Genomic DNA, 56257 nt, shown 5'->3' on the forward strand with positions numbered 1-56257 from the left:
GGCGGCTTCGGGGGTGAGGTCGGGGGAGATGGACAGGTAAGGGAAGAAACGGGGTGGGTCGGGGACGATCTTTTTCATAGGTGTATCTCTTGTGCTGGCTCAGGGAGGCACCACCCCAGGCAATTCTCACAAAGCGAAGGGTGGCAGCCGTGAACGGGGTGAGAATCCGGGGCACAAGAAACCCGGTCAGACCGAAGTCTGCCCGCACACGGCTGCCATGAAAGAGAGGCCGAATTTCTTGAAGCTTCGGGATTCTCACACCCCGGTCACCAAATGTGGCGACCGGGTGAAGTTAGCCCTGAGGGATTTCCCCGACAACGCAGCAACTTCCGGCAGGCGCCTAGGATAGTTCCCAAGCCTTCTGGGCTGAAGCATTTGGTTGCAGGTTCGGAAATGTCTTACGGGTTTGGTGGTATGCCTTGGGAGGGCCTGGCTGGCTACTGCGTGAGGGCGGCCAGGTGCCAGGCGAAAGGTTTGCAGCGCTCTTGAGGTGGAGCGCCGACCGTCACCTGCCCCAATACCTCCCAGACGGCTGGACAGAATGACCGCCGCTTGTGCCTGTCCACCTGACAATTCTGCCAGTTGCGGACCTGTCGGCCGTGGCTCACCTTTCTACTGGATACGGATGAGAAGGAGGTTGTCATGCCAGCGCCAGGCCAACAGCTGTTTTTCTATTCCCCGGAAGGCTTCTGCTTGGTCAAGCAGGGCGTAACGGGCTACTCGGCGTTGTTTCGCGCAGCCGGGCAGGCACTGGCTCAGCATGGGGAGGGGCGCGTCGAGTTTGGCGCAGCCGATCACCATGGTTCGGTGCTTCGGCTGCTGGGGCGCGATGCCCCCTGCGTGATGGCCTATACAGCCCACGGGCACGTCGGCGCTGACTCCTGCAAGTCATTGTTACGTTTTAATGGGCAGCGCAAGGAAACCGTCACCGGGCACTACTTGCTGGGGGATGGATACCGCGCATTCACCCCGGTACTGATGCGGTTCGTGGCGCCTGACAGCCTGAGCGCCGTTCGGCGCCGGCGGGATCAACGCCTATGGATATTGCGGGGGGGATCCCGTCAACAGGGTTGATCCGGATGGGCATATGTTCAAGGTGCCATTTGGCAATAGGCCCAGTCCTTCTCCCCCAGTGACGCTAATTAGCGTGAAGATGGCCGATTTTGACTCACCCCACATGACCCAATCTAATGCGAACCGGATTCTCTCCGCTCGGTTGCAGAGGCATAAGGAGGCTCAACTTCAGTATCAGCAAAGCTATAAGGGAGGGCTGGCCTATCTCAGAGAGGGTACCGGTACGATAGTCGAAAACATCAGTCAGGCTGGAGTGGCGTCTTTCAAAGAGCATGTTTTTGTCGAGGGGGTGGCTGTCAGTCTGACCCGGGATTATGCGACTCGCTCGCGAAATCCAAATTTCACGGTGTTGTTCAAAAAAACAGTGGGCCTGGAGCGTGCCATCAAGTCCGTGCTGCCAGCCGACGCCAATAAGTCGCCCACTGAAAAATGGCCGCTCAATGTGGAGAACCAAAACACCCGCACCGATGGATAACACTCTGCGCAATCTGGAGTCCAGTGCACGCTTTCAAGCCTTTTCGCGGGTAAACACGCTCCCACAGGACGGCGCCGGCCTTGCAATCGGCTCAATCCCTGTGGGAGCGGGTTTACCCGCGAAAGGGCCAGTACAGACGACACGAAACCCTGCCTGCACAATTCGGATAGCACTCTGCACGATCTGGATATCTGCGCCCCCACCCAGGGCATAACCTGACCCGGCCTGAACAATAACAATGGAGGCCCTGGCCATGTCCCTGGGATTCGACTACCTCAATGCCATGCTCGAAGATGACCGGGAAAAGGGCGTCTATCGTTGCAAGCGTGAAATGTTCACCGACCCGCGCCTGTTCGACCTGGAGATGAAGCACATCTTCGAGGGCAACTGGATCTACCTGGCCCACGAAAGCCAGATCCCCGAAAACAACGACTTCCTCACCCTGACCATGGGGCGCCAGCCGATCTTCATCGCGCGCAACAAGGACGGGGTGCTCAACGCCTTCCTCAACGCCTGCAGCCACCGCGGCGCCATGCTGTGCCGGCACAAGCGCGGCAACCGGTCCAGCTATACCTGCCCGTTCCACGGCTGGACCTTCAACAACAGCGGCAAGCTGCTCAAGGTCAAGGACCCGAGCAACGCCGGCTACCCCGACAGCTTCAACTGCGACGGCTCCCACGACCTGACCAAGGTGGCGCGTTTCGAGTCGTACCGGGGCTTTCTGTTCGGCAGCCTGAACGCCGACGTGAAACCCTTGGTCGAGCACCTGGGCGAGTCGGCGAAGATCATCGACATGATCGTCGACCAGTCCCCCGAGGGCCTGGAAGTGCTGCGCGGCGCCAGCTCCTACATCTACGAAGGCAACTGGAAGCTCACCGCCGAAAACGGCGCCGACGGCTACCACGTCAGCTCCGTGCACTGGAACTACGCCGCCACCCAGAACCAGCGCAAGCAGCGCGAAGCGGGCGACGAGATCAAGACCATGAGCGCCGGCGCCTGGGCCAAGCAGGGCGGTGGTTTCTACAGCTTCGACCACGGCCACCTACTGCTGTGGACCCGCTGGGCCAACCCCGAGGATCGCCCGGCCTACGAGCGCCGCGACCAGCTGGCTGCCGATTTCGGCCAGGCCCGCGCCGACTGGATGATCGAGAACTCGCGCAACCTGTGCCTGTACCCGAACGTGTACCTGATGGATCAGTTCAGCTCGCAGATCCGCATCGCCCGGCCGATTTCGGTGAACAAGACCGAGATCACCATCTACTGCATCGCGCCCAAGGGCGAGAGCGCCGATGCCCGGGCCAAGCGCATCCGCCAGTACGAGGACTTCTTCAACGTCAGTGGCATGGCCACCCCGGATGACCTGGAAGAGTTCCGCTCCTGCCAGACCGGCTACGGCGGCGGCACCGGCTGGAACGACATGTCCCGCGGCGCGCAGCACTGGGTCGAAGGTGCCGACGAGGCGGCCAAGGAGATCGAACTCGAACCGCTGCTGTCGGGCGTGCGCACCGAGGACGAAGGCTTGTTCGTGCTGCAACACAAGTACTGGCAGGACACCATGATCCAGGCGTTGAAAGACGAACAGCAACTGATCCCCGTGGAGGCCGTGCAATGAGCCTGCATGACACCGTGCGCGACTTCCTCTACCGCGAAGCGCGCTACCTGGACGATGCCCAGTGGGACCAGTGGCTGGAGCTGTACAGCAGCGATGCGACCTTCTGGATGCCGTCCTGGGATGACGACGACACCCTGACCGAAGACCCGCAGAGCGAGATCTCGCTGATCTGGTACGGCAATCGCGGCGGCCTCGAGGACCGGGTATTCCGCATCAAGACCGAGCGCTCCAGCGCCACCGTGCCGGACACCCGCACCTCGCACAACATCAGCAACATCGAGATCGTCGCGCAGGCCGAGGGCAGCTGCCAGGTGCGCTTCAACTGGCACACCCTGAGCTTTCGCTACAAGACCACCGACAGCTACTTCGGCACCAGCTTCTACACCCTCGACCTGCGCGGCGAGCAGCCGCTGATCAGGCACAAGAAGGTGGTGCTGAAGAACGACTACGTCCGTCAGGTCATCGACATCTACCACATCTGATCCACCCGGCAGAGCCTGTCGGTGTGCCCCACGGCGCGCCGCGGCCAGGCTCGCCCGTGAGGTGCACCATGAGCTACTAGATCGCACTGAATTTCGAAGACGGGGTCACCCGTTTCATCGAGGCCGACGGCACTGAAACCGTGGCCGATGCCGCCTACCGTCAGGGCATCAACATTCCGCTGGATTGCCGCGACGGCGCCTGCGGCACCTGTAAATGCAAGGCCGAATCGGGCCGTTACGACCTGGGCGACAACTTCATCGAGGACGCCCTGAGCGAGGAGGAAATCGCCCAGGGCTACGTGCTCACCTGCCAGATGCGCGCCGAAAGCGACTGCGTGGTACGCATCCCGGCCTCGTCGCAGCTGTGCAAGATCGAGCAGGCCAGCTTCGAGGCGGCCATCAGCGATGTGCGCCAGCTGTCGGCCAGCACCATTGCCTTGTCGATCAAGGGCGAGGCTCTGAGCCGCCTGGCGTTCCTGCCCGGGCAGTACGTCAACCTCAAGGTGCCGGGCAGCGAGCAGAGCCGCGCCTATTCGTTCAGCTCGCTGCCCAGGGACGGCGAAGTCAGCTTCCTGATCCGCAACGTACCGGGCGGGCTGATGAGCAGCTTCCTCACCCAGCTGGCCAAGGCTGGCGACAGCATGAGCCTGGCCGGCCCGCTGGGCAGTTTCTACCTGCGGCCGATCCAGCGTCCCTTGCTGCTGCTGGCCGGCGGTACGGGCCTCGCGCCATTCACCGCGATGCTGGAGAAGATCGCCGAGCAGGGCAGCGAGCACCCCTTGCACCTGATCTACGGCGTGACCAACGACTTCGACCTGGTCGAGCTGGACCGCCTGCAGGCCCTGGCCGCGCGCATCCCCAACTTCACCTACAGCGCCTGCGTGGCCAACCCGGACAGCCAGTATCCGCAGAAGGGTTACGTGACCCAGCACATCGAGCCGCGCCACCTCAACGAAGGCGATGTGGATGTGTACCTGTGCGGCCCGCCGCCGATGGTCGAGGCGGTTAGCCAGTACATCCGCGAACAGGGCATTACTCCGGCCAACTTCTACTACGAGAAGTTCGCCGCAGCGGCCTGAGGCTTTTACGGGGCTGCCCGCATCGTGCGGGTGAGGGTGGCCTCTTTTTATTCACACAGGGATTTCGGTCTCGTGGGAGCGGGCTTGCCCCGCGATAGCAATCGCGGGGCAAGCCCGCTCCCACGGCGCCGACGCTTTGGAGAATGAGCATGAACAACCGATTCCACAACAAAGTCGCCCTGGTCACCGGCGCCGCCCAAGGCATCGGCCGCGCCGTGTGCTGGCGGCTCAAGGCCGAAGGCGCGCAGGTGGTGGCGGTGGACCGCTCCGAGCTGGTCCATGAGCTGGCCGGCGAGGGCATGCTGACCCTCACCGCCGACCTCGAGCAACACGACGACTGCGCCAAGGTCATGGCCCGCGCCGTGGAAACCTTCGGCCGCCTCGACATCCTCATCAACAACGTCGGCGGCACCATCTGGGCCAAGCCCTTCGAACACTACGACGTGCAGCAGATCGAGGCCGAAGTGCGCCGCTCGCTGTTCCCCACCCTGTGGTGCTGCCACGCCGCCTTGCCCTACATGCTCGAACGCGGCAGCGGCGCCATCGTCAACGTCTCGTCCATCGCCACCCGTGGTGTCAACCGCGTGCCCTACGGCGCGGCCAAGGGTGGCGTCAACGCGCTCACCGCGTGCCTGGCCTTCGAAACCGCCGAGCGCGGCATCCGCGTCAACGCCACCGCCCCCGGCGGCACCGAGGCACCGCCCCGGCGTATCCCGCGCAACCAGGCCGAGCAGAGCGCGCAGGAGAAAGGCTGGTACCAGCAGATCGTCGACCAGACCGTCGCAAGCAGCCTGATGAAGCGCTACGGCAGCCTCGACGAACAGGTCGGCGCCATCCTCTTCCTGGCCTCCGACGAGGCCTCGTACATCACCGGCGTAACCCTGCCGGTGGGCGGTGGCGACCTCGGCTGACGGCCGCCCCGGCAAGGTTTTCTCTTCACACAACAAAAACAAAAGAGACAGATGCCATGCGAACACTCGACGTGCACCCGATCATCGACAACGCCCGCTTCAGCCCCTTCCACTGGATGGTCATGGCCTGGTGTGGCCTGCTGCTGATCTTCGACGGCTACGACCTGTTCATCTACGGCGTGGTCCTGCCGACCATCATGAAAGAGTGGGGCCTGACCCCGCTGCAGGCCGGTGCCCTGGGCAGCTACGCGCTGTTCGGCATGATGTTCGGCGCCTTGGTGTTCGGCAGCCTGGCCGACCGTATCGGGCGCAAGAAGGGTATTGCCATCTGTTTCGCGCTGTTCTCCGGGGCCACCATCCTCAACGGCTTCGCCAGCAGCCCCAGCGAATTTGGCATCTACCGCTTCTTCGCCGGGCTCGGCTGCGGCGGGCTGATGCCCAACGCCGTGGCGCTGATGAACGAATACGCGCCCAAGCGCCTGCGCAGCACCCTGGTGGCGATCATGTTCAGCGGCTACTCGCTGGGCGGCATGCTCTCGGCCGGGGTCGGTATCTTCCTGCTTCCGCGTTTCGGCTGGGAATCGATGTTCTTCGCCGCCGCCGTGCCGCTGCTGTTGCTGCCGGTGATCCTCTACTACCTGCCCGAATCCATCGGCTTCCTGGTGCGCCAGGGCCGCATGGACGAAGCCCGCATGTTGCTCAAACGCGTTGATCCGAATTGCGACGTCACCCTCGAAGACACTCTCAGCGTGGGAGCGGCGGTGCGCCGATGCGACTTGCCCCGCGATAAGGCCAGCACGCTCACCTCGGTCCTCAAACTGTTCCAGAACGGCCTGGCCATCCGCACCCTGGCCCTGTGGCTGGCGTTCTTCTGCTGCCTGCTGATGGTCTACGCACTGAGCTCGTGGCTGCCGAAACTCATGGCCAACGCCGGCTACAGCCTGGGCTCGAGCCTGTCGTTCCTGCTGGTGCTGAACTTCGGCGGCATGGCCGGGGCAATCCTCGGTGGCTGGCTGGGCGACCGCTACAACCTGGTCAAGGTCAAGGTGGCGTTCTTCATCGCCGCCGCGCTGTCGATCAGCCTGCTGGGGGTCAACAGCCCGATGCCGGTGCTGTACCTGCTGATCTTCATCGCCGGCGCCACCACCATCGGCACGCAGATCCTGCTGTACGCCGGCGCCGCCCAACTGTACGGCCTGTCGGTGCGCTCCACCGGCCTGGGCTGGGCCTCCGGGATCGGGCGCAACGGTGCCATCGTCGGCCCGCTGCTCGGTGGCGCGCTGATGGGCATCAACCTGCCGCTGCAACTCAATTTCATCGCCTTCGCCATCCCCGGCGCGATCGCCGCGCTGGCCATGGCCGTGCACCTGGCCAGTGGCCGGCGCCAGGCCCTGGCGGCGACGGCCTGACCTTTAACTGACTGAACTGGAGTCTTGGCATGACAAGCCCGACCATCGACCGGCTGGAGGCGATCATCGTCGACCTGCCGACCATCCGCCCGCACAAGCTGGCCATGCACACCATGCAGCAGCAGACCCTGGTGATCCTGCGCCTGCGCTGCAGCGACGGCGTGGAGGGCATCGGCGAAGCCACCACCATCGGTGGCCTGGCCTACGGCTACGAAAGCCCGGAAGGCATCAAGGCCAATATCGATGCCTACCTGGCGCCGGCGCTGGTCGGCATGGCCGCCGACAACATCAACGCCGCCATGCTCAAGCTCGACAAGCTGGCCAAGGGCAACACCTTCGCCAAGTCCGGCATCGAAAGCGCCTTGCTCGACGCCCAGGGCAAGCGCCTGGGCCTGCCGGTCAGCGAGCTGCTCGGTGGCCGCGTGCGCGACAGCCTGGAAGTGGCCTGGACCCTGGCCAGCGGCGACACCGCCCGCGATATCGCCGAGGCCGAGCACATGCTGGACATCCGCCGGCACCGGGTGTTCAAGCTGAAGATCGGCGCCAACCCTGTGGAGCACGACCTCAAGCACGTGGTGGCGATCAAGCGCGAGCTGGGCGAGCGCGCCAGCGTACGCGTCGACGTCAACCAGTACTGGGACGAATCTCAGGCCATCCGCGCCTGCCAGGTGCTGGGCGACAACGGCATCGACCTGATCGAGCAGCCGATCTCGCGCATCAACCGTGGCGGGCAGGTCCGCCTGAACCAGCGCAGCCCGGCGCCGATCATGGCCGACGAGTCCATCGAAAGTGTCGAGGACGCCTTCAGCCTGGCCGCCGACGGTGCGGCCAGCATCTTCGCCCTGAAAATCGCCAAGAACGGCGGCCCGCGCGCCGTGCTGCGCACCGCGCAGATCGCCGAAGCGGCCGGTATCGCCCTGTATGGCGGGACCATGCTCGAAGGCAGCGTGGGCACCCTGGCCTCGGCCCATGCCTTCCTGACCCTTCGCCAGCTGACCTGGGGCACCGAGTTGTTCGGGCCGCTGCTGCTGACCGAAGAGATCGTCAACCAGCCGCCGGTGTACCGCGACTTTCAACTGCACGTCCCAAGCACCCCCGGCCTGGGCTTGACCCTGGACGAGGCGCAGCTTGCGCGCTTCGCCCGCCGTAGCTGAAGCAGCACTTAATCCCTGTGGGAGCGGGCTTGCCCCGCGAAGCAGGCACCGCGCTAGATGGCACGGGCTTCGCCCGTGTTCGCGGGGCAAGCCCGCTCCCACAGAAGCAACGACTGACGTAAGGAGAACACCATGCTGTTCCACGTAAAGATGACCGTAAAACTGCCGGTCGACATGGACCCGGCCAAGGCCGCGCAACTCAAGGCCGACGAAAAGCAGCTGGCCCAGCGCCTGCAGCGCGACGGTACCTGGCGCCACCTGTGGCGCATCGCCGGGCACTACGCCAACTACAGCGTGTTCGACGTGCCCAGCGTCGAGGCGCTGCACGACACCCTGATGCAGCTGCCGCTGTTCCCCTACATGGACATCGAGGTCGCCGGCCTGTGCCGCCATCCCTCGTCGGTCCACAGCGACGACCGCTGAAAACCCCACAAGAACAATTCGAGGTACCAGATCATGACCGTGAAGATCGCCCACACCCCTGATGTGCAGAAATTCTTCGAACAAGCCGCAGGCTTTGGCAACGACGAAGGCAGCCCGCGCCTCAAGCGCATCGTCCAGCGCGTGTTGCAGGACACCGCGCGGCTGATCGAGGACCTGGAGGTCAGCGAGGACGAGTTCTGGCTCGCCGTCGACTACCTCAACCGCCTGGGTGGTCGCGGCGAAGCCGGGCTGCTGGTGGCCGGGCTTGGCATCGAGCACTTCCTCGACCTGCTGCAGGACGCCAAGGATGCCGAGCTGGGCCTGACCGGCGGCACCCCGCGCACCATCGAAGGCCCGCTGTACGTGGCTGGTGCACCGCTGGCCCAGGCCGTGGTGCGCATGGACGATGGCAGCGAGGAGGGCGTGGCCACGGTGATGTACCTCGAAGGCCAGGTGCGCGGCCCCGATGGCCAGCCGTTGGCCGGGGCCACGGTGGACCTGTGGCATGCCAACACCCGCGGCACCTATTCGTTCTTCGACCAGAGCCAGTCCGAGTACAACCTGCGCCGGCGCATCGTCACCGACGCCGAGGGCCGCTACCGTGCGCGCTCCATCGTGCCGTCCGGCTATGGCTGCGACCCCCAGGGGCCGACCCAGGAGTGCCTGGACCTGCTCGGCCGCCACGGCCAGCGCCCGGCGCACATCCATTTCTTCATCTCGGCGCCGGGGCACCGGCATCTGACCACGCAGATCAACCTGGCTGGCGACAAGTACCTGTGGGACGACTTCGCCTATGCCACCCGGGATGGCTTGGTGGGGGAGATCACCTTCCGCGAGGACGGGGCGCGGGGCGTGACGGGGCGCTATGCCGAGATGCAGTTCGATTTCCAATTGCAGAAGGCGCATGACAGCGACGCCGAACAGCGCAGCGGGCGGCCGCGGGCGTTGCAAGAGGCCTGAGCCAGCAATCGCGGGGCAAGCCCGCTCCCACGCCGTGGGAGCGGGCTTGCCCCGCGATAGATCACCACCTGATCCCCGCGAGAAATCCCATGAAAACCCTGTTCAAGGATTGCTCCCTGTCCGCCGTCGTGGCCGGCTGCATCGCCACGCTGATTTCCTACGCCGGCCCCTTGGTGATCATCTTCCACGCCGCCGAAGCCGCCGGCCTGTCCCACGGCCAGTTGTCCTCCTGGGTGTGGGCGGTGTCCATGGGCAGCGCTTTGCTGGGGGGCTTGCTGAGCCTGCGCTACCGGGTGCCGGTGGTGATCGCCTGGTCGATACCGGGCTCGGCGCTGCTGGTCACCGCCTTGCCGCACCTTGGCCTCGCGCAGGCGATCGGCGCCTACCTCGTGGCCAATGCGGTGCTGCTGCTGATCGGCATCAGTGGCGCTTTTGACCGTCTGATCGCCCGGCTGCCCGGTTCCATCGCCGCCGGCATGCAGGCCGGGATCCTGTTCAGCTTCGGCATCGAGGTGTTCCGCGCCTTGCCGGTGCAGCCGCTGTTGGTGCTGGCGATGTTCGTCACCTACGTGCTGATGCGCCGGGTGCAACCGCGCTATGCGGTGGCGGCGGTATTGACCGTGGGCGCCCTGGTGACCGTGGCCAGTGGCGAGTTTCGCGGCAGCGAACTGGTGCTGGCCCTGGCCACGCCGCAATGGACCACGCCGCAATTCAGCCTGGCCGCGACCTTCAGCCTGGCGTTGCCGCTGGTGCTGGTGGCGCTGACCGGGCAGTTCATGCCGGGCATGGCGGTGCTGCGCAATGCCGGCTACCGCACAGAGGCCAGCCCGCTGATCAGCGCCAGTGCCCTGGGCGGCCTGCTGTTGGCACCGTTCGGTTGCCACGGGCTGAACCTGGCGGCGGTCACCGCCAGCCTTTGCACTGGCCGCGAGGCCCATGAAGACCCATGTAGACGCTACGTGGCAGCGGTCGCGGGCAGTGCGCTGTACCTGCTGCTGGGCATTGCCGGGGCCACCTTGCTGTCGCTGTTCGCCGCGTTCCCCGCCGCCTTGATCGCCGTGCTTGCGGGCCTGGCCCTGTACGGCGCGATCAGCGAGGCCCTGGCGCGCAGCCTGACCGAGCCCGGCGAGCGCGATGCCGGGCTGTTCACCTTCCTGGTCACCGCTTCAGGCGTGACTTTCCTTGGGCTGTCAGCGGCGTTCTGGGGGCTGCTGTTCGGCCTGCTCGCCCACGCGCTGGTCAGCCTGCGCCGGCCACGGCTGCGCGCCGCCACTGCTGAACAGGAGACCTGAGCCACCCATCACGTTCTGGTTCTGCGCTTTATCACATAACAACAAGATCAGAGAGCTTCGGAATGAACCAAACCCCTTGCGTCGCCATCGGCCTGAGCCTGCTCAGCCAACCACTGTGGGCTGCCGACGGCGGCTTCTTCGAGGATGCCAAGGCCAGCCTCAGTGCCCGCAACTATTACTTCAGCCGCGATTACTCGGACATCGTCGGCGCCAACCAGCAGTCCAAGGCCGAGGAGTGGGCCCAGGGCTTCATCCTCGACTTCAAGTCCGGCTACACGCCGGGCCCCGTCGGCTTCGGTGTCGACGCATTGGGCCTGCTCGGCATCCGCCTGGACAGCAGCCCCGACCGGGTCAACACCGGCCTGCTGCCGGTGCACGGCGATGGTCGCGCAGCCAGTGAATACAGCCGCATCGCGCCGACTTTCAAGGCGCGGCTGTCGAAGACAGAGCTGCGCGCGGGCGAACTGCAGCCCAACCTGCCGGTGTTGACCTTCAGCGATATCCGCCTGCTGCCACCGACCTACCAGGGCGTGAGCCTGAGCTCCAGCGAGCTCGATGGGCTGACCCTGCAGGCCGGCCACCTCAGCTCGACCCACCTGCGCAACGAAGCCGGCGACGGCAAGCTCAACGCCATGCTCGGCCATGTGCCGATGCGCCAGGCCGAGAGCGATGCGTTCAACTATGTCGGCGGCGACTACGCGTTCAATGCCAACCTGAGCAGCCTGAGCCTGTGGCACGGGCAATTGGAAGACATCTACCGGCAGAGCTTCGTGGGCTTGAAGCACAGCAAACCGTTGGGGGACTGGGTGCTCAGTGCCAACCTGGGTTACTTCACTGCCCGCGAAGACGGCGATGCGCTGTTGGGTGATATCGACAACCAGGCATTCTTTTCGATGTTCACCGCCAAGCGTGGCGGGCACAGCTTCGGTGCCGGTTACCAGGCCATTTACGGCGACAGCCCGTTCCCGCGGGTGTTCGCCAACATCAGCCCGCTGGGTAACGAAGTGCCGACCTACGAGTTCGCCTATACCGACGAGCGTTCGTACCAGCTGCGCTACGACTACAACTTCGCGGCCATGGGGATCCCGGGGTTGACGGCCACGGTGCGCTATATCACCGGTGACAATGTCGATACCGGCAAGGGCTTCGAGGGGCGTGACCGCGAGCGGGATATCGATTTGGGGTATGCGGTGCAGAGCGGGGTGCTCAAGGGGTTGGGGATCCGGGTGCGCAATGCCATGGCGCGGTCCAATTATCGCAGTGATATCGATGAGAACCGGTTGATCCTGATGTACACCTGGCAATTGTTCTGACGTTCGATTCAAGAGTGCCGGGGCCGCTGTGCGGCCCCAGCATTGCCTGGGAAGGCATCCGCCCAAACAACCCACTCCCGCTTTTGTGCATCCGACAGAGGCCCCCCCATCACACAACTGTCAGCATGCAAGGCATAAGCACAGGAGCCGCCCCATGAAAGTCGTCATTGCCCCCGATTCGTTCAAGGACAGCCTCGACGCTGCCGGCGTCGCCCGCGCCATCGCCAGCGGCCTGGCCGCCGTGTGGCCGCAGGCCACCTTGGTGCAGTGCCCGATGGCTGACGGCGGCGAGGGCACGATGGAGGCCATCGTCGCCGCCAGCCACGGCGAACAGCGCCGCCAGGTGGTGCGCGGCCCGCTGGGCACCAATGTCGAAGCCAGCTGGGGCTGGCTGCCCGAAAGCCGCACTGCCGTGATCGAGATGGCCCAGGCCAGTGGCATCCAGCTGGTCCCCAACGCCCAGCGCGATGCCTGCCGCAGCAGCACCTGGGGCACCGGCGAGCTGGTCGCCGCTGCCTTGGCGGCCGGTGCCCGGCGCATTGTCCTGGCCATCGGCGGCAGCGCCACCAACGATGGCGGCAGCGGCATGCTGCGCGCCCTTGGCCTGCGCCTGCTGGATGCTCAAGGCCAAGCGCTGGCCGAAGGCGGCCTGGCCCTGACGCAACTGGCCCGCATCGATGCCAGCGGCCTCGACCCACGCCTGGCGCACGTGCAGGTGGAGGTGGCCGCCGATGTCGACAATCCGCTGTGCGGCGCCAATGGCGCATCGGCGATCTTCGGCCCGCAGAAGGGCGCCAGCCCCGAGCAGGTGCAGGCGCTGGACCAGGCACTGGGCCATTTCGCCGACCAATGCGCGCAGTTGCTGGGCAAGGATGTACGTGACCAGCCGGGCAGCGGCGCGGCCGGCGGCATGGGCTTCGCGGCCAAGGCCTTCATGGGCGCGCAGTTTCGCCCGGGTGTCGAGGTGGTGGCTGAGTTGGCACAGCTGGATACGCTGGTGCAGGGCGCCGACCTGGTGATCACCGGCGAGGGGCGTTTCGATGCGCAAACCCTGCGTGGCAAGACCCCCATGGGTGTCGCACGGGTCGCCAAACGCCATGGCGTGCCTGTTGTGGTGCTGGCCGGCACCTTGGGCGCGGGCTATGAGCAGCTGTATGCCCACGGCATCGACGCTGCGTTTGCCCTGGCCAGCGGGCCGATGAGTCTGGAGCAGGCCTGTGCCGACGCAGGCAATCTGCTCAAGGCGCGGGCAAGGGACGTTGCCCGGCTGTGGCAGGTGGCGCGGCGCTGAGCCGCACCACCCCGGCAGCACTCAGGCGCGCGGCAGGCGCCCGCTGACGAAGTGCGCCACATCGTTGAACCCCGGCGTTGAGGCATGCCCCGGGGTTACCAGCGAATCGATGAAGGCTTCGTCTTCGGCGCTGATCTTCACCTCCAGGGCCCCGGCGTAGGTGTCCCACTGCGCCTCGGTGCGCGGGCCGACGATGGCCGAGCTGACCAGGCGGTTGTTCAGCACCCAGGCAATCGCGAACTCGACGATGCCCACCCCCTTGGCCTCGGTGTAGGCGTGGATCTTCTGGGCGATGCCCAGCGACTCCTGGCGCCATTCCACTTCCATGATTCGCTTGTCCTGGCGCCCGGCACGGCTGCCGGCGTCCGGCACCGAGCCCGGGGCATACTTGCCGCTGAGCACGCCACGGGCCAGCGGGCTGAACGGCACCACGCCCAGGCCATGGTAGGCCGCTGCGGTCAGCTGTTCAGGCTCGGCCTGGCGGTTGACGATGTTGTACAGCGGCTGGCTGACCACCGGCTTGGCCACGCCAAGTTTGTCGGCGACGTTGCAGATCTCGGCGATGCGCCAGCCGCGGAAGTTGGACACGCCCCAGTAGCGGATCTTGCCTTGCGCCAGCAGGTCGCCGATGGCGCGCACGGTTTCCTCCAGCGGCACGCTGTGGTCTTCGCGGTGCAGGTAGTAGATGTCCAGGTAGTCGGTGCCCATGCGCGTGAGCGTGGCTTCGATGGCGTTGAACAGGTGCTTGCGCGACAGACCGCTGCGGTTGGGCACACCGTCCACCGGGCCATAGCCGGCCTTGGAGGCGACGATCCACTCCTGGCGGTTGCGCGCCACCGCCTCGCCGACGATCTCCTCGGAACGCCCGCCGTTGTACACATCGGCGGTGTCGACGAAGTTGATGCCCTGGTCCCAGGCCTTGTCGATGATGCGCAGGGCGTCTTCGGTGCTGGTCTGTTCACCGAACATCATGCTGCCGAGGGTGAGGGCCGAGACTTGCAGGCCACTGTGGCCGAGGGGGCGGTAGATCATTGCCAGGAATCCTTTACGTGCGATGTGGGTCAGGTGGTTTTACACACAACCCCGGCACTTTGAAAGGTGCAGGTGCCAGCCTTGCCCTGGTGCGCGGGTTGGTCGATGCTTGTCGGTGTGCCAATCGATCACCAGGGAGCAGGCCCATGAAGTCGCAGCGGATCATCGCCGTCGTCACCAGTCTTGTCATGCTCGGTACTTCGCCGCTGCTGCTGGCGGACCCCGGCAATGGCCAGGGCAAAGGCAACGCCCATGGCCAGCAGCACGATAAAGCCGGCAAGGGCAAACCAGACAAAGCGGGCAATGCCTACCACGGCGGGCCCCAGGTGGATATCGGCGGGGTGCGGATCACCCTTGACCGCCACCGTGACTACTGGGCACCGGCGGCGCCGTTGCCGCCAGGTATCCAGAAAAACCTCGCCCGCGGCAAGCCGCTACCTCCAGGGATAGCCAAGAAACTCGACGGCAGGCTGCTGGGCCAACTGCCCCATTACGATGGCTATGACTGGCTCCAGGCGGGGGCCGACCTGATCCTGGTGGCTGCTGCCACTGGCTTGATCTACGAGGTGCTGCACGGCGCGCTGGACTGAGTCAGTCTGGCCAGGCATCGATCAGTTCCCGGGCCTCGCGGCTGGACAACGGCCGTTTCAGCCGTTGCGACAGCACCGCCATGGCCCGCGCATAACCCTTGGCGACCACCGCCTCGACCTGGTCGTCGATGCATTGCAGGGCGATGAAATCGCCGTGCTCGGGCTCACCGACATACTCGATGCGGTTCCACTGGCGCCCATGCCCGAGCACCTCGAGGGTGCGCCCATGCTGGTAGGTCCAGAAGAACGGCACATCGTCGTAGCGGCGCCGTTCGCCGAGCATGTTGGCGGCAGCGATCACCCCGTGTTGCTGGGCCAGGCGCCAGTGCTCGATGCGCACCGGGCGCCCGGCGAGGGGGAAGGTGGCGATATCGCCGGCTGCCCACAGGCCTTCGGCGGCTTGCAGATGGGCGTCGACCTGCACCGAGCGGTCTTCGCCCAGTTGCAGGCCCTGGAGGCACCCGGTAGCCGGCGTGACGCCCGTGCCCAGCAGCACCAAGGGGGTGGCCAGGCGCTCGCCGTTGGCGAGGATCACGGCCTCGACCCGCTCAGCACCTTCGAAAGCGGTCACCTCGGTGGGGCCATGGAACACCACCCCTTTGCGCTCATGCAGCTCGCGCAGGCTGAGGCCGATGCGCTCGCCCAGCTGTTTTGCCAGCGGTACCGCATGGCGGGTCACCACATGCACCTGCAGGCCGTACTTGCGCAGTGCCGAAGCCGCTTCCAGGCCGATGAAGCCATCGCCGACGATCACCACCGGCTGGCCGGGCTCGGCCAGGTCGAGCAGGCGCGCGGCATCCTCGCGCGAGCGCAGCACGCAGATGCCGGGCAATTGCACACCGGGCAGTTCGGGGCGCTTGGGCTTGCCGCCAGTGGCCAGCAGGGCCGCGTCGTACTTCAGGCGCTTGCCATCGGCGAGGACGATCTCGCGGCTGGCCACGTTCAGGCTGCGCACCTTGCCGTGCAGGCGCTGCAACGGTTTTTGGCGCAGCACGTCGGGCTCCAGCAGCGTCGGCACTTCGTCCGGCGCCATTTGCCCGGCGATGACAAATTTGCTCAGGGCGGTGCGATCGTAGGCGTTGGGCTGTTCCTGATCGACCCACACCAGGCGCCCGCCGAAGCCATGATCGAGCAGGGTGGCCACGGCCGCTGAACCGGCAGCCCCGGCACCGACCACCACGAACACCCGTGCATCGCTGTGGCGGGGCGTTGCCGCCTGGGGCACGGCCTGATCGTCGACCCAGACCTGGTCGCCCTTGATCTGCACGGGGTAGCGGCGCAGGCCGATCAGCGCGGGCGGTTCGCACACCGCACCCTCATCCACGGCAAATGCAGCTTTGTGCCAGGGGCAAACCAGCAGGCCGCCGCACACCACGCCTTCATCCAGCGGCGCGCCTTCATGGGGGCAGTTGCCCTGGTAGGCGCGCACCTGATCGCCATGGCGAACCAGGATGACCTCTTCGGTCCCGGCCTGAACGCGCAGGGGGCGCTGTTGATCGAGTTGGGCGAGGGTGGCCACGGGGTGCAGGGGCATGGGCGTTCTCCGCAGGGCTTGGTAACCATTTGACGCCTGGCCTGGGTGGGTCATGCGGCAAGCCGACGACCGGGCAGATGGTTACAATTGTTCACATGAATATCAAATGAGACCAAATTGACTCATTCAGTGTGCCTGAGTACCATTCGCGCCGTTTTCAATCAAAAGCTCGGGTGATGTGATGAGCAACTTGCGTGCAATTGGGGTGGCCAGTTGGCTGGCGGTGGCCGTGGCGCTGGCCGGGTGTGACTCGGCGGGCGAACCGCAGGCCGAGGCGCCGGCAGCAGTCCCGGTGCAACTGGTGACCGTGGCCAGCGAGCCGCTGAGCCTGGCTTCGACCCTGCCGGGCCGGGTCGAACCGATGCGGGTGGCGCAAGTGCGGGCCCGGGTCGCCGGTATCGTGCTGCACAAGCGTTTCGAGGAGGGTGCCGACGTCAAGGCCGGCGATGTGCTGTTCCAGATCGACCCGGCGCCGTTCCAGGCTGCCCTGGCGCGCGCCAATGGCGACCTGGCACGGGCCCAGGCGGTGCAGCAGGAAGCTCAGGCGCGGGTCAAGCGCTATGAGCCGCTGGTGAAGATCGAAGCCGTCAGCCGCCAGGACTTCGACAGCGCCAACGCCACGTTGCGCAGCGCCCAGGCCGAGGTACGTTCAGCCCAGGCGGATGTCCAGACGGCGCGGCTGAACCTGGGCTATGCCACGGTCACGGCACCGATCTCCGGCCGTATCGGCCGCGCCCTGGTCACCGAAGGTGCGCTGGTGGGGCAGGGCGACGCCACGTTGATGGCGCGGATCCAGCAGCTCGACCCGATCTACGTCGACTTCACCCAGTCCGCCGCCGATGCCCTGCGCCTGCGTCAGGCCCTGCAGGACGGCGCGCTGGCCGGTGGCGACACGGCGCTCATGGCCCAGGTTGAAGGCACCGACTACCAGCGCCAGGGCACCCTGATGTTCACCGACGTCGAGGTTGATCGCGGCACCGGCCAGGTCACCCTGCGCGGGCGCTTCGATAACGCCGACGGCACCCTGTTGCCTGGCATGTACGTGCGGGTGCGCACCCCGCAGGGCACCGACCGCCAGGCCATCCTGGTGCCGCAACGCGCCGTGCAGCGCGGCAGCGACGGCGAAGCACGGGTGATGGTGGTGGGCACCGGCAACCTGGCCGAGGCCCGCGCCGTACGTACCGGGGTGATGCAGGGCGCCCGTTGGCAGATCACCGAAGGGTTGCGCGAAGGCGACCAGGTGATCGTCGGCAGCCCGGCCGGCCTGGCCCCTGGCATGCCGGTCAGCCCGGCCCAGCCACAGCAAACCGCAGCGCGTTGAGGCGAGGGTAGCGAAATGTCCAAGTTCTTCATCAATCGGCCGAACTTCGCCTGGGTCGTGGCGCTGTTCATCTCACTGGCCGGGCTGCTGGTGATCCCGCTGCTGCCGGTGGCCCAGTACCCCAACGTCGCCCCGCCGCAGATCACGGTCACCGCCACCTATCCGGGCGCATCGGCCAAGGTGCTGGTGGAGTCGGTGACCAGCGTCATCGAAGAGTCCCTCAACGGTGCCAAGAACCTGTTGTACTTCGAGTCCACCAACAACTCCAACGGGGTGGCCGAGGTGGTGGTGACCTTCGAGCCCGGGACCAACCCCGAACTTGCCCAGGTCGATGTGCAGAACCGCCTGAAGAAGGCCGAGGCACGCATGCCCCAGGCGGTGCTGACCCAAGGGCTGCAGGTGGAGCAGAGCAGCGCGGGCTTTCTGCTGATCTATGCGCTCAACTACAAGCAAGGCTTCGAAAAGGCCGACACCACGGCCTTGGGCGACTACGCCGCACGCAACATCAACAACGAGCTGCGCCGGGTGCCGGGCGTGGGCAAGCTGCAGTTCTTCTCCTCGGAAGCGGCCATGCGCGTGTGGGTCGACCCACAGAAGCTGGTGGGCTACGGCCTGAGTATCGACGATGTCGGCAACGCCATCCGTGGCCAGAACGTGCAGGTGCCGGCCGGCAGCTTCGGCAGCGCGCCAGGCGCCAGCGAGCAGGAACTGACCGCGACCCTGGCCGTGCAAGGCACCCTGGACGACCCCGAGGCGTTCGGCCGCGTGGTGCTGCGCGCCAACCCGGACGGCTCGCTGGTGCGCCTGGCCGACGTGGCGCGCCTGCAAGTCGGCATGGAAAGCTACAACTTCGGTTCGCGCCTGGACGGCAAGCCGGCAGTGGCCGGCGCGGTGCAGCTGGCGCCGGGCGCCAACGCCCTGAAAACCGCCGAGCTGGTCAAGGCGCGCCTGGCCGAACTGTCCGCGTTCTTCCCTGAAGGCGTGGAGTACTCGGTGCCTTACGACACCTCGCGGTTCGTCGACGTGGCCATCGAGAAGGTCATCCATACCCTGCTCGAAGCCATGGTGCTGGTGTTCCTGGTGATGTTCCTGTTCCTGCAGAACATCCGCTACACCCTGATCCCCTCGATCGTGGTGCCGGTGTGCCTGCTGGGCACGCTGATGGTGATGAAGTTGCTCGGCTTCTCGGTGAACATGATGACCATGTTCGGCATGGTACTGGCCATCGGCATCCTGGTGGACGACGCCATCGTGGTGGTGGAGAACGTAGAGCGGTTGATGGCCGAAGAGGGCTTGTCGCCGGTGCAGGCGACCATCAAGGCCATGGGGCAGGTGTCCGGTGCGATCATCGGCATCACCCTGGTGCTGTCGGCCGTGTTCATGCCGCTGGCGTTCATGTCCGGCTCGGTGGGGGTGATCTACCAGCAGTTCTCGCTGTCGCTGGCGGTGTCGATCCTGTTCTCGGGCTTCCTGGCCCTGACCTTCACCCCGGCGCTGTGCGCCACGCTGCTCAAGCCGGTGCCCGCGGGCCACCATGAAAAGCGCGGCTTCTTCGGTGCCTTCAACCGCGGCTTCGCGCGCCTTACCGATCGCTACTCGGCGTTGAACAGCGCGCTGGTCCAACGTGCCGGGCGCTACATGCTGGTGTACGCCGGCATCCTGGCCATGCTCGGTTATTTCTACCTGCGCCTGCCGGAGTCCTTCGTGCCGGTCGAAGACCAGGGCTACGCCATCGTCGACGTGCAACTGCCGCCGGGCGCCAGCCGGGTACGTACCGATGCCACCGGTCAGGCCCTCGAGCAGTTTCTGATGTCCCGCGAGGCGGTGGCCTCGGCGTTCGTGGTCAGCGGTTTCAGCTTCTCTGGCATGGGGGACAATGCCGCGCTGGCCTTCCCGACCTTCAAGGACTGGTCGTTGCGCGGCGCGGACCAGTCGGCTGCGGCCGAGATCGACGCCATCAACGCGCGCTTCGCCGCCCATGGCGACGGCACCCTCACCGCCGTGAACCCACCGCCGATCGACGGCCTGGGCAATGCCGGTGGCTTCGCCCTGCGCCTGATGGACCGTGGCGGCCTGGGCCGCGAAGCGCTGCTGGCCGCCCGCGACCAGCTGCTGGCCGGTGCCAACGGCAACCCGGTGATTCTGTACGCGATGATGGAAGGTCTGGCGGAGTCGCCGCAGCTGCGGGTACAGATCGACCGTGAGCAGGCACGCGCCCTAGGCGTGAGCTTCGAGGCCATCAACAGTACCCTGGCCACCGCCTTTGGTTCGGCGGTGATCAACGACTTCACCAACGCCGGGCGTCAGCAGCGCGTGGTGGTGCAGGCCGAACAAGGCGAGCGCATGACCCCGGAAAGCGTGCTGCGCCTTTATGCACCCAACGCCAACGGTGAGCAGGTGCCGTTCAGCGCCTTCGTCACCACACGTTGGGAAGAAGGGCCGGTGCAACTGGTGCGCTACAACGGCTACCCGTCGATTCGCATCGCCGGTGACGCGGCGCCGGGCCACAGCACCGGCCAGGCCATGGCCGAGATGGAGCGCTTGGTCAGTGAGCTGCCGCCCGGCATCGGCTATGCCTGGACGGGCCTTTCGTACCAGGAGAAGGTCTCCAGCGGCCAGGCCGGCAGCCTGTTCGCCCTGGCCATCCTGGTGGTGTTCCTGCTGTTGGTGGCGCTGTATGAAAGCTGGGCGATCCCGTTGACGGTGATGCTGATCGTGCCGATCGGCGCCCTGGGCGCGGTGTTGGCGGTGATGGTCACCGGCATGCCCAACGACGTGTACTTCAAGGTCGGCCTGATCACCATCATCGGCCTGGCGGCGAAGAACGCCATCCTGATCGTCGAGTTCGCCAAGGAGCTGTGGGAGAAGGGCTATAGCCTGCGTGACGCCGCCATCGAGGCCGCGCGCCTGCGTTTCCGCCCGATCGTGATGACCTCCATGGCCTTCATCCTCGGCGTGGTACCGCTGGCCATCGCCAGCGGCGCCGGTGCGGCGAGCCAGCGTGCCATCGGCACCGGGGTGATCGGCGGCATGCTCAGCGCCACGCTGCTGGGGGTGGTGTTCGTACCGATCTGTTTCGTCTGGGTGCTGTCGTTGCTCAAACGCAAGCCTGCGCCTGTGCCACAGGCGGTCGAGGTGGCCAAGTGATGTTCATGGCTAATCGTGTACTTCCGTTGGTCCTGGCCCTGACCCTGGCGGGCTGTTCCCTGGCGCCGACCTATGAGCGCCCCGAGGCGCCGGTGCCGGCGCAGTGGGGCGACGCTGGCGGGCATCAAGGCCCGATGGTGGATCAGCTTGACTGGCAGGCATTCATCGTCGACCCGGTGCTGCTTCAGCTGGTGGGCGCCGCGTTGGGCAACAACCGTTCGTTGCGTCAGACCCTGCTCGACATCGACCAGGCCCGCGCGCAATACCGTATCCAGCGCGCCGACCGGGTGCCCGGCCTGAATGCCGCTGCATCGGGCAATCGCCAGCATCTGCCGGCGCAGTTGTCGAGCAATGGCCGTGAGGGCGTCAGCAGCACCTATCAGGTGGGGCTGGCACTGCCGGAGTACGAGCTGGACCTGTTCGGCCGGGTCAAGAGCCTGAGCGATGCGGCGCTGGAGCAGTACCTGGCCAGCGAGGAGGTCGGCCGTGCCGCGCACATCGCCTTGATCGCCGAAGTCAGCCAGGCCTACCTGACCCTGGATGGCGCCGAGCGCAGCCTGGCGCTGACCCGCCAGACCCTCTCCAGCCGCGAGGATTCCCTGGCCCTGGTCGGCCAGCGCCGCGCCGCCGGCACCGCCACCGCGCTGGACCATCAGGAGGCGCTGGGGCTGGTCGAGCAGTCCAGGGCGGACCTGGAAGCCACGCTGCGCCAGCAACGCCAGGCCTATAACGCCCTGGTGCTGCTGTTGGGCGACGCGCAGGCGGCCAAGCTGATCCCGGGTGAGCGCCCGGACCAGCCGATGGTGCTGCAGGACATTACCCCAGGCCTGCCGTCGGCGCTGATCGAGCGCCGCCCGGACATCCTCGCCGCCGAGCACCGCTTGCGTTCACGCAACGCCGATATCGGTGCGGCGCGGGCGGCGTTCTTCCCGCGCATCAGCCTGACCGGCAGCTTCGGCACCTCCAGTGCGCAGATGTCCGGGTTGTTCGACGGCGGTTCGCGCAGCTGGAGCTTCATGCCGCAGCTGTCGCTGCCCTTGTTCGATGCCGGGCGCAACCGCGCCGGGCTGAGCCTGGCCGAGGCGCGCAAGGATTCGGCGGTGGCGGCCTACGAGGGCACGATCCAGACCGCATTCCGTGAGGTGGCCGATGCCTTGGCCGCCACCGACACGCTACGCCGCGAGGAAGCCGCGCGGCGAGCGCTGGTCGATACCAGCCGGGCGACCGAGGCCCTGGCCAAGGCGCGTTATGAGGGTGGGGTGGATAACCATCTGCGTTACCTGGACGCGCAGCGCAACAACTTCGTCAACGAGGCGGCCTTTATCCAGGCCAGTACCCAACGCCAATTGGCGCTGGTCGACCTGTTCCGCGCCCTGGGGGGCGGCTGGCCGGCAAAGGGCTAGACAACGACTCCTTTGGTTGGGGTATCCAACCGCCTTGCCCTTGGGACCTGTGCCCAAGGGCTTTTTTCTTTCAGCAGGAGACAGAGTGGCCTGTGGGAGCGGCTTTAGCCGCGAAGCTGGCGACGCGGTGGATGGCACCGGCTTTGCCGGTGTTCGCGGCTGAAGCCGCTCCTACAGCGGCGATGTTGCGGGCTTCAGGCGCTCGCCCGCGCCCCGTGGATGAACAACTGCTCCAGGGTCTGCGCCGAGGTGGCGCTGGCCGCCCGGCCGCGGCGCTCGGCGTCGACCATGCTGAAGATCATGCTCAGGAACATCTCGGTGAACACCGCCGCGCTGATGTCGATGCGCAGCGCCCCCAATTGCTGGGCGCGCAGGAAGAACGCATCCATGGCCTGGGTATAGGCATGCCAGCGACGATCCTCGCTGTCGCCCAGCAGGGTATCGGGGCGGTACTGGAACATCAGGAAGGCCAGCATCTCGCGGTGCTTGAGGTGCTCGGCGATCAGGTGGCGCAGCCCGGGTAGCGGCTCGACCTGGGTGAGGTCGGCGTCGCGGATGACCTGATTGAGCACCTGCTCGCCATGGTTCTCAAGCATATCGACCAGGTTGTCGCGGGTGCCGCAGAAGCGGTGCAGGGTGGCCTTGCTGACGCCTGCGGTTTCGGCCAGCTCTTTCAGGGTCGCCCGCGGGTGGACCACCATGGCGTTGGCCAAGGCCTTGAGCAGGCGTTCGTCGTGAGGGGTGGGTTGCATCGGATTGCCTCGCGTGGATCGCATGCTTGGCATTGTGCAGAAAACAGGCAGGTGATCAAGCTAAAAAGTCTCTAGTGAGACTTTAGTGGTTCTTTCTGGCGTAATTCACAGGCAAGCCCGGAGCGGGCTTGCCTGTGAAGGTGCCAAGCGGATACCGATCAATGCGGCGCGCGCGGGATGGTCTTGAGCAGGTCTTCCGGGCTGATGTGCCCGACCACCTGAGCCACGGCGCTACCCGGGGTCGGCAGGTCGATGATGTGCTGCTTCATCTTGCCGATCACATGCATCTCGCACGGCTTGCAGTCGAACTTGAGGGTGAGTACTTCATCGCCCTGGATCAGTTGCATCGGTGCGACCTTGGTACGCACGCCGGTGACGCCCTTGGCCTGCTTGGGGCACAGGTTGAAGGAGAAGCGCAGGCAGTGCTTGGTGATCATCACCGGCACTTCGCCGTGCTCTTCATGGGCCTCGTAGGCAGCGTCGATCAGTTGCACGCCATGGCGGTGGTAGAAGTCGCGGGCCTTCTGGTTATAGACGTTGGCCAAAAACGACAGGTGCGACTCGGGGTACACCGGTGGCGGCGTGGTCTCGGCCTTGCGCGCGCCACGGGGGTGGGCCTTGACCCGCGCCTCGGTCAGCGCCTCGATGGCTTCGCGGCGCAGGGCCTTGAGCTGTGAGTTGGGGATGAAGTAGGCCTGCGGCGCGTCCAGCTCGATGGCGTTGGCGTGGTACATGGTGGTACCCAGCTGGCCGAGCAGGTCGTGCAACTGGTCAAGCGCCTGTTGCGGCTTGTTGGCGGCGCCGAACGGGCCATCCAGGGCCACCTGCACGCTTACGCCTTCCTCGCTGCTGAGGGTCAGCATCAGGCGCTGCTCGCGCAGTACCGCGTGCCACTCGACACCCACCCGGCGTTCGGCCGAGGTGCGCTGCAGGGCTTGCTGCCAGTTGTGGTCGAGGTTGCGCGACAGCGGGTGGTTGGGGCGCAGCTTGTACAGGCCCTCGGGCATTTCGTTGGGCTCGACGCGGTAGCGGTAGCGCTTCTGGCCGTCGTCTTCGGACTCGCTCTTGAGTTCGGCGATGTTGGCGCGGAAACCCACCACCTCACGCTTGACCAGCACATTGAGGCCGTCGCCGTTGCTCAGGGGAACGTCGGTCACCACCTGCAGGTCGCGCTTGCCGACTTTTTCCACCACGCCCACCGGCAGGCCGGTGAAGGTCGGCGAGTCGAAGGCGCCGATGTCGATCTTGCGGTCGCTGACGAAGTAGTCGGTGCTGCCACGGTGGAAGGTCTTGTCCGGGTCGGGCACGAAGAAGTGCTCGGTGCGTCCGCTGGAGGCGCGGGCCAGCTGCGGGCGGCCTTCGAGGATGGCGTCGAGCTCTTTGCGGTAGTGGGCGGTGATGTTCTTCACATAGCCCACGTCCTTGTAGCGGCCCTCGATCTTGAACGAGCGCACACCGGCATCGACCAGGTCGGCCAGGTTGGCGGTCTGGTTGTTGTCCTTCATCGACAGCAGGTGCTTCTCGAAGGCGACCACACGGCCCTGGTCGTCCTTGAGGGTGTACGGCAGGCGGCAGGCCTGGGAGCAGTCGCCACGGTTGGCGCTGCGCCCGGTCTGGGCGTGGGAAATGTTGCACTGGCCGGAGAAGGCCACGCACAGCGCACCGTGGATGAAGAACTCGATGGCCGCGTCGGTTTCGGCGGCGATGGCGCGGATTTCCTGCAGGTTCAGCTCGCGGGCCAGCACCAGCTGCGAGAAACCGGCCTGGTCGAGGAACTTGGCCCGGGCCAGGGTGCGGATGTCGGTCTGGGTGCTGGCGTGCAGCTCGATCGGCGGGATATCCAGCTCCATCACCCCCAGGTCCTGCACGATCAGCGCATCGACCCCGGCGTCATACAGCTGGTGGATCAGCTTGCGCGCTGGCTCCAGCTCGTTGTCGTGGAGGATGGTGTTGATGGTGGTGAACACCCGCGCGTGGTAGCGCCGGGCGAACTCCACCAGCTCGGCGATCTCGCTGACTTCGTTGCAGGCATTGTGGCGCGCGCCGAAGCTCGGGCCGCCGATATAGATGGCGTCAGCGCCGTGCAGGATCGCCTCGCGGGCGATGCTCACGTCACGGGCAGGGCTGAGCAGTTCCAGGTGGTGCTTTGGAAGGGACATGTCGTTATAGGTTCGGGCTGTCACGGTAAGGCGGGCATTGTAGCGGTGAAATGGGGTGGTGGCATCCCCAGGCTGCTGGATGGGGGGCTCAGTGGGGAACTGTTTTATTGCAGGAGCGGCCTTGTGCCGCGAAAGGCCGCTCCTGCAGGGGGCAACTGGGACTCAGCCCTTGGCCGCCATCGCCGTCACTTCCACCTTCATGCCTTCTACCGCCAGCGAGGCCACGCCAACCGCCGCACGCACCGGCCACGGCTTGCTGAAGAAACGCTGGTACACCTCGTTGAACGCCGGACGGTCGGCCATGTCGGTGAGGTAGATGGTCAGGTGCAGCACCCGGTCCATCGAGCTGCCGGCGCGCTCCAGGGCCACTTTCAGCGCCTGCAGGGTGCATTCGCTTTGGCTGGTGATGTCGCCCAGCTCAAGGCTGCCGTCGGCGCGGGTAGGGATCTGGGTGCTGACCAGCACGCCGTTGTACTCGGCCACGTCGGACGAGATGGAGTCCGCGTCCGGGTCCGGGGTGAAGATGATGCCGTCGTTTGCCATGGAATGTTCTGCCTTGCACGGGAGGAAAGCCCGCAAGCCTACGCGAGCGCCAAGGGCGGGTCGAGCCGTGGCCGTGGTCGCGCGGATTTGATAAGCGCGGCCGCCCACGGCAGAATCGCGCCCCGACCCGGCCGCAGGCGCCGGGCCCTGGGTGATCGAAGAGGCAACCGTTGAACCAACACACTTTGTCCACGCGCCTTGAGCGGGTGGCGGCGCATATCCCGGCCGCGGCGCGGCTGGCTGACATCGGCTCGGACCATGGCTACCTGCCGGTGGCGCTGTTGCGCCGTGGCGCGATTGCCGCGGCGGTGGCTGGCGAAGTGGCGCTGACGCCATTCCGGGCCGCGCAACGCACCGTGCGCGAAAACGGCCTGGAGGCACAGGCCACCGTGCGCCTGGCAAGTGGCCTGGCAGCCATCGAGCCGGAAGACGGGATCACTGCCGTGAGTATCTGCGGCATGGGCGGCGAGACCATCCGCGACATCCTCGAGGCCGGCAAACAACGCTTGAGCGGCAAGGAACGCCTGGTGCTGCAGCCCAACGGCGGCGAGCAGCCGCTGCGCCAGTGGTTGATGGACAACGACTACCGCATCCGTTGCGAAGAGGTGTTGAGGGAGAACCGCTTCGACTACGAAATCATCGTTGCCGAACGCTGCGAGGACGTCGCCTACAGTGCCGAGCAGTTGTACTTCGGCCCGTTGCTGATGCAACAGCGCAGCCCGGCGTTCCTGTTCAAGTGGCAGCGCATGCTGCGCCAGAAGCAGCAGACCTTGGACAATTTCGAGCGTGCCCGCCAGCCGGTGCCCGAGGACAAGCAGCAGGACATCGTCCGTCAGGCCCGCTGGATCAGCGAGATGCTCGCCGCGGCCTAGCGCGGGTTGGCCACGCTGGCCGGCACCTTCAGCACCAGCAGCCCGCCGAGCACGATTGCCACCGCCAGCACCTGCAGCGCAAGGCCAGGGCTGTTGGCGGTGTCGCGCATCCAGCCGATCAGGTAGGGCGCGAGGAACGAGGCGATGCTGCCGAACGAGCTGATCATGGCGATCCCTGCCGCCTGGGTGTTGCCCGCGAGGAACGCCGGGGGCAGTTGCCAGAACATCGGCAGCGCGGCACTGGCGCCCATGCCGGCCACGACCAGGCCGCTCATCACCAGCAGTGCATTGCCCGGTGCCAGGCCGGCCACGGCGATACCGGCGGCAGCCATCAGCAGCGGAACACACAGGTGCCAGCGGCGCTCCCGGTGGCGGTCCGACGAGCGCCCGCAAGCGAGCATGAACAGGCAGCCCGCCAGGTAGGGCACGGCGCTGAGCAGGCCGACCTGGCCATCGCTGCCGATCCCGGCGCCATGGATCAGGCTGGGCATCCAGAACGCCAGGGTGTTCACCGCCAGCATCACCGCAAAGTACACCGCCACCAGCAGCCACACCTGGGCGTTGCCCAGCAGGCCCGCCAGCGAACTGACCGGTTTGCGCTGTTCTTCACCGTCCAGTTCCGCGCGCAGGGCGCGTTTCTGTTCGGCGCTGAGCCAGCTGACCTGTTCGAAGCTATCCGGCAGCCACTTGAGCACCACCAGCCCCAGCAGCACCACGGGCAAACCTTCGATCAGGAACATCCACTGCCAGCCGCGCAGGCCGCCGTGGTCATGCAAGGCCTGCAGGATGCCGCCGGACAGCGGCCCGCCGACCACCCCGGCCAAGGGCACGGCGATGGCGAACAGCGCGGTCACCTGGGCCCGGCGCCTGGCCGGGTACCAGCGGTTGAGCACTACCAGGATGCCGGGGAAGAAGCCCGCTTCGGCGACGCCCAGCAAAAAGCGCAAGGTGTAGAAGCCGGCGGCGTCCTGCACCCACAGCATGCCGGTGGACAGCAGCCCCCAGACCACCATCAGCGTGGCGATCCAGCGGCGTGGCCCGACCCGGTCCAGGGCCAGGTTGCTGGGCACGCCGAACAGCGCGTAGGCCACGAAGAACAGGCCGGCGCCCAGGCCGTACACCGTGTCGGAAAAGCCCAGGTCGGCGCTCATCTGCATCTTCGCGAAGCCGATGTTGATGCGGTCGAGGTGGGCGAACAGGTAGCACACCAGCAGCAGCGGCATCAGCCGCCAGGTGACGCGTGCATGGGTGGCGGCCGGCGAATGGGCGGGCAGGGCAGCAGCGGTTTCGATCATGATCGGCTTCCGGAACGTTCTTGTAGTTGTTCCGGACGATCATGGGGCGGCGCGGCAGGTGGGCAAATGCACTTTGGGCAAGACGGCTGGTATTTTTCCCGGCCGTTTGCCCAGGCGTTACAGCTGCGAGCAGTTGCCCATTTCGCGGTAGTCGACCTGGTGGGTCTGGCCCTGGTGGTCGACGTAGACCATGTGCGCGGTGCCTACCTGGCAATCGGCGGCATTGCTGGCCGGGGTGATCGAGATGACCTTGGCCACGTCCAGCGGCATGCCGTATTCGTAGCTGCTGCTCACGGGCTGCTGGGTGGCGCTGTCGGCGAATGCGCCGAACGAGGCGAGGGTGGCGGACAGGGCGAGAAAAGCGATCGAACGTTTCATGACAGGCTCCTCGTTTTCGGGATGTGTCCATGATCCATTCATTGGTGTTTCACAATAAATGGGCTAACCCGTGATAGATTCCTGCCTTTCATGTATGAATGAGAGCCCACCTCATGGACATGCTGCATGCGATGCGCACCTTTGCCCGGGTAGTGGAGTGCGGCAGTTTCGCTGCCGCCGCCAACGCCCTGGACATCTCGGCGGCGCAGGTGTCGCGGATCGTCGCGGAGCTTGAAAACCAGCTGCAGACCCGCCTGCTGCACCGCACCACCCGGCGCCTGCGCATGAGCGAGGCGGGCGAGCGTTTTCTCGAGCGCTCGCGGCAGATCATGCTGCTCACCGAAGAGGCCATGGACGAGGCCCGTGGCGCCCACCTCACGCCCCGCGGTCGGTTGCGCTTGCACTGCACCCATGGCCTGGGCCTGCTGATGATGCCGTTGGTGGCGCGCTACAACGCCTCGTGCCCGGAAGTGGTGATGGAGGTGACCCTGTCGCAGCGCAACCCCGACCCGATGGCCGAAGGGCACGATGTGGTGATCGCCATTGGCCAGGGCTTGCCCGATTCGCAGCTGATCGCCATTCCGTTGGGCAGCATCCACAGCATTCTCTGCGCCTCGCCGGATTACCTGGCCCGGCATGGCGTTCCCAAACTGCCGCAGGACTTGCACGCGCACACCTGCCTGCGCACCGTCGATCCGCTGTTCGAAGAGGACTGGACCTTCGGCAAGGCACCGGATAATTGCGTGATCGTGCCCCAGGACACCTTCCTCACCAATGTCGCCGACGCAATGGTCAAGGCTACCGAGCTGGGCATGGGGGTGGGGTTGCTGCCGTACTACTCGGCCAGCCAGGCGATGCAGGAAGGGCGGCTGTGCCGGTTGCTGGCGCCGTACCGGCTGCGCCAGCGGGAGATCTATGCGATCTACCCGTCGCGGCATTACCTCGATGCCAAGGTGCGGACCTGGATCGATTACCTCAAGGAGCAGTTGCCGTTGCTGTTCCAGGAACACCAACAGATTGTCGACCAGACAGAGTATTGGCGGTAGGTGGAGGGCCATCGCGGGGCAAGCCCGCTCCCACGCAATCCGTGGGAGCGGCGGTTCGCCGCTGCGACTTGCCCCGCGATGATTGCATCAGCTCAATGCCCGTAACGCCCCACCAGGCTCTGCGCCCCCAGCGCATGCCCCTGCAGCGCCTTCAGCAACCCTCGATGGTCCATCTCCCCGGGCAGGCTGCCAGGGGCAAGGTCAGTGGCGATCAGGGTCAGCACATAGTGATGCGGATTGTCGCCCGCCGGTGGGCAAGGCCCGCGATAGGCCATGGCCCCACGGGAGTTGAGGCCCAGCGCCGCCACCGGACTGCTCTGGCCGCCAGCGCCTTCCTCCAGGCCACCGGACGCCGGGTCGATGTTGTAGGCCAGCCAGTGCACCACCCCCAGACCCTTGCGACCATCGGGGTCGAACATCACCAGTACCAGCGAGCGGGTGCCCTGCGGCAGGTTGGTCCAGCTCACCTGCGGCGACTTTTCCTCGCCACTGCCACAGGCAGTGTCCGCGCCCACTTGCTGCAGGGCGATCACGCCACCGTCGGTGAACGACGCTGAACTGATGTCCAGCGCAGGGCTATGGTTGACCGAGGCGGCGAATGCCCCCGTGGGCAGCAAGGCAAGCAGCAACCAGTACCTGAGGTTCATGCCGGGTCTCCAGGGCAGGGGCGTCGTTCAGCAGTGTAGCCAAGGCCCGTTAACGGCTGTCCTGGTCTTCGGCAGTGCCACCGGTGTGCCCGGCACCGCTGCCTGTAGCCTCGCCGGTACTGTTGGAGCCACCGGCTGCACCGTCGGCCGCATCGGCGTTGGTGCCGGTGTCGCTGCTGTCGTTGTCCTTGCTGCCACCGGGGTTGTTGGTACTGCTGCCGTCGCCGGCCGTGGCGCCTCTGGGCTGATCACCTTTGCTGCTTTCGTTGGTCTGCGGCTGGCTGCCATAAGGGTCGGACGCTGCGTAGCTGCAGGTCGATGCGATGCTCAGCGAAACGGCGAGGAGCAGGGCGAGCGGGCGTGAGCGATCCATGGTGAGTCTCCTGTCGGATGAACTGTCATGGATTTGGCCGCCAGAGCGCGGCCGGGGTGCCCGCCGGGCGACGGGCGGCAAACCAAGGGGCCGCAGGCGGCCCCGGTTGCATCAGTGGCTTTCGCTGCGTGCCTGATGAGGCGCAGCAGCGCTGTTGAGCGCGTCCAGCGTCGGGTGCTCCTGAGCGGCATGCATCAGGTCCTCGGTCACCCGCAGTTCGGCACCGGTCGGCGAGAACGTGGTGGCCGCGGTGAACGGCGCCGGGTGCTCGGGTTTCGGACGCTTGCCGCGGCGCCAGAGGAAGAAGCCGACCATCGCCAGGTTGATCACGGCGAATGCCCAGAACAGCCCGACTTCACCATAAGAGGTCATCATCGGCGAAATGGTCAGCGGCGCCATGGCCGAGCCCAGCGAGTTGATCAGCAGCAGGCCCTGGATCATCGGTACCAGGGCATCGGCCGGCGCACGGTCGGCAGCGCTGCTGACCGCCACCGGGTACAGGGCGAACACCCCGCCACCGAGCAGGAACAGCAGGGCGGGCAACAGCAGGGTGTCCACCGGCAGCACCACGATCAGCAACGACAGCACGGTGCACATTGCCGCCAGGGCGATCAGCACATCCTGGCGGTCCTTGCGGTCGGACCAGCGTCCCACCGGGTATTGCAGCAACATGGCGCCGAGAATCACCCAGGCCATCATTTCGCCGACCTCGCCCACGTCCAGCCCGACCCGCTGCAGGTACAACGGCAGCAGGGCATAGATCCCGGCAATCGCCACGCCGGAGCCGAAGCAACCGACCAACCCGGTAGGCGCCACGCCCAGCAGCTGGCGTGGCTTGAGCGGCTCGACCTGGTCGAGCAACGGCGACACCCGCGGCAGGATCACGATCGGCAGCACCGACAGGGTGGCGAGCATGCCGGCCAGCATGAACGGCGCGGTGTCGCCCCAGCTGGTGATCTCGCCCAGGGCTGCCTGGGCGATCACCCCGGCGCCGTAGAAGGCGATCATGTACAGCGCCAGCAGGCGGCCGCGGATCTTGGCATCGCCGGCCAGCAGCAGCCAGCTTTCGATCACCAGGAATACCCCCACCGCAGCCCAGCCGTTGAGCAGGCGCAGGATCGACCACCAGGTGGTGTCGTAGAACAGGCCCTGCAGCAGGATGGTCGCGCCGATCAGCGCGGCGAAGCTGCTGTAGGCGCGGATGTGGCCGATGCGCAGGATCAACCGGTCATTGACGATTGCGCCGAGGGTCAGGCCGATGAAGTAGGCCGAGGACACCACGCCAATGGTGGTCGCCGATTCGCCGGCCGCGTCCAGGCGCAGAGTGGTCAGAGAAGACATGAAGCCATTGCCCAGGGCAATGATGAACAGGCCGAGCAGGGGTGCCAGCGCCATCGCCAGCAAACGCGGAGACATACGTACCTCAAGGTTGGAAGAAGCCAAGCTGCGCCTTTTGCGCTGCGTGCACGGAATGCGACCTGGGCAAGGGTCAACCGCTGGACCTCAAGGGGAGGCCGGGCGGGGGCGGTTGAGCCTGTGGCACATGCGCGATGTGGCGAGAGGCGCGGACGCTGTCCTTGCGGGCGGTTGCCACCGGGTGGGCGACGGGCGAAAAGGAGGCGGGATTTTACGGGCTGTGGCGAATTTGCCAAGAGGGCGTTGGCTGCGACGAGAGGCCGCAGGGCCACGAGTAGGTGCTCAGTACGCGCCTGCCTCAGAAAACATGCGGAATAATCGACATTAATAAATTCCTCTAACTAGCTGAATATAAACAACTATTTTTTCTAGAATTTACTTTAACTATTGATGATCACGCTTGATTTGCGCCCCGGCGATGAAACCAAGGTAATTCAGCTCTGAGGGCCTCATCGCGGGTCAAGTCGCATCGGCGCACCGCCACTCCCACGCTGGTGGATTATCTCGTGGGAGCGGGCTTGCCCCGCGATCTGGCGCAGAGCGCCAGCGCTTGTTGCAACGTGCCAAGCCTTCCAGCCTAGGCGCACAGCGATGCACACATGGGGGCATAAATACGCATAATGCGCGGCAGGTTTTTTCAGGGAGTTCCTACACAATGCTGGCCTCGTTGTTCGCCGTCCTGGCCCCCGTGTTCATCGTCGCCGGCATCGGCTACACCTGGGCTCGCCGTGGCCTGGAATACCCGACCGAGTTCATTGCACGGGTGGTCATGACCGTCGGCACGCCTGCGCTGGTGCTGTCCACGCTCAACCGCACCCAGCTCGATCCCGGCGCCTTCACCAGCATGGCCATGGCCTGCGTGCTATGCATGCTTGGCATGGCGTTGACCGGCTACCTGGTATGCCGCTTCAGTGGCCGGCACTGGCGCGTGCTGATGCCGGCTTTCATGTTCCCCAACACCGGCAACATGGGCCTGCCGATCAGCCTGTACGCCTTCGGCGAGCACGGCCTGGCACTGGCGGTGGCGTTCTTCCTCACCTTGTCGATCTTCCAGTTCACCCTGGGTATCGCCATCGCCGGTGGCGCGGCCTCGTTCAAGGCGCTGCTGCGCAACCCCATCGTGATCAGCTTGGTCGGCGCCATGCCGCTGATCTTCCTCGACGTCGAACTGCCGCGCTGGCTGGCCAACACCGCCGACCTGTTGGGCGGCATGACCATCCCGTTGATGCTGCTGACCCTCGGCGTTTCGCTGGCCAGCATTCGCCCGCAGCACATCGGCAGCGGCCTTGTGCTGGGTGGGTTGCGCATCGTACTGGGGGCGGCAGTGGGCTGGGCGGTGGGGACCGCGCTGGGGCTGGAGAGCCTTGAGCGGGCGGTACTGGTGGTGCAGTCGTCGATGCCGGTGGCGGTGTTCAACTACCTGCTGGCAGTGCGGGCCAACCGCGAACCCGAGCAGGTGGCCAACCTGGTGATGTGCTCGACGCTGTTGTCGTTCGTGTGGTTGCCGGCAGTGCTGGCCTGGTGGTTGTGAGGGCCGGGGTATTGCCGGCCCTCGCGGGCGTCAGCTGCAAGGCTTGCTTTCGAGTGCATCGCCCTGGCGCGGCGCTTGCGCCTGCGATTGGACATGGGCATCGCGCTTGGCGACTGCCTCGGCCTGCTGCTGGCGTTGCTGTGCCAACTGCTCGCTGCGTGCTTGCAGACGCTCGGCGCCGCCTTCGGCGAAGGCTGAAGTGACCGAGGTCGCGGCCAGCAGGGCGAGGGCGAAAGACAGGGATTTCATGCTGTGACTCCATCGTTGAACCGGGAAACCGGCCGCGGGGCGGCCGGGGCGGGGCAAGGATGGCGAGTGCGGATTTTCTCAGGATTAACAGCAGTCTCGAGTGCGCTGGGGCCGCTGCGCGCCCCCATTCACTCAATTGGCCAATTCTTGCTGCACCCAGCCTTGCTCGGTCAGGGCCATGCTGGCCGTCGCCTGAAGCGGCTGGCGGGTACTGTCGAAAGCCTGCCCCAGGCCTTTTACGCCGGCCTGCACCCTGGCATCGCCAGCCCATGCGGGAAGCTCGCTGACCCTATAGCGGTAGGTCACCTTCGATACCGTTCTGCCAGCCTGTTCGGTCGGCGCAGTGAACTGCTCGATGGCGGTGACCTGCGCCTTGCCGAAGCACAACCCGCCGACCTTGCCGTTACCTGCGTCGGGCTTGTAGTACTTGCGACCTTCCTCGGTCAGCGCGTAGGCGTAATAGATGTCGGTGCGTGCCGCTTGCCACAGGCGGGCAGGCACTTCAGTGCGGGCAACCTCTTTCTCGCTGACCACACCGACCTGCGCCAGGGCATGCAGCGCCTTGTTGTTGCCGTCGACGTCGAAATCGCGGGTGCGGGCAGGGAAGCTGCTGATCACGAAACAATGCGGATACTGGCTGTCGAGCCAGGTTTGCGCGGCCTGGCGCAGGCCGGCCTCGGTGGCTTGCCGGTCGTCCGAGCAGCCGAGCAGGGTCGCCAGCAGAGCCAGCGGTACGAGCTTCCTGTCCATCGTGGGGCTTCCTTGAATTGCCAAAATGCAGGTCGAGCGCCGGTCCGGGCCGGCGGCGACAGGATTAAAACCCGCGTACCAGAGCGGCCGCAATCGTGGCAAGTGGACATGCCGGCAGCCCATCCGGCAAATCGCCGAGGCTCATCCATACTGCTCTGATCCGCCACGGCAGCGCCGCGGCACTCAGGGGTTGGCACAGGGGAGCAGGCGATGGCCAAGAAAAACAAAGCTGATGACGCCGCGAAACTCGGGCGCAAAGACTACGAGAGCGAACTGAAAAGGCTGCACGTGGAGCTGGTCAAACTGCAGCAGTGGGTGGTGGAGAAGGGCCTGAAGGTGTGCATCATCTTCGAAGGCCGCGATGGCGCCGGCAAGGGCGGCACCATCAAGGCCATCACCGAGCGCGTCAGCCCACGGGTGTTTCGCGTAGTGGCGCTGCCGGCGCCGACCGAGCGCGAGAAGACCCAGATCTACGCCCAGCGCTACCTCATTCATTTGCCAGCCGCCGGTGAGGTGGTGATCTTCGACCGCAGCTGGTACAACCGCGCCGGCGTCGAGCGGGTCATGGGCTTTTGCACGGATGAGCAGGCGCACAAGTTCCTGACCGTGGTGCCGATGTTCGAGCGGATGATGGTCGAGTCGGGGATCATCCTGCTCAAGTACTGGCTGGAGGTCAGCGCCGAAGAGCAGACCCGCCGCCTGCAGGACCGCATCGACGACGGCCGCAAGCTGTGGAAGCTGTCACCCATGGACCTCAAGTCGTACAACCGCTGGGACGACTACACCCGCGCTCGCGACGACATGTTCGCCGCCTCCGACTCGTCCTGGGCACCGTGGTTCATGGCCCGCTCCGAGGACAAGCGTAAGGCGCGGCTGAACATCATCAGCCACCTGCTGCAGCAGGTCCCGTACAAGGACCTCAGCCACAAGCAGAAGATCGAGCTGCCCAAGCGCGGCAAGATCGGCAAGTACAAGGCGCAGCCTTACCCGTTCAAGATGGTCGGCGAGCGCTACTGAAGCACGGGCCTGGGCTGACCTCAGGCCCTGTCCAGCGCCTCGAGCCGCCCGTCACGCCCCAGGTGATAGCGCTGCAGGTCCTGCGCCAAGGTCAGGTGGCCGCTGTAGTGCGCCATGGCCTCCTCACGCACTTCTGCGATCGAGTTGCCGCGGCCGTTGGCCGTGGGCTGGTAGCGGGCACTGAAGTGGGTCAGCACCAGGTTCTTCACGCCCGCGGCCTCGGCAAACCTTGCCACCTGCGCTGCCGTGCTGTGACCGAAGTTGGTCTGGCTGCGCTCGACCACCGGCTGGGTAAAGGTGGCTTCGTGCACCAGCACATCGACGCCTTGGGCCAGCTCGGCCAGCAGCTCGGGGCGGTCGTTGTCGCCGCAGACGATGATCCGTTGCGGCGGGCGCGTGGGTTGCAGGTAATCGCGGGGCTCGAGCGTTCGGCCCTCATGGGTGACGGCCTGGCCATGGGCCAGTTGCCCCCACAGCGGCCCGGCCGGGATACCGTCGGCCTTCAGGCGGGCGGTATCCAGCCGTGGCGCGGGGTCGCGCTCATCGAACACGTAGCCCCAGGAAGGCACACGGTGCGACAGCTCGATCGTGCTCACCTCGACATTGCCGGCGCTGAAACCTGTGAAGGTTTCAAGCGCCTGCAGCTGCAACTCGAACGGCAGGAAGGTCTCGCTCACTGCCAGGCTCTGGCGCACCCAGCCAAGCAGGGCGTCGGGCAGCACCAGCGGCAACGGCTCCTGGCGCCCGGACATGCCGGCACTGGCCAGTAGCCCAGGCAAGCCGAAGCAGTGGTCGCCATGGACGTGGGTGATGAAGATTCCGTGCAGGTCCCGCACAGAAAGCGGGCTGTGCAGCAACTGGTGCTGGGTACCCTCGCCGCAATCGACCAGGTACCAGCCGTGGCCGGTGGATTCGATGACAGCGGTGGCGCTGACGTTGCGGGCCTTGGTGGGCACACCGGAGGAGGTGCCCAGAAACTGCAGGTCCATTGCCTGACTCCTTGACATGACGGCTTTCCTGCCCCGCAGGCGCGGGGCGCGGGGAGGCTAGCATGCCAGGCGTGGCGGGAGAAGCTGCACAGGTGCCGTACAGACACCTGTGCGGGGAGTGCCAGGCGTCAGGTGCCGCTGCGGTCGTCACCCACGTCGTGATTGGGGCCGTCATCGGCACCGTGGCCGACACCGTGGGCTTCGCCGGCGTCGTGATTGGGGCCGTCATCCGCGCCGTGGCCGACACCGTGCAGGCCACCGGCCTCGTGGTTGCCGCCATCGTCGGCGCCATGGCCGCCTGCCGAGCCGCCATGGCCTGAGCCGCTGCTGCCACCGCCGTTGCCGTGGCCTGAGCCACCGCTGCCACCACCATGGCCTCCGCCACTGCCGCCATGCCCACCGCCGCCACTACCCCCTCCACCGTGGCCACCACCACCACCACCGTCTTTCGCCATGGCGCTTGAAAACGCGCCGAGGTTGTCCGGTAGCAACACGGACGATGCCGAGAGCACCCCGCCGATGGCCAGCATCCACACGATTTTTTTCAACTGCATAGTGATCTCCGCTCAGCGTTGCCTGCGTTTGCTTGCAGGGAAGGCCACAGCCGGTGGACCTCGGCCGCCGGGGTGGCGGCCCGCCAGTCGTCTGGCAGGGTCCTGGAGCACGATCCTTCGAAGGCCGATGGGCCGTGTCGCGGCGATTGCCGCTTTGATAGTTGAGCGTAGTTTGTAATACGAAGTTACATGTGCCGGTTGTCAGGGGTGGGGGCTCGAGGGGGCTTGATTGAAATCGCGTGGGCGCTGGCAAGTGCTTGGCGACAGTCTTGCGGCGCTCTTGAGATCGAGCGCCGCCCGCGCGGCGCTCGATCTGATAGGCGCTGCAACTCTTGCGGCGGACACCTGCATGCCCACCGCAAAACCTCTAGAAGGTATAAGCAACCCCAGCCTGCACCGTGCGCGGTGCCCCTGGGTACGCATAGGTATTGAACGCCCCTTCGTCATACCCCTTGTTGAACAGGTTCTTCACATCCAGGTTCAGCCGCACATGCTCGTTGACCTTGTAGTAACTAAGCAGGTCAACCACGTTGTACTGCTCCATGGTGTAGGTCACCGCCTCGGTCTGCCCGTTGCGGTCATCCACGTACTTGACCCCCACACCAAGCCCCAACCCTTTGGCCAGGCCATCCTGGAACTCATAGGTATTGAGCAGGCTGAAACTGTTGCGCGGGATGTTGGCCAGGCGCGTGCCGCTGGGCAGGCGGTTGTCCTTGGTCACTTCGGCATCGACGTAGGCATAACCGCCAATCACCCGCCACTCAGGGGTGATGTTGCCGGCCACGTTGAGGTCCAGGCCGCGGCTGCGCACTTCGCCGGCGGCCAGGCTGTAGTTGGGGTCGGCCGGGTCGCGGGTCAGCACGTTTTCCTTGACGATGTGGTAGACCGCCGCGTCAACGCTCAACTGGCGGTCCAATGCCTCCCACTTGATCCCCAGCTCGTACGACTTGCCTTTTTCCGGATCGAAGCCGTCGCCCTGGCGGCTGGCACCGGTATTGGGCTTGAACGAGCGCGCCGTGTTGGCATAGACGGCAACGGTGTCGGTCAGGTCGTAGAGCAGGCCGAAACGCGGGGTGACGGCATTGTCGGCCGCCTGCCAGCCCTTGGCGCCCGGCAGGTAGTTGTCGTAGTCATGCTCGAACCGCTCCAGGCGCACACCCGCCAGCGCCTTCAGGCGTTCGGTCAGGGCCACCTGGTCCTGAACGAACCAGGCCCAGGTCTTGAGGTTTTCCTGGTCGTGGGTGGTGGTGCGGGTCAGGGCAGGGCGCGGCTGGCCCAGCACCGGGTGGTAGATATCGATCGCGTAGGTGCCGTCGGCGGCCGACGAGCGCTGGATGATCGAGCGGTAGTCATAGTCTTCGTACTCGATGCCGGTCAGCAGGGTGTGGCTGAAGGCGCCGGTGTCGAAGTGGCCGGTGAGGTTGAGCTGGTAGTCGCGGTCGGTCCACTCCAGCTTGCGGTAGTTGAAGTTGCGCTCCAGGGTGTGGCCGTCGGCCGGTGCCTTGTTGGCCTCCACGGCGTTGCCCTGCAGGGTGCCGTCGAGCCACTGCATGCCGCCGGCCAGGGTCCAGTTGTCGTTGAGCAGGTGCTCGAAGCGCAGCTGGGCCATGTTGTTGTCGTTGTGCAGCAGGTTGTCGCTGCCTTTTTCCCAGATGTAGGTGTCGCGCGAGGCGCTGCCGGTCTGGGTGCCGTAGCGGGTCAGGCCACGGTCGAGGGGGTGGTTGTTGCGCATGAAGTCGCCTTCGAAGACGATCCTGGTGCTGTCGTTGACCTGCCAGCTGAGCACCGGGGCGACGTCGTAGCGCTCGCTCTCGACGTCGTCACGGAAGCTCTCGCCGCCCTCGCCAAGCACATTCAGGCGGTAGGCCAGGCTGCCGTCCTGGCTCAATGGGCCGGTGGCGTCGAGGGTTGCGCGGTGCATGCCTTGGTCGTCGAACTGGCTGCCCAGGGTGACCTTGGATTCGGGCAAGGGTTGCTTGCTGACCACGTTGAAGGTGCCGCCGGGGTCGCCGCGGCCATACAGGGCTGTGGCCGGGCCGCGCAGCACTTCCAGGCGTTCGACGGTGTTGGCGTCAGGGGCGTTGGGGTAGCCGCGGTTGATCGGGAAGCCGTTGCGGTAGAACTCCCCCGTGGTGAAGCCGCGCACGGTGAAGGTGGTCAGGCCCTGGCCGCCGAAGTTGTTGGCCCGGCCAATGCCGCCGGCGTAGTCGAGGGCGTCCTGCAGGCGGGTGGCGCCGGTGTCTTCCAGCACATCCTTGGGCACCACGCTGACCGACTGTGGGGTTTCGTGCAGGGCAGTGTCGGTGCGGGTGGCGCTGGCCGAACGGGTGGCGCGGTAACCTTCGACCGGGCCGTCGGCCCGCTCGTAGTCGGCGGCATCGGCATTGATGTTCACGGCTTCAAGCTGAATGCCGGTGCTGGTTTCGAGCGGCGCTGGCGCGGCCCAGCTGAGCATCGGAGCGGCGTGGAGCAGGCACAGCGACACAATCCTGTAACGCATGGGTTCAGGTCCTGGAAAGGGGCACGGGAGAGGGGGTGAAAGCGCGGCGATCTTATCTGGTAACAATTCCCATTACCAGATATTTTGGCATACCACATGCCAATTGTGACGTGCGTGCCAGTTCCATGGCAGCCGGCTACGACAGGCGAAGCCTTCAGCGAAATCGTCACGCGACTGTCATGTGACGTTACCTAATATGACCCTCTCTTAACCGGGACTCGCCGAGGTCGCTCCGCCGCATGCTCCCCGCCAATCCGCAAAACCCCGAAACCGACCTGCACGGCTTGCTCTACGCGTACCTGTTCCGTCCGGGCCATCCCGGCCGCGAGATCGACTCGGCACAGGCCCTGGCATATTTGCAGGCGCCAGCCGACGAGCAGTTCCTCTGGCTGCACCTGAACCTTGCCCACGCCGCCTGCGAGCGCTGGATGAAAAGCCACCTGGACCTGCCCGAAACCTTTTTCGAAACCCTGCGCGAAGGGTCGCGCTCCACACGTATCGAGCACACCGACAGCGCCTTGCTGGCGGTGGTCAACGACCTGGTGTTCAGCTATGGCGTGATGTCGTCCGACGTTTCCACCTTGTGGGCCTGTGCCCGCAGCCGCCTGCTGGTCAGCGCACGGTTGCAGCCGCTGCACTCGGTGGACGAGCTGCGCTCATCGGTAAAGCGCGGCGAGGGTTTCGGTTCGACGGTGGAGTTGCTGGTGCACCTGGTGCGCGACCAGGGTGACCTGCTGACCCGGGTGCTGCGCGAAACCACCCTGAAGATCGACCGCATCGAGGACCAGTTGCTGTCGCTGCGCCTGAGCGACAACCGCGCCGAGCTGGGCAGCCTGCGCCGCGTGCTGGTACGCCTGCAGCGCCTGTTGGCACTGGAGCCGGGCTCGCTGCTGCGGCTGCTCAACCGCCCGCCCGAGTGGTTGCACGAAGAGGATATTCGCCAGTTGCGGGCCTCCACCGAAGAGTTTTCGGTGATCATCAGCGACCTCACCAGCCTGGTCGAGCGGATCAAGCTGCTGCAGGAAGAGATTGCCGCCAAGCTTACCGAAGAGAACAACCGCACCCTGTTCACCCTTACCGTGGTCACCGTGCTGGCACTGCCGATCAACATCATCGCCGGCTTTTTCGGCATGAACGTCGGGGGCGTGCCGCTGTCGGACGACCCCCATGGCTTCTGGGTACTGGTGGCGCTGGTGGTGACCTTTACGTTGATTGCAGGGCGCTGGGCGTTTCGCAAGCGGGGCGATTACTGAGCCTTGCTTCGGGCGCTGCCTGCAGGGCCGGGCGGCCGTAGAACAGCAAGGCGGTGAACCAACTGGTCAGCCAGACGAAAATGCCGGCCCAGAAGGTGTGCGACATGTAGTGCCAGCCCTGCAGCACCCGGGTGGTGCCGTAGAACATGCCCACCAGCAGGATCGCCACCAGCAACTTGCGCGCATGCACCCAGTGGTGGCGCAGGGCGATGAAGTACAGGGCCAACAGGGTGAAACCGCTGGAAGCATGGCCGCCGGGCCAGCAACGGCCGGGGCCGGCGCGGTCCAGCCCGTTGAACTGGTCGAACCATTCGTAGCGCGCCTCGGTGCCGCCATACAGCGTGGTCTCCACCGGGCAGTACACCCCGGTGTGACTCTTCAGGTAGTGAATGACCATGGTGCACAGGCCGAACGCCACCACCACGAACCACAGGTCGCGGCGGTAGCGGGTGCTCCAGCGCATCAGCGGGGCGATGCGTACCGCTTCGAGCAAGCCGATGGCACGGGCCGAGCGCGAGGCCAGCGGCCACAGCAGCGACAGCAGCACCCCGATCACCGCCAGTTCACCGGTCCAGTCCGGCAGGATTCGCGGCCACTTGTGGGTAAGTTTCTCGAACAGCGTGTTGTGCGCGAAGACGAATTGCCCGTTGGCATCCAGCAGCTGGTTGCTGATCCAGCGGTCCAACTCGGTCAGGTCGAACAGCACGAACACCGGCACCGCCAGCAACAGCGGGAAGGCCAGGTTGTTTAGGTAGAAGCGCGTGCGCATGGCCAGCTGCATGGTCACACCCCGTTGCCAGGGGCCAGGTTGCGCCACTGCGTGGCGTTCATCTGGCCAAGAATCTGTGGTTTGCCCGCACTGTCCAGAGACAGGAACAAGGCACTTGCATAACCGCTGCTGCGTTCGCCGCCGGCTACGCCCAGTTGCCGTTCGAGCTGGTCGATGCAGCCACTGTGGGTCACCAGCACCAGGTTATGGCCGGGCCGCTTGTGGTCGAACGCCGCGCTGGCGAAGGTCGTGTCGCAACGCGCCAGCCAGTCCTGGGTGGTGATGTTCTTGCCGAACATGAAGCCTGCCGTCTGCCGGGTACGCACCTCGGGGCTGGTCAGGATATCGCTGCCCTGCAGCCCCAGCCGCTCGAGCCCAAGGCCCACACCTACCGCAGCGCGGCTGCCGTCCTCGGTGATGCCGGCGGGGTCGCTCAGGCAGGCGGCATGGGAGCGGTCGCAGCGTTCGGCATGACGCACCAGGACGATGGCCGAACCCTTGGCCCAGGCTGCATAGGTACCACTGCGGCTCAACTGCCGCTCGCTGCCGAGGTCGCGCACCTGGGGGCGTGAGGCGTACCACAGACTTGCGGTTGCCAGGGTCAAGGCCACGCACAGGCCGGCAATCAATGCCCTGGGGGAGAGTCGAAGGCGTCGCGGCGGTTTCAGGGAGGAGGGTTTGACGAGGGTGCCTTGCAGCATGCAGTCACTCCGAGGGTGAGCAATGGTGGACGCAGCGGCAATGGGCCACAGGCATCGCGAGTGGCGGCACTTTAAGAAGGTGAATGTCGGGAGACGGTGAGACGGATGTGAAAAAAATGCGAGATATGACGAGAGGGGGCGGGCTGAAGATTGGGTCAAGGCCGCCATGTGCATGACGAAGGATCTTCAGCGCCTACAAAATCGAGCGCCGCGCGGGCGGCGCTCGATCTCAAGAGCGCTGCAGCACTTTCGGCGAACACCTGCTGGCCTCCCCCCAACCCCACGCCCATAAAAAAGCCCGGAGCAGGTTCAACCCTGGCCCGGGCAAGCGCGTATGACGGAGCAGAATGACGGGTTACTTGAAATCCGCCTGCATCTGGGTAGCAATGCTCACCCCACTGGACGACCTGACGCACACATCCAGGTAATCAGTGAACCGCGGCGGCACAGCAATGCCTTCCTCCAGCAACCGGCTGTTGTCGAACAGGTAGTTCAGGTCGGCAAACCCGCTGTACAGGCGCAACGCGCGCAGCACCAGGCGCGGGTTGGCCGGACCGATACGGGTGGCAAAGCTGCCAGCCAGGGACTTCAGATCATCCACATCCACCTTGCGGTAACGCTCGCCAACCGGCTCGGCACCGTTGGCCTGGGCAAACGCCTGGTCGATCTCGGCAAAGGTGCAGGCCGAACTGTGGCCGGCGGAGATGTGGTAGAGGTCGTGGTTGAGCTGGGGCTTGCGGGCCAGGCCGATCAGCGCCTCGGCGCAGTAGTCGACCGGGACCACGTCGATCTGCTCGTCGAGCCCGCAGGTGAAACTCTCCAGCGCAAAGCCCATGCGGAACACCCAGAAAATGCTGCCCGACGCCTGGCAGCCCAGGCTGCTGTGGCCGACCACGATGGACGGGCGCGCCACCACCAGCGGCAGGCCTGGCAGTTCTTCGCGCATGCGCCGCTCGATCTCGGCCTTCGAGGCGGTGTAGTCCACCAGTTGCTGCTCGGCCTCGGGGAACTCCCACGACTCGCTGATCGGCGACTCGCGCTGCGGCCCGCAGCTCATCGCCGTGCCTACATGCAGGAAGCGCTTGAGGCGCGCGGAGCGGCTGAGCACGTCGGCGAAGGCGTAGGTGCCCTCGACATTGACTGGCCAGATGGTCGGATTCTTCGAGAACGAGGCCACGGCGGCGCAGTTGATCACCCGGTCGAACTGCATCAGGCGCGGGGTTTGCCCGGCCAGCCAGGCGGTGTCGAGCAAGTCGCCGCAGAGGATCTGCGATTCATCCAGGGCCAGGCAGTCGGCCTGGCTGACGCCATGTTGGCGCAGGTTGGCGCGCAGGCGTTCGAGGCCTTGCGCAGGCGTGTCACCGCGTACCAGGAAGGCGAGGGTGGCGCCCTGGCCGTCGGCAATCAGTTGGGCGGCGACCGACCCACCGAGGAAACCCGTGGCGCCGGTCAACAGGATGTGCTCGCCAGAATCGGCGGCGGTGAAGACTTCACCGTGGTTAATTGCGTTCATGGTTTACCTCGGGGGATAGGGTGACGCGCATTTGAAGTGATGCAATGTCAACGTAATGTGAATGCGGTGTAAGTAATAAGTTGGCGTAACGGCTTGGTGGACTGTTCAGTCAACTTTAAAAGCGAGTCTGGATATTCGACTAAATAAGGCGCTCGCTGCCGAAAGGCTTGCAGGGTATGGCGTGCAGCGCGCTTGCGGCTATTGTCCATGCCAAGGTTTGACTTTTCAATCGCGCAGATGGGAGAGGGGTGCGTGTTTGTGTGAAACAATTTTAATAAGTGTGAAGGACAGTAAAACTTCATGAATGAAGATGTAATTTTGTTTAAGTTTGAAGCGCTTCAGGTTCTGTTCAGGTAGTTAATATATATGTGTGTTAATGCAGCGACCCTGGGTATTGGCAGTTGGATTAACTCGACGCCCGTTCACGTGCCGGGAGTACAAATGTGCCCTGCGCGGGATGACGCCACACCCTGGCTGTGCAATCACGGAAAAAAGCACAAGCGCTGACTCTCATCACTGCGCCAGCCATCGGTGACGATTTAAGGTAGGCTGCTGCGTTCCAGCACCACGTCACGAAAAGGACCTCACCATTTCCGCTCCCACCCTCAGCCGCCGCAGCCTGCTGTGCCTGCTGGCCACCGCGCCGATCCTCGCCAGCCTGCCGGGCTGCACACGTTCCACCGGCCTGCAGGGCAGCTTCCTGCAACTGTGGAAGAGCCACGCCGACCTCAACCCGCAGCAATGGCGCCAGCGCCTGACGGCCATGGCCGACATGGGCTGCCGCACGGTGACGCTGCAGTGGGTCGGGCTGATCGGCGGGCAATCGCCGTGGATGATTCCCGAGGACATGCTGCGCAACGTCTTCGACATCGCCCATGACGAGGGCATGCAGGTACAAGTCGGGTTGCCGTTCGACAATGCCTGGTGGCAGGCGCTGTCGGCAGACGCGCAGGAGCAGGCGCAGTTCTTCGCCAAGGCCCTGGGCGAGGCGCAGGCCTACATGGCGGCTGCGCCCTGGCCGCAGCACCGCGCCTTCGCCGGCTGGTACATCCCCTACGAGCTGGAGCAATACCACTGGGCCAGCGCCGACAGCCAGCAGCGCCTGGCCGGCTGGTTGGCGGCGATGTCTGCCAGCACCCAACAGCACAGCGACCGCATCCCGTCGATCTCCACCTACCACAGCGTGCTGCCCACCGAGGGTTCGCTGCTGCAGCTATGGCGCACGCTGCTCGACACCACCGCGTTGCGGCCGGTGGTGCAGGATGGCGTGGGTGTGGCCGGCTGGGCCAACCTGCAGGCCATCGAGCCCCTGCTGCTGGAGCTGCGCCGGCGCAAGGTGCCCTTCGATGTGGTGGTGGAGTTGTTCGAGCAGTTGCCGTCGGAGAAGAACGACGGCACCGACTTCAAGGCACGCTCGGCGGATTACGCCCGGGTCCAGCGGCAGTTGGAGTGGGCCCGCACCACCGGCGCCGAGCAGGTCGTGGCGTTCGCCCTCGACCCGTGGGCGCTGGGGGATGACCCGCGCGCCCGCAGGCTGCGTGAGGATTGGCTGCGCAGCTGAATCAGAGGCTGCGCCCGATGATCTCGCGCATGATCTCGCTGGTGCCGCCGAAGATGCGCAGCGCCCGGGCATCGGCCCAGGCCCGGCCGATACCGTACTCGCTGCTGTAGCCATAACCACCGTGCAGCTGCAGCAGCTGGTCAAGGATCTGCCCCTGGATTTCGCTGGCATTGAGCTTGGCCATGGCCGCCACCACTGGGTCCAGGCTGCCCTCGATCAGCTGCCGCGTGCAGTCGTCGAGGAACACCCGCAGCATGGTCAGCTTTGAGCGGGCATCGGCGAGGATGAAGCGGTTGTGCTGGTGGTCGCTGACCCGTTTGCCGAATACCTTGCGTTCGCGGGTATAGGCCAGGGTCTGCTCGAGCATGCCCTCGGCATGGGCGGCGGCGCGCAGGGCGATGGCCAGGCGCTCGCGGGCAAGCTCGCGGCCCAGGTATTCGAAGCCTGCGTTTTCCTCGCCCAGCAGGCAGTCGGCGGGCACTCGCAGTTCGTCGAAGAACAACTCGCAGGTGTCCTGGGCGTGCTGGCCGATCTTGGCCATGGCCGGGCCCTTGCTCAGGCCGGCCAGGCCCGCCTCGACACAGAACAGCGACAGGCCGCGGGCGCCCAGGTCGGGCTCGGTGCTGGCGACCACTATGATCAGGCCGGCGTTGACGCCATTGGTGATGAAGGTCTTCTGGCCATTGAGCACATAGTGCTCGCCGTCACGCCGGGCGCGACAGCGCACGGCCTTGAGGTCGCTGCCGGCGCCGGGTTCGGTCATGGCGATGGCGCCGATCAGTTCGCCGGCGGCCATGGCCGGCAACCAGCGGTCTTTCTGCGCCGGGGTGCCGAGGTTGTACAGGTAGGGCGCGACCATGTCGGAATGGATCGAAAAGCCGATGCCCAGGCAGTTGGCCCGGGCCAGCTCCTCGATCACCACCACGGCATGGCCGAAGTCACCATCGGCGCCATAGGGGGCGGGCAGCGCCGGGCACAGCAGGCCCTGGGCACCGGCGTCGCGCCAGAGCGCGGTGGGCGTTATGCCCTCACGTTCCCAGTCGGCGTAGTGGGGTAGGATGCGTTCTTCGACAAACCGCCGAACCTGGTCGCGAAACAGCAGGTGATCGTCACGAAAGAGTGGGCGCATGGCGGTTTACCGGGTGTAGGGTGCGGTGCTGCTGAGCTCGCCGCGCAGCACCGGTTGTGCGGCGCTGCCGGTGAGGAACAGTGCGTAGTGGTCGCCCGGTTGCAGCTGCGGCAAGGCCAGTGGCTTGGCCTGGGCCGCGCCGCAGCCGGCGGTCAAGGTGGCGCTCACCGGGTTGATCGCCCGTGCCTGGCTGGTCTGGGTAGGCACGTCGGCGAACAGGGTCGGGCCGTCCTGCACCTTCAACTGGCCGGCCGGGCAGTCGCTGGCCAGGTTGTAGAGCCGCAGCTCGGCCTTCAGGGCATCGTCGCTGGCTGCGCTGTCGTCCAGCACCAGCAGCTTGCCATCGTGCAGCACCAGGCTCTGGTAGCTGTCGGCGGCCACGCTGAGGGTGCCGGCGCTCTTGCCGGCAATCAGCACGCTGAACGGCTCGCCGCCCTTGACCACGTTGTAGCTGCTGGCCAGCTGGCCGGCAGCCAGTTGCTGCGCCGGGTTGTGCCCGACCTGCACCTGCACGCCGCCAGCCGCTGGCTGCAGCACGCGAACGAACGCCGAGCCTGCCGGTGGACGCGGCGCATACAGCTGGGCCAGCTTGCCCTCGGCCTGGGCGACGGTGGGCAGTGCGCTGCCAAGCAGCAGGGCGCCGGTGAGCAGGGCGAGGGTTTTCATACAGTCTCCTTGGGGCGTTTTACCCGGGCTTGCTGGTACAGCTCGGCCAGGCGCTTGCGGTCGACCTTGTCGGACAAGGTGCCGGGGAAGCGGCCGCAGGCCAGCAGTTCGGACGGGATCATATAGGACGGCAGGCTGCCTGCCAGCCGCTGTTTCCAGTCGGCCAGGGCCTCGGGCAACGGGCCCAGGGTGGCCGCCGGCAGGTGCCCGGGGGTTTCGATGAAGCCGACCATGCGCACCAGCGCGCCGTCGGGGCGGCGCAGGGCAATGGTGGCGGCGCTGTCGACCCCGGGCAGGCTGGCCAGCCCGGCGTCCACTTCGCCCAGCTCGATGCGGTAGCCATTGAGCTTGATCTGGTCGTCGCGCCGGCCATGGAAGAACACCCGGCCTTGCGCGTCGATTTCGGCCAGGTCGCCGCTGCGGTAGGCGCGCTTGCCGTTGTGCTGGAACAGCACGGCCTCGCTCAGGTCCGGGCGATTGAGGTAGCCGCGCATCACGTGGTCACCGGCAATGCACAGCTCGCCGTCGTCGAGGAACAGCTCGGCATAGGGCTTGGCCCGGCCGATGGACAGCGGCTGGGTAGCGTTTTCCAGCGGCGGCAGGATTTCGATCCAGGTGGTCGAGCAGGTGGCTTCGGTCGGCCCGTAGGAGTTGATGATCCGCGCCTCGGGGAAGCGCTCCCACAGCTGGTTGGCCAGGGTCGGGGTCAGCGACTCGGCACCGAACACGAACACCCGCAAGGCCGGCAGGTGGCGGGTGTCGAAGGCGTCATTGAGCAACTGCTGACGGACGAAGGACGGCGTCGAGGCCCATACCTGTACCTGGCTGTCGGCCAGGTAGTCGACGAAACCCTCGGGGTCGCCGATCACCTCGCGCGGGCACAGCACGCACTGGCCACCCAGGGCCAGCGCCCCGCACAGGTCGAACAGCGAGAAGTCGAAGCTGAACAGCATCTGGTTCATGAACCGCGGCCGTTCGCCCAGGGCCAGGCAGTCGCGGATCCAGCCGGCGAACAGCGCTAGGCTGTCGCGGCCGATCTGCACGCCCTTGGGGTCGCCGGTGCTGCCGGAGGTGAACATGATGTAGGCCAGGCCCGCCTCGGCCAGCGGTGCGGCGCAGGCCATGCCGGCGCGGAACTGGTCGTGTTCGGCGTCGTAGCAATACCCGGCGCCCACCAGCTCGATGATGCGTTGCAGGCGCTGCGGCGGGTTGATGCTGTCCAGCGGCACATAGGTCACGCCCAGGCGCAGGCAGCCGAGCATGGCCACGACGAATTCGATCTGCTTGTGGCCGCTGAGTACCAGCGCGGTGCCGGGCAGGATGCCCTGCGCCTGGGCACGCAGCGCCCAGGCCTCGACGGCCGCCTGCAGGCCGGCCCAGTCCAGTACCCGATGGGCGTCGCGCAGGGCAGGGGCATCGGTGCCCTGGTGGCAGTCGGCGAACTCACAGCGGTCGAAATCGAAGTGCATCCGGCACTCTCCTGGGCGGTGGCCTGTGCAGGCTCAGCGGTTGTTCTGAATGAAGGCGGCGAGGGCGTCGAGCGACTCCAGGTGCTCGTCGATCTCGGTGGCCGGTACTTTGCAGCCGAAGGCATTCTTCACCGCCATGACGATGTCCACCGCGGTCATCGAATCGACCAGGCCGGACTCGATCAGCAGGTCGTCATGGGCCACCGGGGTGCCGATCACGTTCTCGATGATTTCGGCCAGTTGTTGCTTGAGGGCTTGTTCGCTCATGTCAATCACTCCACGGAGTCAGAATTGGAAGTACAGGAAGCGTGCTTCCTTGTGCAGGTTCATCAGGCACAGCGCCAGCAGCAGCGCCATGATCAGCAGCCATTTGAGGGTCGGCGCCCAGCGCAGCGCGGCCGGGCCGTCGAGCTGCGCGCGGCCCAGGGACGGCGAGAAGCCGCCCATGATCTGTTGCGAATTGGGCAGGAACCAGGCCACGGCCAGCACTGCGAGTACGTGCAGCGCCTCCAGGTGGCGGCCCACCAGCAGGCGCCAGGCGTCACCCCAGGCGATCCCGGCCGGGTACAGTACCTCGGGCAGGCTGCCCAGGCCACGCAGGCCGAACATGCCCTCGATCAGCAGCACGGCATCATGGGTGGACTCGGCGCGGAAGAAGGCCTGGGCAACGATCACCGCCGCGAAGGTCAGCAGCACGTAACCCGCCACTTTCAGCGGGTGCTGGCTGGCCTTGCTGTTGCGCCCGACCACGAAGATGCGCCAGGCATGGTTGATCGACAGGTAAGCGGCATGCAGCAGGCCGAAGATCAAAAACTGCAGGCCGGCGCCATGCCAGATACCGGCCAGGCCCATGGTGAAGGTGGTCGGCAGGATAATCGCCGCGGCGAAGCCGCCCGGCGTCGCCGCGCCCTGGGTGCCGACCGGCAGCCCGCGCTTGCCGCGCCACTCCGACACCGCCATGGCCACCGGGTAATACAGGTAGGCGGTCAGGTAGCGGGTCAGGGTCATGTGCCAGCGGGCCCAGAAATCGATGATGTTGCTGGCCTTGTACGGCGAGTTGAAGTTCAGCGGGAAGCGAATGCCGAACATCTTGGCCAGGCCCAAGGCCATGTCCGAATAGCCGGAGAAGTCGAAGTACAGCTGCAATGCATAGGCGATACCGGTGCCCCACGCCGCCCAGAAGCCGAGGCTGCCAGGGTCGGCGAAGCCAGCGTCGGCATAGGGGGCGATCGGGTCGGCCAGCAGCACCTTCTTGGCCAGGCCGATGACGAACAGCATGCCGCCGATGCTCAGGTTCTCGGCGCGGAACCGGTAGTTATCCGGCTGGGCGAACTGCGGCATCATTTCCTTGTGGTGCAGGATCGGCCCGGCGATCAGGTGCGGGAAAAAGGTCACGAACAGCACATAGCTGAGCAGGCTGCGTTCCTTGACGATGCCGGCGCGGCAGTCGAGCAGGAAGCCGATCTGGGTGAAGGTGAAGAACGAAATGCCCAGGGGCAGGATGATGTCGTCCAGGCGGGTGCCGGCCAGGCCCCAGTCCTGGGCGAAGTTCACCAGGGTGACGAAGTACTTGTAGTGGAACAGCAGCGCAATGTCGGCGCCGACCCCGGCCGTGGTGATCAGCAGTTGCAGGCGTGAGCGCCCGGCCGTGCCGAGGATGGCCAGGCTGACCAGGTAGTTGAAGGCGATCGAGCCGATCAGCAGCAGCACGAACTGCGGGTTCCACCAGCCGTAGAACACGATCGAGGTCGCGCACAGCCACAGCGCGGCGCCGCGCAGGCTGCGGGCGGCGATCAGGTAGTGGGCGGCCAGGGTCAGCGGCAGGAACAGCAGCAGGAACAGGTAGGAGTTAAAGAGCATGGTCGGCCTGCGGTTCAGGTAGCGTTGCCAGCACGGCGCGCTCGTCGGCGGTCAATGGCAGCGACAGGGCGCTTTCGGAGAATTCCCAGATCACCAGCTTGAGGCTGGCCGGCCAGCGCTCACGCTTGCCCAGCGCGGCCAGCAGCGCACCGCTGAACTGGCCGCCGTCCAGGCTCTGGTTCCACACCTGCTGGCCAAGGTTGCGGCCCAGGCGTTCGGCAAAGGCGCTGCGCCGGCCGTTGGAGCTGCCCGCCAGCAGCACCTGTACTTCAGGCGTGTCGTCGAGCAGGCCACCACCGCGCTGCACCTGGATCTGCTGCGGGTGTTCGTCTTCCACGGCCGGGCGCCAGGCGCTGGCGGCGTGTTCGAGGCCGGCCAGCACGATCAGGTCGCCCATGCGCGGTTGCGCCGCGCCAACCTGGGAGCTGGTGAACACCTGGTCGCGCTTGCCATCGAGCAGCGCCAGGGCGCTGGCGGCCACGGCATCGGCGGCGCGCTGGGCACCGTCGGCATTGAGGTGCACATCGGTGCGGAAGAACTGTGGCGGGGTTTGCGGGCCATGGGCCAGGGCCGCGCCGAGGTCGGCATAGGGCACGCTCTGGCTGGCCAGGCTGGCTTGCCACTGGCCCAGGCGCGCCTGCAGTTGCGCCGACTGCTGCAGGCCGCAGAGGGCCTGGCTCTCAATACGGGATTTGTCCGGCACCGCCACCAGCAGCACCTGCAGCCCCTGACTGCGCAGTTGCCCGACCCAGTGCTGCATCAGCCGCAGACGCGCCTCATAGGCGCCGTTGACGCCGGCCTGGGCGCGCAGGCCGTCGCGGTAGAACAGCCAGCCCGGGCAACCCTGCACCACCTGGTCGCCCAGGTCGCCGAGCAGGCGATAGCGTACCGCCGCGCTCAGGGTGTCGGCGTTTTTCTGCAGCGCCGGTTGCAACGCATCACCCAGGGCCTTGCCGGCCTCGCCGTCAAACCAGGCCGCCGGCTGCAGCTGCGCGGCATCGAGCTTGCTGTTGAACAGCAGCCACAGGCCACAGGCCTGGGCCAGCAGCAACAGGCCGATCACCGCGGCGGTGTAGCCACGGTGCGAAGGGGTGACGGGGGTCGCCTGTTCAGCCATGGCTCACTTTCCGGCAGCGGCGCGCAGGCGCTGGCGCCAGCTGTCGGCGCTCATGATCGAGGCGTTGTCCCACAGGCCGCTGGCCTGGGGGCCCTGGGCGTAGGTGGGTTCGAACATCTGCCACACCAGCACTTGCGGCGGGTTGCGCTTGAAGTCGGCCGACTCCAGGTACTCCAGCAGCATGATCCACTGGCCGACGTTGCCGGGTTTCCAGTTCACCGACACCGGGCGGTCGATGCTGTTGGACAGTTTCTGCGGGAAGCCGAAGTACGGCTGCACCATGCTGTGGCCGGTCACGTGCAGCGGCGCCGGGGCGTCGTCGAGCAGGCCGTTGGCCGCAGCCTGACGGCGCACGGTGAAGGTTTCACGGCCGGTCTGCTTGCGCTGCTCGGGGGTGAGGAAGCGCTCGGCCAGGTCGCCGTAGCGGCGTTCCTTGAACTCGCTGCCCAGCTGCATGCCGCTGCCGGCAGTGCCCTTGAGCGCCGGTACATCGCGGCGGGCCTGCTCGGCGGTGGCTTGCGCGGTGGCGTCGGCGGCGGCCTGGGTCCAGTGCTGGTCGGTGCGGTAGAACACGTCCTTGCCGGCGTCCTTGAGCTGGCGCAGCACCGCCTCGTCGTCGATGGCGCTGATGCCGGCCTTGCGCAGGCTGGCCAGGATGGTCTGGTAGCGCTGCTGCACGGCAGGGCTCAGGGCTTTGCCGGCGGGCAGCTTGTCCTGGTAGAAGCGGGTCTTGTCGGGCAGCACCAGCACCTGCAACTGCACGCCGCGCGCGGCCAGGGCCTGCTGGGCGTCCTTGATCAGCGCGGTGGAAGCTTCGATGCCGCGGCTGTCGACCTCGGTCAGGCTGCCCCAGCCAGGGAACAGCCAGCCGTCGTTGCCACGCAGCACGATCGACGAGTCATCGGCCTGGGCTGGCATGGCAAAGCTGATGCTGGCAGCCAGCAGGCTGGCGGCGAGGCCTTTGAAAGAGCGGGTGAGCACAGAAGACGGCAGCATGGCAGTGGTCCTCAATACGACAGAGTCAGGTTCATGAACAGGCCCTCGGCCCGGTCGGAGGCACCACCGCCGACGGCGAAGCGGTATTGGGCCGTCCAGTCCAGGTAGGAGCGGGGCGTATGGTAATGGTCTTCGCGGAAGTAGTAGCGCAGGGCAACGCCGGGGCCGGCGGCCATGGACCAGGAGCCCTGGTCGCGGGTCAGGGAGAAACTCTGGCCCTCCAGCTGCGCCGCCATGATCGCGTTGCTGCCTGTGGCACCGTGCAGCCCGGTGGCCTGGTCTTTCTGCCAGATCCAGTCGGCGGCGCCGACGACATGGGGGAACATCACGACGTCCGGCAGCAGCTTGTAGCTGCGGCCCAGGCGGATTTCGTTGCTGAGGAACAGTTGTTCGCGCTTCAGGCGGCCGTCGGCCTGGGCCTGAGCTTCGGTACGCGAGCCCCGGGTATCGACGTCATAGACCGTCCACTTGGCCGGGTTGTCCTCCAGCGAATAACCCAGTTGCGAATAGGCGTCCACGGTCCACCAGCTGCGTTCGTCGAAACGCAGTTCGGTGCCGCGGTAGAAGCCATAGGTGGCGTAGGTCAGCCAGCCGCCGGCGCTGTCCTTGAGCTTGTAGCGCAGCAGCGCGCCGTTCATGCCGGAGGCCTGGCTGGCAGTCTGGAAATCGCAGCGATCGGTGTTCTTGCCCGGGTTGGCGGTGCCTTCGCGGGTGGCGCTGCCCAGCAGGAAGCGCCGCTCGATGCCGAAGGTGAAACCGGTGTCGGACAGGGTGTAGCGCACGCCCAGGGCACCGATGGTGCTGGGGAAGCCGGTCACCGACTGCGAATCGCTGACCCCGCCGCCATCCAGGGTCTGCTTGGTGCAGGGATCGACCGCGCCGTTGGAGCGGAACTTGCCGCCTTCATCCCACAGGGTGTTGCTCAGGCGCCCATACACCTCCAGCACGCCGTTCTGGTCATTGAACTGGCTGGGGCGCCAGTACAGCTCGGCAGTGCTGAAGATCGAGTCGCCGGCCGAGCTTTGCCCGGCGTTGGCGATGGTGGTGCTCGGGCGCGCGCCGCGGTAGCTGGCGGTCACGGTTGCACCCCATTCGCGGTCGTAGGCGGTGATGGCGCTGCGCGTGTTGTGGCGCTGCTGTTCGTCCAGTTTCAGGGTGCCGGCATCGTCCATGTCGATGGCGTGCTTGAGCTGGCGAACGGCGGCCGGTTTTTCACCCATGGCCGAAAGCGCATAGGCCTCGTCGAGTATCACGGTCTTCGGCGCCTTGCCGGTGTCGCGGGCGGCGCGGAAGTCCTCACGGGCGCGTGCGGGCTGGGCCGTGCGCATGCGCAGGTAGCCGCGCTGCATCAGCAGTTCGGCATCGCTGGGGGTTCGGGCGATGGCGTCGCTCAGGCGCTGCTCGGCTTCGGCGGCCTGCTGCGGGGTGCCGGCCGCCAGGGCGGTGGTGAGCAGGCGCTGGAACTCGAGGTTGTCCGGGTCCTGTTCGACAGCCTTGCGCGCCTGGGCGATCGCTTCCTGGTAATCCTGGCGGGCATAGGCGGCATAAGCCTCGGAGGCCGGGCCGGCGGCACCGCCGGCATCGGCGGGCAGCAGTTCGCACTGGGTGCCGTAGGGGGTGTCCTGGCACGACTGGCGCGGCGCCGGGTAGTTGCTCAGGTTCAGCGCGGTGGCCGGGGCGCGGTCATCGGCCAGGGCCTGCTGGCGTTTGCCCACGGCCTCGTCGCTGGCGTTCATGGGTGCCAGCAGGGCCGTGGCGCGGGCTTTGTCACCGCCGGCCAGGGCCGCGTCGATGGCGATCAGGCGCACGTTGCGCAGCTGCTCTTCGTCGAGCCAGTCCTGGGCCAGGGCGCTGTCGAAGTCGCTGCCGGCCGCCTGGGCGTTGCCCTGGTACTGGCGCAGGTAGCCGCGCATTACCAGCATCACGGTGCTTTCGTCATCGGCTTCGAGCGCTTCGTTGGCAGCCTGTTCGGCGGCGGCGGGCTGGTTGTCCAGCAGCAGCACGGTCACCAGCAGCAGGCGGTGGCTGGCGATGTCCGGCGCCAGGCGCACGGCTTCGCGGGCCAGCGGCACGGCATCGCCGGGGCGGTTGGCAATCAGCGCCTGATAGGCCTGCTCGGCCGGGCGCACGGCCATGCGCCGGTTCAGGGTCTGGCGGCGGGCTTCCAGGTCACTGGTGTTGGGGGCGCCCAGGCTGATCGCGGTGCCGGCGGCGGTGGCGGCATCGGCCCAGCGTTGCTGCGCCTCCAGGCTGTCGAGCCAGAGCAGGGCCCAGGCGCCCTGGCTTGGGTCGGTACGGAACGCTCGCTCGCCATCGCGCTCGGCGGCGGCCATGTCACCGGCGTTGTAGGCCGCGTAGGCCTTGGTCGCCAGCGGGAAGCCGCGCTGGTAGGCCGCCGAAGGTGCCGGGCCGCTGGCGGCCGGGGCATTTTGCTGCAGGTTGGTCACTGCCGCCTGCAGGCCGGGGTCACGCACGCCGCGCTTGAGCGCGCTTTGCGCCGCCTGGCGGGCTTCATTGCGCCGGCCGAGCTTCTGCAGGGTGTAGACCTTGAGCAGGTTCAGCCGGGCCACGTCCGGGCGCAGCTTGAGGGCAGCATCCACCTGTTGCAGGGCATCGCGGTAGCGCCCCGACTGGTAGCTGCGGTAAGCCTGGTCGGCTTGTTCCCAGGCCACGCCTTCAAGCGGCACCTCGGCGGCCAGGGCGGTGGGCAGGTTGGCGCAGGCAAGCCAGGCACCGAACAACAGGATGGCGGGGCGAGCGGGGGTCATGTCAGTGCGGCAGCCTGGGTCTTGTTCGCCGCCGTAGCGGGCTTGGTTTCGGGGAAGGACGCTGCAGGCTCGCCGTTTTCCTGCTGGAACAGGATGGCCTCGTTGAGCGTGTCCGCATCCAGGTAGCCGTGCTCGAGCAGGATCTGCCCCAGCGGCTTGTGTTCTTCGGCCTGGGCCTTGAGGGCCTGGGCCAGGATGTCGTCGTCGATGGCGCGCCACGACAGCAGCAGTTCGCCAAGGCGCAGGCGCTGCTGGTGCAACTGGTCGGCCGAAGGGAAGTCGTGCATGGTCTTGTCCCAGACCAGCTTCTTGCCCAGGAACAGATAGCCCAGGTACAGCCGCCAGGCGCGTGCCGCGGCCATGGCATTGATGAAGTTGCCGATGATCATCCGCGGCCCCGACAGCAGGGCGTGTTCCCAGCCATACAGGCGGCCGACGAAGTACGCGCGCTGCAGGATGCGCAGGCTCAGGGCTAGGGTGTTGGCCCACATCAGGTCGAGCAGCAGGCTGTTGGGCGAGAACACCGACGGGAAGAACACTTTCCAGTGGCCGGTGGCGCTGATCCCCAGGAAGATCAGGTGCTGGAACAGCAACACGTAGGCGAGGATGGCGACGAACGAAGTGATCAGGCCCTTGCGGTCGCGGAACAGCAGGTACTTGGTCGCCAGCGAGCCTTCCCAGCCCACCTGGCTCCAGCCTTGCAGGCCGATGCCCAGGGTCCAGCGGGCCTTTTGCCGGTAGGCGGTGTGGAAGGTGTCGGGGAAATACTCACGCACGCCCAGGGGCATGTGTACGGCCACCATCTTTTCCTTGCCGTTGCCGAACCAGGTGGTGCGCTTGGCCACGTAGTCCACCGGGAACTTGCCGAAGATCTGCTTCATG

The 56257-nt window shown here is 66.1% G+C and carries 48 protein-coding genes and 2 pseudogenes (1 of these 50 cut by a window edge); 23 read left to right on the top strand and 27 right to left on the bottom strand.

The genetic code is table 11. From position 1 onward, the window contains the following. Nucleotides 1–642: 642 nt before the first annotated feature. From F6X61_RS27295 to F6X61_RS18410, 13 genes and pseudogenes are all read left to right on the top strand, one after another. Nucleotides 643–1096: pseudogene (locus F6X61_RS27295) on the top strand (RHS repeat-associated core domain-containing protein); the annotation flags it as partial. After that, on the top strand, nucleotides 1088–1549 hold the full coding sequence (locus F6X61_RS27010) for a hypothetical protein (protein WP_178125847.1): 462 nt from the start codon (nucleotides 1088–1090) through the stop codon (nucleotides 1547–1549). The pseudogene F6X61_RS27295 and the gene F6X61_RS27010, both read left to right, overlap by 9 nt. Before the next feature lie 253 nt (nucleotides 1550–1802). Then, nucleotides 1803–3161, top strand: coding sequence for a benzoate 1,2-dioxygenase large subunit (gene benA, locus F6X61_RS18360; RefSeq protein WP_153787808.1), 1359 nt, complete (start codon nucleotides 1803–1805; stop codon nucleotides 3159–3161). Then, complete coding sequence (gene benB / locus F6X61_RS18365) at nucleotides 3158–3643, top strand: benzoate 1,2-dioxygenase small subunit (protein WP_153787809.1); 486 nt, start codon at nucleotides 3158–3160, stop codon at nucleotides 3641–3643. The genes benA and benB overlap by 4 nt, the downstream gene beginning before the upstream one ends. An 80-nt stretch (nucleotides 3644–3723) precedes the next feature. After that, the gene (gene benC / locus F6X61_RS18370) at nucleotides 3724–4722 is read left to right on the top strand and encodes a benzoate 1,2-dioxygenase electron transfer component BenC (RefSeq protein ID WP_256671381.1); all 999 of its coding nucleotides are present in this window, start codon (nucleotides 3724–3726) and stop codon (nucleotides 4720–4722) included. Between the two features lie 149 nt (nucleotides 4723–4871). Next, nucleotides 4872–5633, top strand: a complete 762-nt coding sequence (locus F6X61_RS18375; RefSeq protein ID WP_153787810.1) for a 1,6-dihydroxycyclohexa-2,4-diene-1-carboxylate dehydrogenase — start codon at nucleotides 4872–4874, stop codon at nucleotides 5631–5633. A 56-nt stretch (nucleotides 5634–5689) separates the two neighbouring features. Next, a complete protein-coding gene (locus F6X61_RS18380) occupies nucleotides 5690–7042 on the top strand; it encodes an aromatic acid/H+ symport family MFS transporter (RefSeq protein WP_153787811.1) in 1353 nt (450 codons plus the stop codon). A 29-nt stretch (nucleotides 7043–7071) separates the two neighbouring features. After that, nucleotides 7072–8196 carry a muconate cycloisomerase family protein gene (locus F6X61_RS18385; RefSeq protein WP_153787812.1) on the top strand — a complete coding sequence of 375 codons (1125 nt, stop codon included), beginning with the start codon at nucleotides 7072–7074 and terminating at the stop codon, nucleotides 8194–8196. 132 nt (nucleotides 8197–8328) lie between these two features. Continuing rightward, the gene (gene catC, locus F6X61_RS18390) at nucleotides 8329–8619 is read left to right on the top strand and encodes a muconolactone Delta-isomerase (protein WP_110994971.1); all 291 of its coding nucleotides are present in this window, start codon (nucleotides 8329–8331) and stop codon (nucleotides 8617–8619) included. A 33-nt stretch (nucleotides 8620–8652) separates the two neighbouring features. Next, on the top strand, nucleotides 8653–9579 hold the full coding sequence (gene catA / locus F6X61_RS18395) for a catechol 1,2-dioxygenase (protein WP_153787813.1): 927 nt from the start codon (nucleotides 8653–8655) through the stop codon (nucleotides 9577–9579). A gap of 89 nt (nucleotides 9580–9668) precedes the next feature. Beyond that, nucleotides 9669–10871 carry a benzoate/H(+) symporter BenE family transporter gene (locus F6X61_RS18400; RefSeq protein ID WP_153787814.1) on the top strand — a complete coding sequence of 401 codons (1203 nt, stop codon included), beginning with the start codon at nucleotides 9669–9671 and terminating at the stop codon, nucleotides 10869–10871. Nucleotides 10872–10933: 62 nt separating this feature from the next. Continuing rightward, nucleotides 10934–12184 (top strand): OprD family porin, encoded by a 1251-nt coding sequence (locus tag F6X61_RS18405; RefSeq protein ID WP_153787815.1) that lies wholly within the window; start codon nucleotides 10934–10936, stop codon nucleotides 12182–12184. 154 nt (nucleotides 12185–12338) lie between these two features. Next, nucleotides 12339–13475 carry a glycerate kinase gene (locus F6X61_RS18410; RefSeq protein WP_153787816.1) on the top strand — a complete coding sequence of 379 codons (1137 nt, stop codon included), beginning with the start codon at nucleotides 12339–12341 and terminating at the stop codon, nucleotides 13473–13475. A gap of 21 nt (nucleotides 13476–13496) precedes the next feature. Here F6X61_RS18410 and F6X61_RS18415 read toward each other — a convergent pair whose 3' ends face one another. Then, nucleotides 13497–14507 carry an aldo/keto reductase gene (locus F6X61_RS18415; RefSeq protein WP_153787817.1) on the bottom strand — a complete coding sequence of 337 codons (1011 nt, stop codon included), beginning with the start codon at nucleotides 14505–14507 and terminating at the stop codon, nucleotides 13497–13499. Between the two features lie 146 nt (nucleotides 14508–14653). Between F6X61_RS18415 and F6X61_RS18420 the strand changes: the two genes are divergently transcribed. Then, nucleotides 14654–15097 (top strand): anti-virulence regulator CigR family protein, encoded by a 444-nt coding sequence (locus tag F6X61_RS18420; RefSeq protein WP_153787818.1) that lies wholly within the window; start codon nucleotides 14654–14656, stop codon nucleotides 15095–15097. A gap of 1 nt (nucleotide 15098) precedes the next feature. Here the strand turns inward: F6X61_RS18420 and F6X61_RS18425 are convergent, their stop codons facing one another. Continuing rightward, nucleotides 15099–16631: an FAD-dependent oxidoreductase gene (locus F6X61_RS18425; RefSeq protein ID WP_153787819.1), complete on the bottom strand. Its 1533-nt coding sequence runs from the start codon at nucleotides 16629–16631 to the stop codon at nucleotides 15099–15101. A 181-nt stretch (nucleotides 16632–16812) separates the two neighbouring features. Here F6X61_RS18425 and F6X61_RS18430 point away from each other — a divergent pair, with 181 nt between their 5' ends. From F6X61_RS18430 to F6X61_RS18440, 3 genes are read left to right on the top strand one after another with little or no spacing between them, the layout of a single operon-like run. Continuing rightward, nucleotides 16813–17952, top strand: a complete 1140-nt coding sequence (locus tag F6X61_RS18430) for a MexC family multidrug efflux RND transporter periplasmic adaptor subunit (RefSeq protein ID WP_153787820.1) — start codon at nucleotides 16813–16815, stop codon at nucleotides 17950–17952. A gap of 15 nt (nucleotides 17953–17967) precedes the next feature. Continuing rightward, nucleotides 17968–21099, top strand: coding sequence for an efflux RND transporter permease subunit (locus tag F6X61_RS18435; RefSeq protein ID WP_153787821.1), 3132 nt, complete (start codon nucleotides 17968–17970; stop codon nucleotides 21097–21099). Next, on the top strand, nucleotides 21099–22502 hold the full coding sequence (locus F6X61_RS18440) for an efflux transporter outer membrane subunit (RefSeq protein ID WP_153787822.1): 1404 nt from the start codon (nucleotides 21099–21101) through the stop codon (nucleotides 22500–22502). Before F6X61_RS18435 ends, F6X61_RS18440 begins: the two co-directional genes overlap by 1 nt. Before the next feature lie 194 nt (nucleotides 22503–22696). Here F6X61_RS18440 and F6X61_RS18445 read toward each other — a convergent pair whose 3' ends face one another. The 3 genes from F6X61_RS18445 to F6X61_RS18455 form a co-directional block, all read right to left on the bottom strand. Beyond that, entirely contained in the window at nucleotides 22697–23254 is a 558-nt protein-coding gene (locus F6X61_RS18445; protein ID WP_153787823.1) for a TetR/AcrR family transcriptional regulator, read from the bottom strand. 158 nt (nucleotides 23255–23412) lie between these two features. Further along, nucleotides 23413–25413, bottom strand: a complete 2001-nt coding sequence (locus tag F6X61_RS18450) for a U32 family peptidase (protein ID WP_153787824.1) — start codon at nucleotides 25411–25413, stop codon at nucleotides 23413–23415. Nucleotides 25414–25575: 162 nt separating this feature from the next. Further along, complete coding sequence (locus tag F6X61_RS18455) at nucleotides 25576–25956, bottom strand: RidA family protein (protein WP_153787825.1); 381 nt, start codon at nucleotides 25954–25956, stop codon at nucleotides 25576–25578. Between the two features lie 170 nt (nucleotides 25957–26126). On the opposite strand from F6X61_RS18455, the gene F6X61_RS18460 reads away from it, so the two are divergent. Then, a complete protein-coding gene (locus F6X61_RS18460) occupies nucleotides 26127–26828 on the top strand; it encodes a tRNA (adenine(22)-N(1))-methyltransferase TrmK (RefSeq protein WP_153787826.1) in 702 nt (233 codons plus the stop codon). On the opposite strand, the gene F6X61_RS18465 is transcribed toward F6X61_RS18460, so the two are convergent. Continuing rightward, complete coding sequence (locus tag F6X61_RS18465; RefSeq protein ID WP_153787827.1) at nucleotides 26825–28123, bottom strand: MFS transporter; 1299 nt, start codon at nucleotides 28121–28123, stop codon at nucleotides 26825–26827. The two genes, F6X61_RS18460 and F6X61_RS18465, sit on opposite strands and share 4 nt — an antisense overlap. 117 nt (nucleotides 28124–28240) lie before the next feature. Further along, entirely contained in the window at nucleotides 28241–28501 is a 261-nt protein-coding gene (locus tag F6X61_RS18470) for a DUF2790 domain-containing protein (protein ID WP_153787828.1), read from the bottom strand. Between the two features lie 113 nt (nucleotides 28502–28614). On the opposite strand from F6X61_RS18470, the gene F6X61_RS18475 reads away from it, so the two are divergent. Then, nucleotides 28615–29547 carry a LysR family transcriptional regulator gene (locus F6X61_RS18475; protein WP_153787829.1) on the top strand — a complete coding sequence of 311 codons (933 nt, stop codon included), beginning with the start codon at nucleotides 28615–28617 and terminating at the stop codon, nucleotides 29545–29547. 92 nt (nucleotides 29548–29639) lie between these two features. Here the strand turns inward: F6X61_RS18475 and F6X61_RS18480 are convergent, their stop codons facing one another. From F6X61_RS18480 to F6X61_RS18490, 3 genes are all read right to left on the bottom strand, one after another. After that, complete coding sequence (locus tag F6X61_RS18480) at nucleotides 29640–30194, bottom strand: YbhB/YbcL family Raf kinase inhibitor-like protein (RefSeq protein WP_153787830.1); 555 nt, start codon at nucleotides 30192–30194, stop codon at nucleotides 29640–29642. Between the two features lie 49 nt (nucleotides 30195–30243). Continuing rightward, complete coding sequence (locus F6X61_RS18485) at nucleotides 30244–30567, bottom strand: hypothetical protein (protein ID WP_153787831.1); 324 nt, start codon at nucleotides 30565–30567, stop codon at nucleotides 30244–30246. 111 nt (nucleotides 30568–30678) lie between these two features. Continuing rightward, entirely contained in the window at nucleotides 30679–31983 is a 1305-nt protein-coding gene (locus F6X61_RS18490) for an MFS transporter (RefSeq protein ID WP_153787832.1), read from the bottom strand. 655 nt (nucleotides 31984–32638) lie between these two features. Here F6X61_RS18490 and F6X61_RS18495 point away from each other — a divergent pair. Beyond that, nucleotides 32639–33514: an AEC family transporter gene (locus tag F6X61_RS18495; protein ID WP_153787833.1), complete on the top strand. Its 876-nt coding sequence runs from the start codon at nucleotides 32639–32641 to the stop codon at nucleotides 33512–33514. Between the two features lie 30 nt (nucleotides 33515–33544). Here F6X61_RS18495 and F6X61_RS18500 read toward each other — a convergent pair whose 3' ends face one another. Beyond that, complete coding sequence (locus F6X61_RS18500) at nucleotides 33545–33763, bottom strand: hypothetical protein (protein WP_153787834.1); 219 nt, start codon at nucleotides 33761–33763, stop codon at nucleotides 33545–33547. Between the two features lie 132 nt (nucleotides 33764–33895). Then, nucleotides 33896–34513, bottom strand: coding sequence for a hypothetical protein (locus F6X61_RS18505; RefSeq protein WP_153787835.1), 618 nt, complete (start codon nucleotides 34511–34513; stop codon nucleotides 33896–33898). A gap of 210 nt (nucleotides 34514–34723) precedes the next feature. On the opposite strand from F6X61_RS18505, the gene ppk2 reads away from it, so the two are divergent. Continuing rightward, nucleotides 34724–35530, top strand: a complete 807-nt coding sequence (gene ppk2, locus F6X61_RS18510) for a polyphosphate kinase 2 (RefSeq protein ID WP_153787836.1) — start codon at nucleotides 34724–34726, stop codon at nucleotides 35528–35530. A 20-nt stretch (nucleotides 35531–35550) separates the two neighbouring features. On the opposite strand, the gene F6X61_RS18515 is transcribed toward ppk2, so the two are convergent. The 3 genes from F6X61_RS18515 to F6X61_RS18525 all read right to left on the bottom strand — a co-directional run bounded on the left by F6X61_RS18515 (nucleotide 35551) and on the right by F6X61_RS18525 (nucleotide 39573). Then, nucleotides 35551–36519 (bottom strand): ribonuclease Z, encoded by a 969-nt coding sequence (locus F6X61_RS18515; RefSeq protein WP_153787837.1) that lies wholly within the window; start codon nucleotides 36517–36519, stop codon nucleotides 35551–35553. 128 nt (nucleotides 36520–36647) lie between these two features. Further along, nucleotides 36648–37073: a hypothetical protein gene (locus F6X61_RS18520; RefSeq protein ID WP_153787838.1), complete on the bottom strand. Its 426-nt coding sequence runs from the start codon at nucleotides 37071–37073 to the stop codon at nucleotides 36648–36650. 367 nt (nucleotides 37074–37440) lie between these two features. Continuing rightward, entirely contained in the window at nucleotides 37441–39573 is a 2133-nt protein-coding gene (locus tag F6X61_RS18525) for a TonB-dependent siderophore receptor (protein WP_153787839.1), read from the bottom strand. 239 nt (nucleotides 39574–39812) lie between these two features. Here F6X61_RS18525 and F6X61_RS18530 point away from each other — a divergent pair, with 239 nt between their 5' ends. Beyond that, on the top strand, nucleotides 39813–40826 hold the full coding sequence (locus F6X61_RS18530) for a transporter (protein WP_153787840.1): 1014 nt from the start codon (nucleotides 39813–39815) through the stop codon (nucleotides 40824–40826). Here the strand turns inward: F6X61_RS18530 and F6X61_RS18535 are convergent. From F6X61_RS18535 to cprA, 3 genes are all read right to left on the bottom strand, one after another. Next, entirely contained in the window at nucleotides 40777–41607 is an 831-nt protein-coding gene (locus F6X61_RS18535; protein ID WP_153787867.1) for a phosphatase PAP2 family protein, read from the bottom strand. The two genes, F6X61_RS18530 and F6X61_RS18535, sit on opposite strands and share 50 nt — an antisense overlap. A 2-nt stretch (nucleotides 41608–41609) precedes the next feature. Continuing rightward, nucleotides 41610–42296, bottom strand: a complete 687-nt coding sequence (locus tag F6X61_RS18540; protein WP_153787841.1) for a histidine phosphatase family protein — start codon at nucleotides 42294–42296, stop codon at nucleotides 41610–41612. Nucleotides 42297–42651: 355 nt separating this feature from the next. After that, the gene (gene cprA, locus F6X61_RS18545) at nucleotides 42652–43809 is read right to left on the bottom strand and encodes a cationic peptide resistance protein CprA (RefSeq protein ID WP_153787842.1); all 1158 of its coding nucleotides are present in this window, start codon (nucleotides 43807–43809) and stop codon (nucleotides 42652–42654) included. A gap of 685 nt (nucleotides 43810–44494) precedes the next feature. On the opposite strand from cprA, the gene F6X61_RS18550 reads away from it, so the two are divergent. After that, nucleotides 44495–45370: a DUF4434 domain-containing protein gene (locus F6X61_RS18550; protein WP_256671382.1), complete on the top strand. Its 876-nt coding sequence runs from the start codon at nucleotides 44495–44497 to the stop codon at nucleotides 45368–45370. 1 nt (nucleotide 45371) lies between these two features. Here the strand turns inward: F6X61_RS18550 and F6X61_RS18555 are convergent, their stop codons facing one another. The 9 genes and pseudogenes from F6X61_RS18555 to F6X61_RS18595 all read right to left on the bottom strand — a co-directional run. After that, on the bottom strand, nucleotides 45372–46499 hold the full coding sequence (locus F6X61_RS18555; protein ID WP_153787844.1) for an acyl-CoA dehydrogenase family protein: 1128 nt from the start codon (nucleotides 46497–46499) through the stop codon (nucleotides 45372–45374). Nucleotides 46500–46505: 6 nt separating this feature from the next. Beyond that, nucleotides 46506–47165 (bottom strand): alginate O-acetyltransferase AlgF, encoded by a 660-nt coding sequence (locus F6X61_RS18560; protein WP_153787845.1) that lies wholly within the window; start codon nucleotides 47163–47165, stop codon nucleotides 46506–46508. Next, on the bottom strand, nucleotides 47162–48634 hold the full coding sequence (locus F6X61_RS18565; RefSeq protein WP_153787846.1) for an AMP-binding protein: 1473 nt from the start codon (nucleotides 48632–48634) through the stop codon (nucleotides 47162–47164). Before F6X61_RS18565 ends, F6X61_RS18560 begins: the two co-directional genes overlap by 4 nt. 33 nt (nucleotides 48635–48667) lie before the next feature. Then, nucleotides 48668–48901 (bottom strand): acyl carrier protein, encoded by a 234-nt coding sequence (locus tag F6X61_RS18570; protein ID WP_153787847.1) that lies wholly within the window; start codon nucleotides 48899–48901, stop codon nucleotides 48668–48670. Between the two features lie 18 nt (nucleotides 48902–48919). Continuing rightward, a complete protein-coding gene (locus tag F6X61_RS18575) occupies nucleotides 48920–50494 on the bottom strand; it encodes an MBOAT family protein (RefSeq protein WP_153787848.1) in 1575 nt (524 codons plus the stop codon). Then, complete coding sequence (locus tag F6X61_RS18580; protein WP_153787849.1) at nucleotides 50484–51611, bottom strand: cell division protein FtsQ; 1128 nt, start codon at nucleotides 51609–51611, stop codon at nucleotides 50484–50486. Before F6X61_RS18580 ends, F6X61_RS18575 begins: the two co-directional genes overlap by 11 nt. Nucleotides 51612–51614: 3 nt before the next feature. Next, nucleotides 51615–52607 carry a twin-arginine translocation pathway signal gene (locus F6X61_RS18585; protein WP_153787850.1) on the bottom strand — a complete coding sequence of 331 codons (993 nt, stop codon included), beginning with the start codon at nucleotides 52605–52607 and terminating at the stop codon, nucleotides 51615–51617. 11 nt (nucleotides 52608–52618) lie between these two features. Beyond that, nucleotides 52619–55375: a tetratricopeptide repeat protein gene (locus F6X61_RS18590; RefSeq protein ID WP_153787851.1), complete on the bottom strand. Its 2757-nt coding sequence runs from the start codon at nucleotides 55373–55375 to the stop codon at nucleotides 52619–52621. 77 nt (nucleotides 55376–55452) lie between these two features. Beyond that, nucleotides 55453–56257 (bottom strand): annotated as a pseudogene (locus F6X61_RS18595) (glycosyl transferase family protein) (its annotated part continues 842 nt past the right edge of the window); the annotation flags it as partial.

Source organism: Pseudomonas sp. EMN2, from assembly GCF_009650555.1.
In the GTDB taxonomy this organism is placed as follows: Bacteria; Pseudomonadota; Gammaproteobacteria; order Pseudomonadales; family Pseudomonadaceae; genus Aquipseudomonas; species Aquipseudomonas sichuanensis.

What these genes read in the sequence shown, in the direction of transcription:
- F6X61_RS27010 (WP_178125847.1), top strand. Translation starts at nt 1,088, where the DNA reads ATGTTCAAGGTGCCATTTGGCAATAGGCCCAGTCCTTCTCCCCCAGTG.
- benA (WP_153787808.1), top strand. Translation starts at nt 1,803, where the DNA reads ATGTCCCTGGGATTCGACTACCTCAATGCCATGCTCGAAGATGACCGG.
- benB (WP_153787809.1), top strand. Translation starts at nt 3,158, where the DNA reads ATGAGCCTGCATGACACCGTGCGCGACTTCCTCTACCGCGAAGCGCGC.
- F6X61_RS18375 (WP_153787810.1), top strand. Translation starts at nt 4,872, where the DNA reads ATGAACAACCGATTCCACAACAAAGTCGCCCTGGTCACCGGCGCCGCC.
- F6X61_RS18380 (WP_153787811.1), top strand. Translation starts at nt 5,690, where the DNA reads ATGCGAACACTCGACGTGCACCCGATCATCGACAACGCCCGCTTCAGC.
- F6X61_RS18385 (WP_153787812.1), top strand. Translation starts at nt 7,072, where the DNA reads ATGACAAGCCCGACCATCGACCGGCTGGAGGCGATCATCGTCGACCTG.
- catC (WP_110994971.1), top strand. Translation starts at nt 8,329, where the DNA reads ATGCTGTTCCACGTAAAGATGACCGTAAAACTGCCGGTCGACATGGAC.
- catA (WP_153787813.1), top strand. Translation starts at nt 8,653, where the DNA reads ATGACCGTGAAGATCGCCCACACCCCTGATGTGCAGAAATTCTTCGAA.
- F6X61_RS18400 (WP_153787814.1), top strand. Translation starts at nt 9,669, where the DNA reads ATGAAAACCCTGTTCAAGGATTGCTCCCTGTCCGCCGTCGTGGCCGGC.
- F6X61_RS18405 (WP_153787815.1), top strand. Translation starts at nt 10,934, where the DNA reads ATGAACCAAACCCCTTGCGTCGCCATCGGCCTGAGCCTGCTCAGCCAA.
- F6X61_RS18410 (WP_153787816.1), top strand. Translation starts at nt 12,339, where the DNA reads ATGAAAGTCGTCATTGCCCCCGATTCGTTCAAGGACAGCCTCGACGCT.
- F6X61_RS18415 (WP_153787817.1), bottom strand. Translation starts at nt 14,507, where the DNA reads ATGATCTACCGCCCCCTCGGCCACAGTGGCCTGCAAGTCTCGGCCCTC.
- F6X61_RS18420 (WP_153787818.1), top strand. Translation starts at nt 14,654, where the DNA reads ATGAAGTCGCAGCGGATCATCGCCGTCGTCACCAGTCTTGTCATGCTC.
- F6X61_RS18425 (WP_153787819.1), bottom strand. Translation starts at nt 16,631, where the DNA reads ATGCCCCTGCACCCCGTGGCCACCCTCGCCCAACTCGATCAACAGCGC.
- F6X61_RS18430 (WP_153787820.1), top strand. Translation starts at nt 16,813, where the DNA reads ATGAGCAACTTGCGTGCAATTGGGGTGGCCAGTTGGCTGGCGGTGGCC.
- F6X61_RS18435 (WP_153787821.1), top strand. Translation starts at nt 17,968, where the DNA reads ATGTCCAAGTTCTTCATCAATCGGCCGAACTTCGCCTGGGTCGTGGCG.
- F6X61_RS18440 (WP_153787822.1), top strand. Translation starts at nt 21,099, where the DNA reads ATGTTCATGGCTAATCGTGTACTTCCGTTGGTCCTGGCCCTGACCCTG.
- F6X61_RS18445 (WP_153787823.1), bottom strand. Translation starts at nt 23,254, where the DNA reads ATGCAACCCACCCCTCACGACGAACGCCTGCTCAAGGCCTTGGCCAAC.
- F6X61_RS18450 (WP_153787824.1), bottom strand. Translation starts at nt 25,413, where the DNA reads ATGTCCCTTCCAAAGCACCACCTGGAACTGCTCAGCCCTGCCCGTGAC.
- F6X61_RS18455 (WP_153787825.1), bottom strand. Translation starts at nt 25,956, where the DNA reads ATGGCAAACGACGGCATCATCTTCACCCCGGACCCGGACGCGGACTCC.
- F6X61_RS18465 (WP_153787827.1), bottom strand. Translation starts at nt 28,123, where the DNA reads ATGATCGAAACCGCTGCTGCCCTGCCCGCCCATTCGCCGGCCGCCACC.
- F6X61_RS18470 (WP_153787828.1), bottom strand. Translation starts at nt 28,501, where the DNA reads ATGAAACGTTCGATCGCTTTTCTCGCCCTGTCCGCCACCCTCGCCTCG.
- F6X61_RS18475 (WP_153787829.1), top strand. Translation starts at nt 28,615, where the DNA reads ATGGACATGCTGCATGCGATGCGCACCTTTGCCCGGGTAGTGGAGTGC.
- F6X61_RS18480 (WP_153787830.1), bottom strand. Translation starts at nt 30,194, where the DNA reads ATGAACCTCAGGTACTGGTTGCTGCTTGCCTTGCTGCCCACGGGGGCA.
- F6X61_RS18485 (WP_153787831.1), bottom strand. Translation starts at nt 30,567, where the DNA reads ATGGATCGCTCACGCCCGCTCGCCCTGCTCCTCGCCGTTTCGCTGAGC.
- F6X61_RS18490 (WP_153787832.1), bottom strand. Translation starts at nt 31,983, where the DNA reads ATGTCTCCGCGTTTGCTGGCGATGGCGCTGGCACCCCTGCTCGGCCTG.
- F6X61_RS18495 (WP_153787833.1), top strand. Translation starts at nt 32,639, where the DNA reads ATGCTGGCCTCGTTGTTCGCCGTCCTGGCCCCCGTGTTCATCGTCGCC.
- F6X61_RS18500 (WP_153787834.1), bottom strand. Translation starts at nt 33,763, where the DNA reads ATGAAATCCCTGTCTTTCGCCCTCGCCCTGCTGGCCGCGACCTCGGTC.
- F6X61_RS18505 (WP_153787835.1), bottom strand. Translation starts at nt 34,513, where the DNA reads ATGGACAGGAAGCTCGTACCGCTGGCTCTGCTGGCGACCCTGCTCGGC.
- ppk2 (WP_153787836.1), top strand. Translation starts at nt 34,724, where the DNA reads ATGGCCAAGAAAAACAAAGCTGATGACGCCGCGAAACTCGGGCGCAAA.
- F6X61_RS18515 (WP_153787837.1), bottom strand. Translation starts at nt 36,519, where the DNA reads ATGGACCTGCAGTTTCTGGGCACCTCCTCCGGTGTGCCCACCAAGGCC.
- F6X61_RS18520 (WP_153787838.1), bottom strand. Translation starts at nt 37,073, where the DNA reads ATGCAGTTGAAAAAAATCGTGTGGATGCTGGCCATCGGCGGGGTGCTC.
- F6X61_RS18525 (WP_153787839.1), bottom strand. Translation starts at nt 39,573, where the DNA reads ATGCGTTACAGGATTGTGTCGCTGTGCCTGCTCCACGCCGCTCCGATG.
- F6X61_RS18530 (WP_153787840.1), top strand. Translation starts at nt 39,813, where the DNA reads ATGCTCCCCGCCAATCCGCAAAACCCCGAAACCGACCTGCACGGCTTG.
- F6X61_RS18535 (WP_153787867.1), bottom strand. Translation starts at nt 41,607, where the DNA reads ATGCAGCTGGCCATGCGCACGCGCTTCTACCTAAACAACCTGGCCTTC.
- F6X61_RS18540 (WP_153787841.1), bottom strand. Translation starts at nt 42,296, where the DNA reads ATGCTGCAAGGCACCCTCGTCAAACCCTCCTCCCTGAAACCGCCGCGA.
- cprA (WP_153787842.1), bottom strand. Translation starts at nt 43,809, where the DNA reads ATGAACGCAATTAACCACGGTGAAGTCTTCACCGCCGCCGATTCTGGC.
- F6X61_RS18555 (WP_153787844.1), bottom strand. Translation starts at nt 46,499, where the DNA reads ATGCGCCCACTCTTTCGTGACGATCACCTGCTGTTTCGCGACCAGGTT.
- F6X61_RS18560 (WP_153787845.1), bottom strand. Translation starts at nt 47,165, where the DNA reads ATGAAAACCCTCGCCCTGCTCACCGGCGCCCTGCTGCTTGGCAGCGCA.
- F6X61_RS18565 (WP_153787846.1), bottom strand. Translation starts at nt 48,634, where the DNA reads ATGCACTTCGATTTCGACCGCTGTGAGTTCGCCGACTGCCACCAGGGC.
- F6X61_RS18570 (WP_153787847.1), bottom strand. Translation starts at nt 48,901, where the DNA reads ATGAGCGAACAAGCCCTCAAGCAACAACTGGCCGAAATCATCGAGAAC.
- F6X61_RS18575 (WP_153787848.1), bottom strand. Translation starts at nt 50,494, where the DNA reads ATGCTCTTTAACTCCTACCTGTTCCTGCTGCTGTTCCTGCCGCTGACC.
- F6X61_RS18580 (WP_153787849.1), bottom strand. Translation starts at nt 51,611, where the DNA reads ATGGCTGAACAGGCGACCCCCGTCACCCCTTCGCACCGTGGCTACACC.
- F6X61_RS18585 (WP_153787850.1), bottom strand. Translation starts at nt 52,607, where the DNA reads ATGCTGCCGTCTTCTGTGCTCACCCGCTCTTTCAAAGGCCTCGCCGCC.
- F6X61_RS18590 (WP_153787851.1), bottom strand. Translation starts at nt 55,375, where the DNA reads ATGACCCCCGCTCGCCCCGCCATCCTGTTGTTCGGTGCCTGGCTTGCC.